The 57,501-nt window shown below is 61.1% G+C and carries 52 protein-coding genes and 1 pseudogene (1 of these 53 only partly in view); 18 read left to right on the plus strand and 35 right to left on the minus strand.

The genetic code is table 11. The features are described from left to right. Positions 1–510 precede the first annotated feature (510 nt). Entirely contained in the window at positions 511–774 is a 264-nt protein-coding gene (locus tag O8B93_RS20235; protein ID WP_080825472.1) for an SEL1-like repeat protein, read from the minus strand. 600 nt (positions 775–1,374) lie between these two features. On the opposite strand from O8B93_RS20235, the gene O8B93_RS20240 reads away from it, so the two are divergent. The 7 genes from O8B93_RS20240 to vapC all read left to right on the plus strand — a co-directional run bounded on the left by O8B93_RS20240 (position 1,375) and on the right by vapC (position 5,259). Continuing rightward, a complete protein-coding gene (locus O8B93_RS20240; RefSeq protein ID WP_006311505.1) occupies positions 1,375–1,713 on the plus strand; it encodes a DUF2147 domain-containing protein in 339 nt (112 codons plus the stop codon). Positions 1,714–1,844: 131 nt separating this feature from the next. Continuing rightward, the gene (locus tag O8B93_RS20245) at positions 1,845–2,441 is read left to right on the plus strand and encodes a hypothetical protein (RefSeq protein ID WP_269711690.1); all 597 of its coding nucleotides are present in this window, start codon (positions 1,845–1,847) and stop codon (positions 2,439–2,441) included. 159 nt (positions 2,442–2,600) lie between these two features. Next, complete coding sequence (locus O8B93_RS20250) at positions 2,601–2,783, plus strand: hypothetical protein (protein WP_006311503.1); 183 nt, start codon at positions 2,601–2,603, stop codon at positions 2,781–2,783. Positions 2,784–2,793: 10 nt separating this feature from the next. Continuing rightward, positions 2,794–2,967 (plus strand): hypothetical protein, encoded by a 174-nt coding sequence (locus O8B93_RS20255; protein WP_003509979.1) that lies wholly within the window; start codon positions 2,794–2,796, stop codon positions 2,965–2,967. A gap of 104 nt (positions 2,968–3,071) precedes the next feature. Further along, on the plus strand, positions 3,072–4,577 hold the full coding sequence (gene amn / locus O8B93_RS20260) for an AMP nucleosidase (protein WP_269711691.1): 1,506 nt from the start codon (positions 3,072–3,074) through the stop codon (positions 4,575–4,577). 65 nt (positions 4,578–4,642) lie between these two features. Beyond that, positions 4,643–4,873 (plus strand): type II toxin-antitoxin system VapB family antitoxin, encoded by a 231-nt coding sequence (locus O8B93_RS20265; RefSeq protein WP_035214819.1) that lies wholly within the window; start codon positions 4,643–4,645, stop codon positions 4,871–4,873. Then, positions 4,870–5,259 (plus strand): type II toxin-antitoxin system VapC family toxin, encoded by a 390-nt coding sequence (gene vapC, locus O8B93_RS20270; protein WP_269711805.1) that lies wholly within the window; start codon positions 4,870–4,872, stop codon positions 5,257–5,259. The genes O8B93_RS20265 and vapC overlap by 4 nt, the downstream gene beginning before the upstream one ends. Before the next feature lie 3 nt (positions 5,260–5,262). Here vapC and O8B93_RS20275 read toward each other — a convergent pair whose 3' ends face one another. The 3 genes from O8B93_RS20275 to O8B93_RS20285 all read right to left on the minus strand — a co-directional run bounded on the left by O8B93_RS20275 (position 5,263) and on the right by O8B93_RS20285 (position 8,374). Beyond that, a complete protein-coding gene (locus O8B93_RS20275; RefSeq protein WP_269711692.1) occupies positions 5,263–5,733 on the minus strand; it encodes an OsmC family protein in 471 nt (156 codons plus the stop codon). 65 nt (positions 5,734–5,798) lie between these two features. Further along, positions 5,799–7,172: an aspartate aminotransferase family protein gene (locus O8B93_RS20280; RefSeq protein ID WP_269711693.1), complete on the minus strand. Its 1,374-nt coding sequence runs from the start codon at positions 7,170–7,172 to the stop codon at positions 5,799–5,801. 293 nt (positions 7,173–7,465) lie between these two features. Next, a complete protein-coding gene (locus O8B93_RS20285; protein WP_269711694.1) occupies positions 7,466–8,374 on the minus strand; it encodes a diacylglycerol/lipid kinase family protein in 909 nt (302 codons plus the stop codon). 235 nt (positions 8,375–8,609) lie between these two features. Between O8B93_RS20285 and O8B93_RS20290 the strand changes: the two genes are divergently transcribed. Next, positions 8,610–9,854: an MFS transporter gene (locus O8B93_RS20290; protein WP_269711695.1), complete on the plus strand. Its 1,245-nt coding sequence runs from the start codon at positions 8,610–8,612 to the stop codon at positions 9,852–9,854. Positions 9,855–10,140: 286 nt separating this feature from the next. Next, complete coding sequence (mgtE, locus tag O8B93_RS20295) at positions 10,141–11,514, plus strand: magnesium transporter (RefSeq protein WP_269711696.1); 1,374 nt, start codon at positions 10,141–10,143, stop codon at positions 11,512–11,514. Positions 11,515–11,580: 66 nt separating this feature from the next. Here mgtE and O8B93_RS20300 read toward each other — a convergent pair whose 3' ends face one another. Together O8B93_RS20300 and O8B93_RS20305 are read right to left on the minus strand one after the other, a co-directional pair. Further along, a complete protein-coding gene (locus O8B93_RS20300) occupies positions 11,581–12,417 on the minus strand; it encodes an undecaprenyl-diphosphate phosphatase (RefSeq protein ID WP_269711697.1) in 837 nt (278 codons plus the stop codon). 123 nt (positions 12,418–12,540) lie between these two features. After that, on the minus strand, positions 12,541–12,930 hold the full coding sequence (locus tag O8B93_RS20305; RefSeq protein WP_080825483.1) for a winged helix-turn-helix transcriptional regulator: 390 nt from the start codon (positions 12,928–12,930) through the stop codon (positions 12,541–12,543). A gap of 103 nt (positions 12,931–13,033) precedes the next feature. Here O8B93_RS20305 and O8B93_RS20310 point away from each other — a divergent pair, with 103 nt between their 5' ends. Then, on the plus strand, positions 13,034–14,050 hold the full coding sequence (locus O8B93_RS20310) for a zinc-binding alcohol dehydrogenase family protein (protein WP_269711698.1): 1,017 nt from the start codon (positions 13,034–13,036) through the stop codon (positions 14,048–14,050). An 85-nt stretch (positions 14,051–14,135) separates the two neighbouring features. On the opposite strand, the gene O8B93_RS20315 is transcribed toward O8B93_RS20310, so the two are convergent. From O8B93_RS20315 to O8B93_RS20330, 4 genes and pseudogenes are all read right to left on the minus strand, one after another. Further along, positions 14,136–14,879 carry a pentapeptide repeat-containing protein gene (locus O8B93_RS20315; protein WP_269711699.1) on the minus strand — a complete coding sequence of 248 codons (744 nt, stop codon included), beginning with the start codon at positions 14,877–14,879 and terminating at the stop codon, positions 14,136–14,138. A gap of 448 nt (positions 14,880–15,327) precedes the next feature. Then, positions 15,328–16,992, minus strand: a complete 1,665-nt coding sequence (locus tag O8B93_RS20320; RefSeq protein ID WP_269711700.1) for an electron transfer flavoprotein-ubiquinone oxidoreductase — start codon at positions 16,990–16,992, stop codon at positions 15,328–15,330. 392 nt (positions 16,993–17,384) lie between these two features. After that, positions 17,385–18,104, minus strand: coding sequence for a hypothetical protein (locus O8B93_RS20325; RefSeq protein ID WP_269711701.1), 720 nt, complete (start codon positions 18,102–18,104; stop codon positions 17,385–17,387). A 114-nt stretch (positions 18,105–18,218) separates the two neighbouring features. After that, positions 18,219–19,139: pseudogene (locus O8B93_RS20330) on the minus strand (cation diffusion facilitator family transporter). Between the two features lie 180 nt (positions 19,140–19,319). On the opposite strand from O8B93_RS20330, the gene O8B93_RS20335 reads away from it, so the two are divergent. After that, positions 19,320–20,108, plus strand: coding sequence for an SDR family oxidoreductase (locus O8B93_RS20335; protein ID WP_269711702.1), 789 nt, complete (start codon positions 19,320–19,322; stop codon positions 20,106–20,108). 21 nt (positions 20,109–20,129) lie between these two features. Here O8B93_RS20335 and O8B93_RS20340 read toward each other — a convergent pair whose 3' ends face one another. Next, positions 20,130–21,107, minus strand: a complete 978-nt coding sequence (locus O8B93_RS20340; RefSeq protein WP_269711703.1) for a GGDEF domain-containing protein — start codon at positions 21,105–21,107, stop codon at positions 20,130–20,132. Between the two features lie 418 nt (positions 21,108–21,525). Between O8B93_RS20340 and O8B93_RS20345 the strand changes: the two genes are divergently transcribed. The 3 genes from O8B93_RS20345 to O8B93_RS20355 all read left to right on the plus strand — a co-directional run bounded on the left by O8B93_RS20345 (position 21,526) and on the right by O8B93_RS20355 (position 24,124). Continuing rightward, positions 21,526–22,824 (plus strand): Hsp70 family protein, encoded by a 1,299-nt coding sequence (locus tag O8B93_RS20345; protein ID WP_269711704.1) that lies wholly within the window; start codon positions 21,526–21,528, stop codon positions 22,822–22,824. 43 nt (positions 22,825–22,867) lie between these two features. Then, positions 22,868–23,779 (plus strand): uracil-DNA glycosylase, encoded by a 912-nt coding sequence (locus tag O8B93_RS20350; RefSeq protein ID WP_269711705.1) that lies wholly within the window; start codon positions 22,868–22,870, stop codon positions 23,777–23,779. A gap of 153 nt (positions 23,780–23,932) precedes the next feature. Further along, complete coding sequence (locus O8B93_RS20355; protein WP_063950983.1) at positions 23,933–24,124, plus strand: hypothetical protein; 192 nt, start codon at positions 23,933–23,935, stop codon at positions 24,122–24,124. A 313-nt stretch (positions 24,125–24,437) separates the two neighbouring features. Here the strand turns inward: O8B93_RS20355 and O8B93_RS20360 are convergent, their stop codons facing one another. Continuing rightward, a complete protein-coding gene (locus tag O8B93_RS20360; RefSeq protein ID WP_269711706.1) occupies positions 24,438–24,665 on the minus strand; it encodes a hypothetical protein in 228 nt (75 codons plus the stop codon). A 12-nt stretch (positions 24,666–24,677) separates the two neighbouring features. Then, positions 24,678–25,613 (minus strand): DMT family transporter, encoded by a 936-nt coding sequence (locus O8B93_RS20365; RefSeq protein WP_269711707.1) that lies wholly within the window; start codon positions 25,611–25,613, stop codon positions 24,678–24,680. Between the two features lie 546 nt (positions 25,614–26,159). On the opposite strand from O8B93_RS20365, the gene pepN reads away from it, so the two are divergent. The 3 genes from pepN to O8B93_RS20380 all read left to right on the plus strand — a co-directional run bounded on the left by pepN (position 26,160) and on the right by O8B93_RS20380 (position 31,823). After that, on the plus strand, positions 26,160–28,808 hold the full coding sequence (gene pepN, locus O8B93_RS20370) for an aminopeptidase N (protein WP_269711708.1): 2,649 nt from the start codon (positions 26,160–26,162) through the stop codon (positions 28,806–28,808). 134 nt (positions 28,809–28,942) lie between these two features. Then, positions 28,943–29,263 (plus strand): carboxymuconolactone decarboxylase family protein, encoded by a 321-nt coding sequence (locus O8B93_RS20375; RefSeq protein ID WP_269711709.1) that lies wholly within the window; start codon positions 28,943–28,945, stop codon positions 29,261–29,263. A gap of 223 nt (positions 29,264–29,486) precedes the next feature. Next, a complete protein-coding gene (locus tag O8B93_RS20380) occupies positions 29,487–31,823 on the plus strand; it encodes a PAS domain-containing sensor histidine kinase (RefSeq protein ID WP_269711710.1) in 2,337 nt (778 codons plus the stop codon). A 230-nt stretch (positions 31,824–32,053) separates the two neighbouring features. On the opposite strand, the gene O8B93_RS20385 is transcribed toward O8B93_RS20380, so the two are convergent. Beyond that, a complete protein-coding gene (locus tag O8B93_RS20385) occupies positions 32,054–35,020 on the minus strand; it encodes a bifunctional [glutamine synthetase] adenylyltransferase/[glutamine synthetase]-adenylyl-L-tyrosine phosphorylase (protein WP_269711711.1) in 2,967 nt (988 codons plus the stop codon). A gap of 214 nt (positions 35,021–35,234) precedes the next feature. On the opposite strand from O8B93_RS20385, the gene O8B93_RS20390 reads away from it, so the two are divergent. Further along, positions 35,235–36,098, plus strand: coding sequence for a MipA/OmpV family protein (locus O8B93_RS20390; protein WP_269711712.1), 864 nt, complete (start codon positions 35,235–35,237; stop codon positions 36,096–36,098). A 76-nt stretch (positions 36,099–36,174) separates the two neighbouring features. On the opposite strand, the gene O8B93_RS20395 is transcribed toward O8B93_RS20390, so the two are convergent. From O8B93_RS20395 to O8B93_RS20495, 21 genes are all read right to left on the minus strand, one after another. Next, positions 36,175–37,887 (minus strand): saccharopine dehydrogenase family protein, encoded by a 1,713-nt coding sequence (locus O8B93_RS20395; RefSeq protein WP_269711713.1) that lies wholly within the window; start codon positions 37,885–37,887, stop codon positions 36,175–36,177. A gap of 61 nt (positions 37,888–37,948) precedes the next feature. Continuing rightward, positions 37,949–38,374: a thiol-disulfide oxidoreductase DCC family protein gene (locus tag O8B93_RS20400; protein WP_269711714.1), complete on the minus strand. Its 426-nt coding sequence runs from the start codon at positions 38,372–38,374 to the stop codon at positions 37,949–37,951. A 168-nt stretch (positions 38,375–38,542) separates the two neighbouring features. After that, positions 38,543–39,952 (minus strand): sensor histidine kinase, encoded by a 1,410-nt coding sequence (locus O8B93_RS20405; protein ID WP_269711806.1) that lies wholly within the window; start codon positions 39,950–39,952, stop codon positions 38,543–38,545. A 9-nt stretch (positions 39,953–39,961) separates the two neighbouring features. Next, positions 39,962–40,720 carry a response regulator transcription factor gene (locus O8B93_RS20410; protein WP_269711715.1) on the minus strand — a complete coding sequence of 253 codons (759 nt, stop codon included), beginning with the start codon at positions 40,718–40,720 and terminating at the stop codon, positions 39,962–39,964. Between the two features lie 301 nt (positions 40,721–41,021). Further along, positions 41,022–42,593, minus strand: coding sequence for a Do family serine endopeptidase (locus O8B93_RS20415; protein ID WP_269711716.1), 1,572 nt, complete (start codon positions 42,591–42,593; stop codon positions 41,022–41,024). Positions 42,594–42,746: 153 nt separating this feature from the next. Next, positions 42,747–43,214 (minus strand): cytochrome c-type biogenesis protein, encoded by a 468-nt coding sequence (locus O8B93_RS20420; RefSeq protein WP_269711717.1) that lies wholly within the window; start codon positions 43,212–43,214, stop codon positions 42,747–42,749. Beyond that, complete coding sequence (locus tag O8B93_RS20425) at positions 43,211–45,202, minus strand: heme lyase CcmF/NrfE family subunit (protein WP_269711718.1); 1,992 nt, start codon at positions 45,200–45,202, stop codon at positions 43,211–43,213. Before O8B93_RS20425 ends, O8B93_RS20420 begins: the two co-directional genes overlap by 4 nt. Beyond that, complete coding sequence (gene ccmE, locus O8B93_RS20430) at positions 45,199–45,711, minus strand: cytochrome c maturation protein CcmE (protein WP_269711719.1); 513 nt, start codon at positions 45,709–45,711, stop codon at positions 45,199–45,201. Before ccmE ends, O8B93_RS20425 begins: the two co-directional genes overlap by 4 nt. Next, positions 45,708–46,871 carry a c-type cytochrome biogenesis protein CcmI gene (gene ccmI / locus O8B93_RS20435; RefSeq protein ID WP_269711720.1) on the minus strand — a complete coding sequence of 388 codons (1,164 nt, stop codon included), beginning with the start codon at positions 46,869–46,871 and terminating at the stop codon, positions 45,708–45,710. The genes ccmE and ccmI overlap by 4 nt, the downstream gene beginning before the upstream one ends. A 159-nt stretch (positions 46,872–47,030) precedes the next feature. Next, positions 47,031–47,459, minus strand: a complete 429-nt coding sequence (locus O8B93_RS20440) for a hypothetical protein (protein ID WP_269711807.1) — start codon at positions 47,457–47,459, stop codon at positions 47,031–47,033. A gap of 206 nt (positions 47,460–47,665) precedes the next feature. After that, on the minus strand, positions 47,666–49,066 hold the full coding sequence (locus tag O8B93_RS20445; protein ID WP_269711721.1) for a sensor histidine kinase: 1,401 nt from the start codon (positions 49,064–49,066) through the stop codon (positions 47,666–47,668). Further along, positions 49,056–49,727 carry a response regulator transcription factor gene (locus O8B93_RS20450; RefSeq protein WP_006311298.1) on the minus strand — a complete coding sequence of 224 codons (672 nt, stop codon included), beginning with the start codon at positions 49,725–49,727 and terminating at the stop codon, positions 49,056–49,058. The genes O8B93_RS20445 and O8B93_RS20450 overlap by 11 nt, the downstream gene beginning before the upstream one ends. 93 nt (positions 49,728–49,820) lie before the next feature. Next, positions 49,821–50,075, minus strand: a complete 255-nt coding sequence (locus tag O8B93_RS20455; RefSeq protein WP_003497070.1) for a hypothetical protein — start codon at positions 50,073–50,075, stop codon at positions 49,821–49,823. A 139-nt stretch (positions 50,076–50,214) separates the two neighbouring features. Beyond that, the gene (locus O8B93_RS20460; RefSeq protein WP_035214779.1) at positions 50,215–50,421 is read right to left on the minus strand and encodes a hypothetical protein; all 207 of its coding nucleotides are present in this window, start codon (positions 50,419–50,421) and stop codon (positions 50,215–50,217) included. Positions 50,422–50,455: 34 nt separating this feature from the next. Further along, complete coding sequence (locus O8B93_RS20465) at positions 50,456–54,256, minus strand: baseplate multidomain protein megatron (protein ID WP_269711722.1); 3,801 nt, start codon at positions 54,254–54,256, stop codon at positions 50,456–50,458. A gap of 17 nt (positions 54,257–54,273) precedes the next feature. Beyond that, positions 54,274–54,708: a C40 family peptidase gene (locus O8B93_RS20470; protein ID WP_269711723.1), complete on the minus strand. Its 435-nt coding sequence runs from the start codon at positions 54,706–54,708 to the stop codon at positions 54,274–54,276. Beyond that, positions 54,705–55,589, minus strand: a complete 885-nt coding sequence (locus tag O8B93_RS20475) for a DUF2163 domain-containing protein (protein ID WP_269711724.1) — start codon at positions 55,587–55,589, stop codon at positions 54,705–54,707. Before O8B93_RS20475 ends, O8B93_RS20470 begins: the two co-directional genes overlap by 4 nt. After that, entirely contained in the window at positions 55,586–56,224 is a 639-nt protein-coding gene (locus O8B93_RS20480) for a TIGR02217 family protein (RefSeq protein WP_269711725.1), read from the minus strand. Before O8B93_RS20480 ends, O8B93_RS20475 begins: the two co-directional genes overlap by 4 nt. Positions 56,225–56,285: 61 nt before the next feature. Beyond that, entirely contained in the window at positions 56,286–56,867 is a 582-nt protein-coding gene (locus O8B93_RS20485; RefSeq protein WP_269711726.1) for a phage tail tape measure protein, read from the minus strand. An 88-nt stretch (positions 56,868–56,955) separates the two neighbouring features. Continuing rightward, on the minus strand, positions 56,956–57,165 hold the full coding sequence (locus tag O8B93_RS20490) for a rcc01693 family protein (protein WP_269711727.1): 210 nt from the start codon (positions 57,163–57,165) through the stop codon (positions 56,956–56,958). Then, positions 57,162–57,501, minus strand: partial view of a gene transfer agent family protein gene (locus tag O8B93_RS20495; RefSeq protein ID WP_269711728.1) — the 3' portion only. 20 nt of this gene lie beyond the right edge of the window; 340 of the gene's 360 nt are visible here — the last part of the coding sequence; the start codon falls outside the window, past its right edge; its stop codon occupies positions 57,162–57,164. The genes O8B93_RS20490 and O8B93_RS20495 overlap by 4 nt, the downstream gene beginning before the upstream one ends.

The following is a 57,501-nucleotide window of genomic DNA, read 5'->3' on the forward strand; positions in this document are numbered from 1 at the left end:
ATACTGCCAACGCCACATCCAGACGGTCCTTGGAAACATCGATGCCAACAATATTATCCATCTTATCCCATCCTTGCCTAATCGGGCTTCGCACACGCAAGCGGCCCCGGCGACTGTTCGGGTTCGATGAAAAGGCGGATGGAGACCCTGGCTCATTCACGGGATCAATGTCCCCAGGGGGGATCGGTCTTCCATCCACAACCGCACGAGCGACAATATCACAGTGCGACGAAATCAAGTTACAAGGGTTGGAGAGTGCCGCACATCGCACACATCGATTCAACACCCTCCCGCAAGCTCCTGTCCGCGAATCATTTTCCGGCAACGGGACTTCCCACACATAAGAAAACCGCGCCGGCCTTGTTTCTGCCGGTCGCGGTTTGATGTGTCAGCGCAAAAGCTTGTTTTCAAAGCCCTCGCCGCGTTCCCCTTCGGGTTTACTTTCCTTTGCACCGGTCAGCGGGACTGGAGGGAACCGGACCGGAAATCTTAAATGATATCAAGGGTAAATCAGTGCATCGTCATCCAGTCGCGGGCGGCGCGCAGCGCTTCGGCCAGTTCCGCCTTCGTCATGTTGCGGGCGAGATCGGCGCGCAGTGAAGCGGCTCTTTCCGATCCGCGGATCGCGGCGATGTTGAGCCATTTATGGGCCGCGATCAGGTCCACCTTGCAGCCCCGGCCGGTCGCATAGACCAGGCCGAGATTGCAAAGAGTGTCGGCGCGGGTTTCGCCACCGGCAGCCATTTCGATATCGCGGATTTCAAAGCGTGCCATCGTTTTTATCCCTGTCTTTCTGCCTGTTTCATCATTGCCTTCTTGTCGAGGCTATCGTCCGGACCCGCCGTCTTTTGCGGCTTTTTTGTCCTTCCGTCCGGCAGGTTTTCCCTGCGCTTTTGATGACTTCACTATGCCACCGGGCTTTCAACGCTCGCTTAAAAGGCATGATTAATGCGGCGCAAACAAACTGCAAACGATTGGTAAAATTGGGTTTTTGTTAAATATCACGGGCCGCGGAAATTAAGGACTTTGCGGCGAATTTTACGAAAACTTTACAATTGGATTTAAACCCTTCCTTCACCACGATCAAAACAGCAATTTCCGAAATTGGCCTCCTTCTCTCTTCCCGACGATGCGAATGCCGTGCTGGAGCCGCAAATTTCTGTTTCCTTTTACGTGAACGTCAAATACTATCCGCCTGCCTGTCATGAGGATGAAACGGGCACGGGATAGCGCGGTGGGAGGAGCAATCGTTGCACCGCAGGGCGGCTTTGGGCCAGAGACGGCGCATCGCACGCTAGAGGGTTTGATCTGCGCAGCCGGATCTTTGGGCCAATCCGGTTCAGGAAAGCCTGCGCGAATTTCGGGAGGAATTTTATGAAGCGTATAATGACGATTGCCGCCGCCCTTATGATGAGCGGCAACCTTGCCTTTGCCGGCGAGGCAATCGAGGGCAACTGGAAGACGGCCAGCGGCGAAACCGCCGTGATCGGCCCCTGCGGCGGCGCCTTCTGCGTGACGCTGAAGACCGGCAAACATGCCGGAAAACAGATCGGCAAGCTTTCCGGCAAGGGAAACAGCTATTCGGGCGAAATCACCGACCCCGCCAACGACAAGACCTATAGCGGCTCCGGCACCGTTTCCGGCAATTCCTTGAGCATGAAAGGCTGCGTGCTGAAGATTCTGTGCAAATCGCAGACCTGGACACGGCTGTAATAAAAAGGCGGCGGGTGGACCTAGGGCCGCCCGCCAGCATGGCGCGACGTCATGCCATCTACACAGACATCGCGCGTGGAACACATATGTCCGTTGATGTATCGTTTGGCCGAACATCAATGAGAGCGACGATGCCCCCTAGCCTTTCGACGATCCTGGTTGCCGGCACCTCACATGTGGGCAAAAGCACCCTTGCCGGCCTGCTGAGCACCAGGCTCGGCTGGCAGGCGATATCCACCGACAGCCTCGCCCGCCATCCCGGCAGGCCCTGGCCGGGCATTCCGGCACCCGTGGAGGAATATTATACGGCGCTCTCGGCCGAAACGATCCACTGGTTTCTGAAGGTGCATCACCAGAACATCTGGCCGCTGATCCGCCCGATGATCGACAACAGTTCCCGTACCGGCAATCCCGCAATCTTCGAGGGTGCAGCCCTGCGGCCGGAATTCATATCGCCCCTGCTCAGCAGCACAGTTGCCGGCCTCCTGCTTCATGCCGGGAATGATTTCCTTCTCGAAAGAATGCGCTCCCACGCCAGATATGAGGATGCAACGGTCGGCCAGCGGCACATCATGGACGCCTTCATCGAGCGTTCGCTGCGGGAAAATACCGAAATGCTAGCATCGGCGCGGGAACACAACCTGCCGATTGTCGATGTGACCAGCCCCGAAACACTACAAACCCTTGCGGCCGATCTCGTGGCGCGGGCAACGGCTGCTCCTGCCTGAAGAAAAATCCCGGGATTTGTGATGCGCGCTGCGCCATTGCGGCATCAATCCGCCATATCACCACCTGTTAACATCCCTGAACACCATATGAACCGGGGCCTCAGGGTCCGTTCAGTCCGACTATGGCAAAACTCTGTCCATCAACTCCAATAAAGGGGAATGGACATGACAAAGCTGATCAGCCGACTGGCAATCTTTGCGTTTCTCATGGCGATCTTCGCCATGTCCTTCGCCTCGCTCGTCGTTAATCCCAACCGCAGTTTTCAGCGGGTGAATGCCGGTGCGGCAATTGCCTGCCAGCACAGCCCGGCGCCCGCCGCCAATTGCCCCGTTGTACTCTGAGGACAGACCAATGACGACAAGCTTTTCCAACGGCCTGTTCTCCGCCCTGCGGCTGGTGCTGATGGCCTCGATCTTTCTCGGCCCGGTGGCCGGACTGGCGGTTTACAAGGCCGATCCCCGCCCGGCATCCAAGGGCGCCGGTTTCGTGCTTCTGATGAGCCTGCAGCGCGGCGCGCTCGGCTGAGGTTTTCCCGTCCCGCTTACTGTTACAGCCGCATTTTCCGTTTCTTTTCAGTTTCTTCGTATTTCTGTCGCTTGCCTGTCGGAATTGCCCTCTTATAATGGGCCATGACAATAGCAAAACCAACGATTCCGCCCTTCACCTTTATCAGCCCCGAGCCTTTCGCGCCGCAGACATTCACGGACCCGAAAGAAGCTGTGGCGGCTTTGACCGCGCTTTATGAACGCAATACGGCGTTCCTGATCAATTCCTTCACCGACCTTGCCAAGGGCGCGCCGATTGCCGGCCGTTACCGAGCCTGCTATCCGCAGGTGAGCCTCGAGACCGCAACCTTCGGCCATGTCGATTCGCGCCTCTCCTATGGCCATGTCACCGCGCCCGGCGTCTATACGACGACGATCACCCGGCCGGAGCTGTTCCGTCACTACCTGAAAGAGCAGCTAGGGCTTCTGATGAAGAACCACGGCGTTCCGGTGACTGTGTCGGAATCGGCCACGCCCATTCCGCTGCATTTCGCTTTTGGCGAAGGCGCCTATGTCGAGGCGGCGGCCGCATCGTCGCTCTCCGACGTGCCGCTGCGCGATCTTTTCGATACGCCCGATCTCAACAATACCGATGACCTCATCGCCAATGGCGAATATGATCAGGTGCCGGGCGAACCTGCACCGCTTGCGCCCTTTACCGCGCAGCGCATCGATTATTCGCTTGCCCGCCTCAGCCACTATACGGCGACCAGCGCCAGCCATTTCCAGAATTTCGTGCTGTTCACCAACTACCAGTTCTACATCGACGAATTCGCCACCTGGGCGCGGCAGCTGATGAAGAATGGTGGTGAGGGCTATACGGCCTTCGTGGAGCCGGGCAACATCATCACCCCCGCCGGCTCCGACAAGCCGGAAACGGACGCCGTGCTCGCTCGCCTACCGCAGATGCCGGCCTATCACCTGAAGAAAAAGGGCCATGCCGGCATTACGCTCGTCAATATCGGCGTCGGCCCTTCCAATGCCAAGACGATCACCGACCACATCGCCGTGCTGCGCCCGCACGCCTGGCTGATGGTCGGCCACTGCGCCGGCCTGCGCAACAGCCAGCGGCTGGGCGACTATGTTCTCGCCCACGCCTATGTGCGCGAGGATCACGTTCTCGATGACGACCTGCCGGTCTGGGTGCCGATCCCGGCGCTTGCCGAAGTGCAGTTGGCGCTGGAAGGTGCTGTTGCCGAAGTCACGGGTTACGAGGGCTTCGAGCTGAAGCGCATCATGCGCACCGGCACGGTCGCCACCATCGACAACCGCAACTGGGAACTTCGTGATCAGGCCGGTCCGGTCAAGCGCCTGTCGCAATCGCGCGCCATCGCGCTCGACATGGAATCGGCCACCATCGCCGCCAACGGCTTCCGCTTCCGCGTGCCCTACGGCACCCTGCTCTGCGTCTCCGACAAGCCGCTGCATGGCGAATTGAAGCTGCCGGGCATGGCGACGGAATTCTACCGCACCCAGGTCGCCCAGCATCTGCAGATCGGCATCCGCGCCGTGCAGAAACTCGCCGCAATGCCGACGGAGACGCTGCATTCGCGCAAGCTCAGAAGCTTTTACGAGACGGCGTTCCAGTAAAATCTGTATCGTACGAAGCGCCCTTGGTGTATTGTTTCAAAAATCGATACACCAAGGGTTTCTACATGCGTACGAACATTGAACTTGATGACGCCTTGATCGCCGAGGCGATGGAAATCACTGGTCTCTCTACCAAGAAGGCGACCGTGGAAAAGGCGTTGCGCGATCTCGTGCGTATTCATCGCCAGATGCGCGCCCTCGATGCATTGGAAGGCATGGGCTGGGAAGGCAATCTGGATGAAATGCGGACGGATTGGGATGCCGATACGGATTGGGACGTGAAGAACGCCAAATGATCGTCGCAGATACTTCTGCCTGGATTTCGTTCATTCGAAAAGACACCCCTGCCCTTTCCGCCAAATTCCGCACCCTTATGGCACAGGGCGAAGTTCTGATCGGCGACATCATTCTCCTGGAGGTGCTGAGAGGTGCGCGCGATGGTCATCATGCGCGCCACCTTGAACGGATGCTGAGCGAATTTCCCTGCGTTGCGATGATGTCTCCCCAACTCGCGATCAAGGCTGCCGCAAATTACCGCTTTCTGCGCGGTCGCGGCTATACGATCCGGAAAAGCAACGACCTTATCATCGGCACCTACTGTATCGAGCACGGGCACAAGCTCCTGCAAAACGACCGGGACTTTCAGCCGATGGCCGATCATCTCGGTCTGCAATTTGTCTGAACCTCAAACCACCCTCACCGTCCCCTCCACGCGGATGGGGAAATTCACAGACCGTGCGATGAAGCATTTGTCGTGCGCGTCATGGTGCAGCTCATCCGCCCGGGTGGGATCACCCTTGGAAATGGTGATGACCGGTTTCAGCACCACTTCGCTGAACTGCCCGGCACCATCCTTTTCCATGACAAGCGTGCCTTCGGCATTGTCGACATAATCCTCAACGATGATGCCGTTGACCGAGCAGAAATGCAGATACCAGAGCTTGTGGCAAGCCGAGAGCGAGGCGACGAGCAGGTCTTCCGGGTTCCAGCGGGAGGGATCACCGCGGAAGGCCGGGTCGGAGGAGCCGGCAATATCCGCTTTGCCCGCCGTGGAAATCGTGTAGTCGCGCTCATAATCGCGGTAACCCGACGTGCCCTTGCCGCGATTGCCGGTCCACTTCACCTGCACGGCGTAATGATGTTCCTGTCCTGCCATGTGATTATTCCTCCCTCGGAATCTTTTTTCCGCATTTCCTGACGGAAAACCGGTGTCCACTTTTCCTAGAAATGCTCTCGCGTATCGCGCAGGTGGTCGAGCCCCTTGCGCAGCGTCTCCATGATCTGGTCGACTTCAGAACGGCTGATGGTCAGCGCCGGCGAGGCCAGCATGCGATCGCCGGTGGCGCGCATGACGAGGCCGTTTGCCAGGCAATGGTTGCGCACGGCGGTTCCAATGTCGTCGGGTTTGGCGAAACGCTTGCGCGTCGTCTTGTCGGCCGTCAATTGCAGGCCGCCCATCAGGCCGACATTCACGGCTTCGCCCACCAGTTCGTGGTCCTCGAGGCTTTTCCAGCCCTCCGTGAAATAAGGACCGATATCGTCCCGCACCCGCTCCACCAGCCCCTCATCCTCGATTATGCGGAGGTTTTCCAGTGCCGCGGCAGCGCAGACGGGATGGCCGGAATAGGTGAAGCCGTGGTTGAAATCACCGACCTCGGAAAGCATCACCTCCGCCACCCGGTCGGAGACGATGACAGCGCCGATCGGCAGATAACCCGATGATAGCCCCTTGGCGACGGGCGCGAGATCCGGCTCCACGCCAAAATGCTGGTAACCGAACCAGGAACCGAGACGGCCGAAACCGCAGATCACCTCATCGGACACCAGCAGAATGTTGCGCGCCTTGCAGATGCGGGCGATTTCCGGCCAGTAGGTCTCCGGCGGCACGATAACGCCACCTGCGCCCTGAATGGGTTCGGCCACGAAAGCGGCGACATTTTCCTCACCGAGTTCATCGATCTTCGCGTCCAGTTCACGCGCCACCTTCAGGCCGAATTCGGCCGGTGAGAGATCGCCACCCTCGGCATACCAATAGGGCTGACCGATATGGGCGATGCCTTCGATCGGCAGATTACCTTGCTCGTGCATCCATTTCATGCCGCCGAGCGACGCACCTGCCACGGTCGAGCCATGATAGCCGTTGCGCCTTGCGATCACCTTCGTCTTCGTGGAATGGCCAAGCGCTTTCCAGTAGACCCGCGCCATGCGGAACCAGGTGTCGGTGGCTTCCGAACCGGAATTGGTGAAGAACACATGGTTCATTTTCGGCCCGGCGCGAGAGGCGATCTTCTGCGCCAGAAGTGTCGCGGGCGGCGTGGTGGTGCCGAAAAACGCGTTGTAATAGGGCAGTTCATTCATCTGGCGCTGCACGACATCGGCGATTTCGCGGCGCCCGTAACCGATATTCACGCACCAGAGGCCGGCAAAGGCATCGAGGTATTTCTTGCCGGTACTGTCGTAGATGAAGACCCCTTCGGCCCGTTCGATGATGCGGGTGCCGGCGGCATTCAGCTTGCCCATGTCGGAAAAGGGGTGGAGGTGATGGGCGGCATCGATGGCCGCGAGATTGGACATCGGCTTGGAGACTTCATTCATGACAGATCGCACTCCCATAATGGCAACGGCGCTCACGCCACCGCGCCCGCCGAACATGGCCGGGCAGCTTCGATTTGGCAAGGCTGGTGGTTTTTAGGGGGACATTGGTCGAACGGGCGGCGCCTTTTTCTTCTCCCCGCCGAGGAGAAGGTGGCCCGAAGGGTCGGATGAGGGGGCAACGGCAGAGATATGCGGAGAGCTGGCCCCCTCATCCCGCTGCCGCGACCTTCTCCCCGGCGGGGAGAAGAAACAAGCGGTGGCCGCCCAGTCCATCAGCGCTTTTCAGCCGCGTGTCATGCGAAGAATGCCGGCCCCACCAGTACCTTCAACTCGCCCGCATGAACCTTGAGCGCCACGTCGCGCTCCATCGGCAGCAGTTCACCATCGATAACGCAGCGCAGGTCGTGGCGTTTCCTAGGGAAATGCAGCTCCACATCCGTCACGGTCATGGCCGTCACGGCGGCATTTTCCTTGAGCTTGCCGCGTAGAATGTCGAAGGCGAGTTTTGCAACGCCCGAGGGGCGCAGCGGATCGGTGAGGTAAAAACCGAGATGGCCGCCCGAGACATTGTCCGCCACCAGCAATGAACTCTGGCCGAACTCGTTGTTGGAGACGGAGATGGCCGAGACCTTGCGGTGCTGCGTCGTGCCATTGACGGTATATTGCACCTCGAAGACCGGCGGATTGAGAATGACACTGATGGCAGCGCGGATGCTTGCCTTGATCTTGCCCAGACGGGAAGCGAAGGCGAGATTGTTGCGATAGCGCACCATGCGCGAATGCAAGCCGGCGGAAAACTGGTGAACGAAAAGGCGGCCATTCACGCTGGCGATATCGACGCTGGCGATCTCGCCATTGGCCAGCGTCTCCAGCGCCTGGCGAATGTCGAGCGGCAGCTTCAGCGAGCGGGCGAAGAGGTTCATGGTACCGGCCGGAACGATGCCAAGCGCGATGCCGTGCTTCCAGGCGATGGCCGCCGCAGCGGAAATCGTGCCGTCACCGCCGCCGGCGATAATGCCTTCAATGCCCGGCTCCTCGGCGGCGCGTTCCATCTCCTTGACGATGTCCTTGCCGGAAACCAGACGGCAGTCGATTTCGTGGCCGGCACGGGAGAAGACCGTGCGGGCGTGGTCGCAATAGGCGTCCATGTCCGTGGTGCGAAATGTGCCGCCGTCGCGATTGAAAATTGCAATGAGCTTCATGTTTCCAACCCGATTCCGCAACGCAGCCGCGCGTAAATGCCTAGCTTCCAATAGAGTTCCGAACACCATCGCGTGAAGATGTTCTTTTGCCGAGAATCGCTCTACCGCAACGCGTCATTTCATGTTAGGGATCACTTAAGGTCATTTTCATGACCGCGCATCTCCAGTCAGGGCAGACCGCTCCCATACGGTCTTGCCCTTTTTTCTGTGGGCCCTCCCCGCTTTTCAGGTCACAATGAGCCAGTCGAATATTTCCGAAGCCCGCCCTGGCGCGGAGAGTGAAACCGTTTACGCGGCAGCACCAGCCGTCGCCCTTTCACCCCTTGCCATCGCGCTGATCGAACTGGCGCTGGCTGCCGGCGGTTTCGGCATCGGCACCGGCGAATTCGCCATCATGGGCCTGCTTCCTGATGTCGCCACCACCTATGGGGTCACCGTTCCGCAGGCGGGTTATGTCATCACGGCCTATGCGCTGGGCGTCGTCATCGGCGCGCCGATCATCGCGGTTCTTGCCGCGCGCATAACGCGCCGCACCCTGCTTCTTGGCCTGATGGGACTTTTTGCAGCCGGCAACATCCTGAGCGCCCTAGCCCCGGATTTTCTGAGCTTCACCGTGCTTCGATTCATCACCGGCCTGCCACATGGCGCCTATTTCGGCGTGGCGGCATTGGTGGCGGCCTCCATGGCGCCAATCCACAAGCGTGCCCGTGCCGTTGGCCGCGTCATGCTTGGTCTCACCATCGCTACGCTGCTCGGCACGCCGCTTGCCACCTTCTTCGGCCAGCTCATGTCCTGGCGCGCCGCCTTCATGCTGGTCGGCGGCATCGGGCTCCTGACAGTCGCCCTTCTGTGGCTGTTCCAGCCGCGTGACAAGGTGGAGGAAGGCGCAAGCGTCTGGCGTGAACTCGGCGCATTCAGGCGCGTGCAGGTTTGGCTGACGCTCGCCATCGCCGCCGTCGGTTTCGGCGGCATGTTCTCGGTCTTCAGCTATATCGCCAAGACCACCACTGACGTGGCGATGATGCCGGTTTCCACCGTTTCCATGGTGCTGGCGCTGTTCGGCATCGGCATGAATGTCGGCAATGTGGTCGGATCGCGGCTCGCCGATATCTCGCTCAATGGCACGATTGGCGGTATGCTGGCCTTCAACGTGCTGGTCATGGCGGTGTTCGGGATGACGGCGGACAACCCATTCATGCTGTGCCTCTGCGTGTTCCTGATCGGCTGCGGTTTCGCCGCCTGCCCGGCCGTGCAGACCCGGCTGATGGATGTGGCGCAGGATGCGCAGACGCTTGCCGCTGCCTCCAACCATTCCGCCTTCAACATTGCCAATGCACTCGGCGCCTGGCTTGGCGGCCTCGTCATCGCCATGGGTTTTGGTTACGCCTCAACGGGTTATGTCGGTGCCGTTCTGTCCCTTCTCGGGCTTGGCGTTTTCCTTGTTTCCGTCACCGTCGAACGGCGCGCAAAAGCCGGCTGAAAGCCGGTTCTTCAGCGGTCAAAACGCCTTTTCCAACGGCCGCCCGGAACCTTACGGAAATTTCACAATCGGCCCGCTTGACTCTTTTTCTTTTCAGGCGCAACACGGCGTTACGCACGGGCCGTGACCCGGAACCGTGCGGATTTCAACGGAGCATCATTAGATGTCTAGCGACAGTAGTAGTCGATTGCCTTTGCCGAAAGCGGCGAACGGGAACTGATCCGACACCTGTCGGCTCACCACCGCGTTCGCCGTAATCGGCGAATCGACGGAAAGGTGAGCAATCATGAACTTCCACACTCTCTCCCAGAGAGCCAGCAAGGCCGCACGTCTTCTCCGCAGCGGAAATGCCGGTTCCACCACCATTGCAGAACGTGTCGAGCACATCAACACGCTTGATACCGACGCAGCCGTCGCCGCCCTGCTTGCCATGCCGCAGGCAAAGGCCGTGGCCATTCTCGACCGGCCAGAGCTGCATGATGCAGCCGCCATCGTTGCCGGCATCCCGCTCGAACAGGCCGCCCGTTTCGTCAACCTGATGTCCGACGACCGCGTCGCCGACGTTATGGCCGACATGGAAGACGAGCCCCGCGCCAAGCTGTTTGCCCGGCTGGACCGCACGACCGCGCTCTCCATCCAGCACCTGATGGGCTACCCGCCACGCACGGCCGGCTCCATCATGACCACGGAATTCGTCAGCGTGCCCGACAGCTGGACGGTGGAACAGACCCTTTCGCACATCCGCGTTGTCGAGCGGTCGCGTGAAACGGTCTATGCCATCTATGTGCTGGCTGAGGACGGAACGCTTTCCACCGTCGTGACATTGCGTCGCCTGCTGACCGGGGAGCCTAGCGCTTCCATCCTTTCCGTCGCATCGAAGGAAGGCATTGCCTATGCAAGCCCGCTGATGTCGCAGGAGGATGTGGCCCGGCTGATCCGCAAGCACGATCTTCTGGCGCTGCCCGTCGTCGATGACCACTCGCATATTCTCGGCATCGTCACCGTTGACGACGTGATCGACACCATGATCGCTGACACCACGGAAGACGCCCACAAGTTCGGTGGTATGGAAGCGCTCGGCAAGCCCTATATGACGATCGGCTTCCCGGACATGATCCGCAAGCGCGCCGGCTGGCTCGCAGCCCTGTTCCTCGGTGAAATGCTGACGGCGAGCGCCATGCAGCATTTCGAGGGCGAGCTGGAAAAGGCCGTCGTGCTGACGCTGTTCATTCCGCTCATCATGTCTTCGGGCGGTAACTCCGGTTCGCAGGCCACCTCGCTCATCATCCGGGCGCTGGCGCTTGGTGAGCTGAAGCTTTCCGACTGGTGGCGGGTGCTGCTGCGTGAAATCCCGACGGGCCTGACGCTCGGCTGCATCCTCGGCGCCATCGGTTTCCTGCGTCTGACGATCTGGCAGCAGGCAGGTTTCTACGATTACGGCGAACACTGGCTGCTGGTCGGTACCACCGTTTTTGCGGCACTGGTCGGCATCGTGACCTTCGGTTCGCTCGCCGGTTCCATGCTGCCCTTCATCCTGCAGCGCCTGCGGCTCGACCCCGCCAGCGCCTCTGCCCCCTTCGTGGCCACGCTGGTGGATGTCAGTGGCCTCGTCATCTACTTCTCGGTGGCGCTGGTGATCCTCAGCGGCACATTGCTCTAAAGACAAAAGGCCCGCTCGAAAGAGCGGGCCTTTTCATTTGCGGCCGAAAAAGCACGAGGCCTTCCCTCAGCCGCCGGCGCTGATGACGCCCGTTCCGAGAAGGGCAAGCAGGATGAAGCCGATGACCACGCGGTACCAGACGAAGGGCATGTAGCTCTTGGTCGAGACCAGCTTCAGGAACACGACGATCACGGCATAACCGACGATAAAGGCGATCAGAGTGGCAAGCCCGGTCTGGCCCCAGCCGACCGGATTGTCCTCGCCGATGCTCTTGAACAGCTGGTAGAAGCCGGAGCCAAAGACGGCGGGAACGGCGAGCAGGAAGGAATAACGGGCCGCCGCCTCGCGGGTATAACCCAGAAGCAGGCCGGCGCTGATGGTGCCGCCCGAACGCGAGACGCCCGGGATGAGCGCCATCGCCTGAGCGAAACCGAAGAGGATGCCATCGCGCCAGATCAGCTGGTTCAGCTTGTAACGCTTTTCACCGATCCTGTCGGCAAGGCCAAGAACGATGCCGAAGACGATCAGCATCACGGCGGTGATATAGAGGTTGCGCAACGAATGTTCGATCGCATCCTTGAAGAACAGTCCCAGAAACACGATCGGCACCGAACCGACGATGATCAGCCAGCCTAGCCGTGCATCGGCCTTGTCATAGGGGCCAAGGCGCAGGTTCTGCCGCAGCCAAGCGGCCGCAATCCGCATGATATCGGACCAGAAATAGACCAGCACCGCCATTTCCGTGCCGATCTGGGTAATGGCGGTGAAGGCGGCCCCGGGATCTGCGCCTGACGGCAGGAACTCCCCGGCAATCCTGAGATGTGCGCTTGAAGAAACCGGAAGAAATTCCGTAAGTCCTTGCAATAGACCGAGAAATCCGGCCTCCATCCAACCCATGCTCATGTGCTTTGATGTCCCTGCTGCGAATCGAGTTTCGAAGCATTATGCATCAATCGGGGCAAATCCGTGTTGCATTGCACCATGAAAATGGCCGGCACGGGACCCTGCTTTTACCCGTGATTTCTCTCAGGCCGCCTTTTCCGGAGCTGCCGGAAGCTGGGTATATTTCGCGCCGTTCTTGCACACGACATGGGCGTCGCCCCAGCTTTTCAGCGCCGAAATCACCGGCCGCATCGTCTCGCCAAGCGGCGTCAGCGCGTAATCCACCCGCGGCGGCACCACCGGGAAGACGGTGCGGGAAATCAGGCCGGCCTCTTCCAGTTCCCGCAGCTGCTTGGTCAACATGCGCTGGGTGACGCTTGGAATATGGCGGCGCAGTTCGTTAAAGCGCAGCGTGCCCTCATTGATGAGGTGATAAAGGATCACGCCCTTCCATTTGCCATCGAGAAAACTCAAGGCCGATTCCACCGGACAGCCGGGGAAGTTGCCGGTGAGCTTGGCGCGCGGTCGCGACATCTACAGTATCCTTTTTGTATGTATCGTCAAAAAATGTGCATTCTTGCGATCGATGTTCATATGTATCAAGTAAGAGGCACGCAAACAACAAAGGAGACTGTTCATGCGCGCCATCGGTTACAAAGTGAGCCAGCCCATCACCGCGGCGGATGCCCTCATCGATATCGACCTGCCCCAGCCGGAGGCGAAGGGACACGATATTCTGGTGGAGGTGAAGGCGGTTTCGGTGAACCCTGTGGATACCAAGGTGCGTCGCAACCAGTCGCCGGAAAATGGCGCCACCCGCGTGCTGGGCTTCGACGCTTCAGGTGTGGTGAAGGCCGTCGGCGAAAAAGTCTCGCTGTTCAAGCCGGGAGACGAGGTATTTTACGCCGGTGTCATCAACCGTCCGGGCTCCAACAGCGAATTCCATCTGGTCGATGAGCGCATCGTCGGCGCAAAGCCGAAATCACTGAATTTCGAAGAAGCCGCCGCCCTGCCGCTGACAGCGATCACCGCTTACGAGACGCTGTTCGACCGGCTGCGGGTGAAGGAGCCGGTTCCGGGCGCTGCCAATGCTGTTCTTGTCATCGGCGGTGCCGGTGGCGTCGGTTCGATTGCCATCCAGCTTCTGCGTGCCCTGACGGATCTCACCGTCATCGCCACGGCATCGCGGCCGGAAACCATGGAGTGGGTGAAGGAACTCGGCGCGCATCATGTCGTGGATCACGGCAAGCCGATCGCACCGCAGGTGGAAGCGCTTGGTCTCGGCGCGCCGGGCTTCGTATTCTCGACCACCCATAGCGATATCCACGCTGCCGACAGCGTGGCGACCATTGCGCCGCAGGGCCGTTTTGCGCTGATCGACGATCCGGCCGGCGGCTTCGATGTCATGGCCTTCAAGCGCAAATGCGTGTCGATCCATTGGGAAATGATGTTCGCCCGCGCCGTTTTCGAGACACCTGACATAATCGAGCAGCACAGGCTGCTGAACCATGTCGCGCAACTGGTGGATACCGGCAAGATCAGGACGACGCTGAGCGAGGTTTTCGGCACCATCAATGCCGCAAATCTCATCAAGGCGCATGCGCTGATCGAGAGCAACACGGCCAAGGGCAAGATCGTGCTTTCGGGCTTCTGATCAACGGCGAGGCGCCCGCATCGCGGACGCCTCTGCCCCTGATGGGAATATCCGTGCCGCGCGCGAAAACCGCGCGGCCATTCCATCAATCGTCATCAGGATCTTCCGCGCACGGCCAGGAAGCCGGCGCGGTGAGGCCATTCGGCAATTTGGTCTTGGCGTCACCGCAGGCAATGTCGATCTGTTTCTGGTCCAGGCCGGTGGCCGTCGAGAGATCGACACCTTCAATACGGGTCAGCAGCAGGAAGGCGCTGGTGAAATCCACCGGACCGCCAAGCGTTGCACCGCCGAAGCGGGCGCGTGACAGGTTGGTCAGCGAAAATTTCGAGCCGTTCAGCGACGCGCCCTCGAAATCCGCACGCCCGAGTTCGGCCTTGGTGAAATCCGTACCGTCCAGCTTGGTCTTCTCGAATTTGGTTCGCTGCATTTCGGCATTGATGAATTTGGCATTGGTGGCATCGGCAGCGGAAAAATCGCTGCGATAGGCTTCCACCTTGGTCAGATTGGCGCCCTGCAGGTTCGCCTCGCCCAGCGCCGTGCGGATGAGCTTGGCCTTTTCGAGATTGGCGCCCTTCAGCGAAGAGCCACGCAGGTCGGTATAGGTGAAATCCGTGCCGTAAAGCATCGCCGAATCGAGATTGCTGCTGCCCAGCATCAGCAAGCGCTTGTTGCATTCGCGCCAGTCGATGCCGGCCATGGCATCGGTACGGCAACTGGCAGCGCCGAGAGGCCCGCCGCTCAGCGAAACGACCGCAACCACCACCCCTGCCGCCACAGCAGCGCCAAACCGCGTTTTTCCTACGATATTCAGCCTTTGAAAGCCGGACATTCTTTCACTCCCTGTCGCCGGGCGACGGCGCAAACGCAACAGCTCTTGGGCCGAACCGGGACCATATGCACATTCAAGGCGTTACCGCATTATCGCCCCGCGATCCACGGGCCGGATGACGCTACAACACCCCAACATCCTATATGTAAGAAATCGAAGAGCAATCCACAAATACTGAGGGAAAAGAGGCGGTGGACGCTGCTCTTGCCTCAGGGCGGACGCGATGCGGCGGCCGGGGATTGGTGTGCCTGTGTTGAAGGAATGAGTTTTCGCAGGCGGAAACGGCGCGCTCCGCAGAGGCCGTCATTTTCGGTCACGCGCGCGGTCCGAACAAACTCGACGTCATCCTCGGGCCTGTCCCGAGGATCCATCCACGTCTCGTAAAATCATCCGTTGCAGATGCTCGGGACAAGCCCGAGCATGACGAAGAGGGTTACCCTGCACCCCATCACATATTGGCGTAGACCGGCCCCTCGCCGCCCTGCGGCGGCACCCAGTTGATGTTCTGGTTGGGGTCTTTGATGTCGCAGGTCTTGCAATGCACGCAGTTCTGCGCGTTGATGACGTAGACTTGCCTGCCATCCTTCTCCACCCACTCATAGACGCCGGCCGGACAATACCGCGTCGAGGGACCGGCATAGATGTCGTGTTCGGAGCGCTTCTGCAGTTCCATGTCCTTCACCTGAAGATGGACCGGCTGGTCCTCTTCATGGTTGGTGGAAGACAGGAACACCGAGGACAGGCGGTCGAAGGTGAGCACGCCATCCGGTTTCGGATAGGCGATCGGCTTGTGTTTCGGGGCCGGCTCGAGGCTCTGCGCATCCGTCTTGCCATGCTTCAGCGTGCCGAAGAAGGAGAAACCGAACAGCTGGTTGGTCCACATGTCCAAACCGCCGAGGCCAACGCCGACCAGCGTGCCGAATTTCGACCAGAGCGGCTTGACGTTCCTGACCCGCTTCAGGTCCTTGCCGATATCGCCGTCACGCCATTCGGCTTCGATCTCGACCACCTCGTCATGGGCGCGGCCGGCTGAGAGGGCCGCGGCGATCTTTTCCGCCGCCAGCATGCCCGAAAGCACCGCATTATGGCTGCCCTTGATGCGCGGCACGTTGACGAAACCGGCGGAACAGCCGATCAGCGCGCCGCCGGGGAAGGTGAGCTTCGGCACCGACTGGTAACCGCCTTCGGTAATCGCGCGCGCGCCATAGGAGATGCGCTTGCCGCCCTCGAAGGTGTCGCGGATCGCGGGATGCGTCTTGAAGCGCTGGAATTCCTCGAAGGGATAAAGATAAGGGTTCTTGTAGTTGAGGTGCACCACGAAGCCGACGGCGACGAGGTTATCCTCCAGATGATAGAGGAACGAGCCGCCGCCGGTCTTGAAGCCGAGCGGCCAGCCGAAAGAGTGCTGCACGAGGCCCTGTCTGTGGTGTTCCGGCTTGACCTGCCAGAGTTCCTTGATGCCGATGCCGAATTTCTGCGGTTCGCGATCCCTGGACAGATCGAATTTGGAAATCAGCTGCTTGGCAAGCGAACCGCGCACGCCTTCGCCAACAAGCACATATTTGCCGTGCAGCTCCATGCCGCGGGTGAAGTTCGGACCCGGCTCGCCATTCTTCTCGATGCCCATATCGCCGGTGGCGACGCCGATGACGGCGCCTTCGTCGTTATAAAGCACTTCGGTTGCGGCAAAGCCCGGATAGATCTCGACGCCGAGTGCTTCCGCCTTTTCCGCCAGCCAGCGACAGACGAGGCCAAGCGAGACGATGTAATTGCCGTGATTGTTCATCAAAGGCGGCATCATGAAATTCGGCAGGCGAATGGAGCCGGCGGGTCCCAAGAACATGAACTGGTCGTCCTTGACTTCGGTCTTGAAGGGATGCCCCTCCTCTTCCCGCCAGCCGGGCAGCAACCGGTCGATGCCGATGGGATCGACTACGGCGCCCGAGAGGATATGCGCGCCGACTTCCGCGCCCTTTTCCAGAACGACGACCGAAAGATCAGGCTCCACCTGCTTCAGCCGGATGGCCGCGCTGAGACCCGCAGGACCCGCGCCGACGATAACAACGTCGAATTCCATCGCTTCGCGTTCGGGCAGTTCCATCGCTTCCGTCATCTCATCCTCTCAGATCGCCGGTCCCATCCGGCTGTTGTTATATATCCGCTTCCGGGCATTCCCGGCGCATCGCCTGCGCCGGACAAAAAGCCATCCGCGACACCACATTCACCATCGCCTGTCTTCGCAAAGCAGGACGCCTTTGTCGAGCTTCTATAGCGGCAAAACATGTCGCACGCCAGTCGATTGTCAGACAACCTGATGATTGCGTTATTACTTTTACTTTTACGTTCACGTAAGATAAAGAATAAGAGCTGGGAGTACAGTCGTCAAGAGTAGCCGGCATTTGGCGCCGCGCTTGCGCTTACCGCCACAACTGAAACGCCCATTCGGCTAGCTTCATCAATGGCGACGCTTCCGTTTTTCGCCAATTGCGATCGCTACGTTTACAGTTACCGGAGCATTTGCTCGAACCCTGCAGGGGACATGCGCCCCGGAGCCCCTAAGCCGTTGGTGGCGGCTGCACGTGACGTTTGAGACAGTACGGCCCAGTCTTCACCATATCGAAGAAGAGTGAAGCCAATCGCATACTGGTTTTCCTCGAACGAAAGCAAGGCAACGCGTTCAGTCATTTCATCGGCACCATTGTTACCGGCAATCAAAGCCATATTGGCCTGATGTATTTTGTTGTTCATCATTTCAGGGTTCGGAATGCCGACTTTCACAAGCGAAAGACCTTTCAGCCGATCAGCACGAACCATGCTGGCGAAATCACCCGCCCCGGCTGCATCAATTCGCATGGTGTTGTTATTGACGAAATCATCTTTCGTCATCAGTCCGTAGATCAGCAGCTGAACCTGTTGAGAAATCTGACTGGTAAATTTGGCTCTGTTGATTTCAATGAAAAGAGGATCGGTGGGAGGCATGGCAGACGAAGCGCTAAGCATCTGAAGTCGGCTCGCAAAAGCAACGAAATCGAATTGCGCACTCATCTTGTCCGTAGCGGTGGCAGCGATGATGGCTTTGAAATCTTGATGGGCAACGGCATCGATGTAGGCAGAAATCGCCTTTTCCGGTGTCGTTAGATCGGCAGCTTTGCCGGAAGATGACCAAAACCCAGCAACGGTGACACCTGCTAGAAAGATTATCGAAAATAACACTGATCGCCGCATATTACCCCCTCAAAGATAAACCGCTTTAACTCGGTCTGTTCTTGGCGTCCAGTGGACGCGCATGGTACGGCACTCCGGTATCCGCCTCGGGCCACAAACCGACTTAGCCAAGACTCAAACCGCCCATTCCTCATCCGTCGTGAACACGATCGTCAGCCAGCGATCACTCCCCTCGCCGCCGAGAGCATTGCCGATCTCGTCACGGATCGCGTCCCATTCCTCCAGACGCCGGGGCGGCCAGTTTTTTGGGACGATGAAGAAGAGTTCGATCTGCCGGCCGCGGCCGACACGGGCGACGTAGGAATAATGTGAGGAAAAGCCGAATTTCGTCACGATCCCGCCTGCCACCCCGTCCACATGCTGCTTGAACTCCAGCGGCGTCACCAAAAGAATGTCGGCAAGCGCCTGCTTCACATTGCCGAGCGGCATGGGGATGATGACGAGGCAGACCAGTGCCAGCACGGCCGGGTCGATATAGGGCGCGAGCCAGGCCTGCGCCGTGCCCGTCAGGCCTTAACCGATGGCGAAGGCAACGAACAGCGCCATGCTCAGAAGCGCGCTCATCAGCCAGCTCTTGGCGTCCAGCGCCACGAAGGCGGATTTCAGCCTGCGGTTCTGCCCTCTGACGAACCATGCCATGGCGAGCGAGAGGGCGAAGCTGACGAAAGTGACGATGATGGCGTAATCGAACTCGATCGAGCGGCCGCCATCCATGAGGCTGTCGATGGCATTGATGAGCGCATAGATCGCCGCCCCCATCAACAGCGTGCCGTTAAGGCCAAGCACCATCGGCTCCAGATGCCAGAAGCCCATCGTGAAGCGTTCCACCAGGCGGCCGCCGGGTCTGGGTGCTGCGGAAGCCGCGATCAGCCGCGCGACAAGCAGTGCCAGCACGGTCATGAAAGCATCGGTGAGCGCATAAACGCCGTCGAAAACTACCGCGAAGGAGCCGGAAAACAGACCCGCGCCAATGCCGAACAGTGCCAGCAGAACCGTGACGGCAATGGAGAATTTCAGCAGGGATTGTTCTGTCATGACGTGTATTTTACCTTCAAAAGCGGACGCCGCCTTATAGAGGTTTTTCGCTTTTCTGCGAATTGCGAAAAATCTCTAACTCTTTGTTTTGTCGCATTTCCGGGCGGAAAACCGGGTCCACTTTTCCTGGAAATGCTCTATAAACACCAGATACGGCACTCACAAGACAGGACAAAACCCATGGATCTCGGCATTTCCGGCAAACGCGCCCTCGTTCTCGCCTCCTCTCGCGGCCTTGGGCTGGGCATTGCCACCGCTCTGGCGAAAGAGGGCGCAAACGTCCTTCTGGTTGGCCGGAGCGGTGAAAAGCTGGCCGAAAATTGCAAGACGATCAATGCGCTCGGCAAGGGCAAGGCCGACTGGGTGTGGGGCGATCTTGCCGACGACAATTTCGTCGAAGCCCTGGTTCAGGCCGTCAAGGACAAGCTCGGCGGCATCGATATTCTCGTCAACAATACCGGCGGCCCGACGCCCGGCCTTGCGCAGGACATGACGGTCGACAAGCTCGACACCTTCTTCCAGTCCATGGTGCTGCGGGTCATCACGCTGACCAACGCGCTACTGCCGCAGATGAAGGAACAGGGTTTCGGCCGCATCCTCACCGTTGCCTCGTCAGGCGTGTTCGAACCCATCCCCAATCTCGCCCTTTCCAACACGTTGCGCGGCGCGCTTGTCGGCTGGAGCAAGACGCTGTCCTCCGAAGTGGCCCCCTTCGGCATCACCTCCAACCTGCTGCTGCCTGGTCGCATCCACACCGACCGCATCGACGAGCTGGATGGCGCCAATGCCAAGCGTCTCGGCAAGAGCATCGAGGAAATCCGCGAGACCTCCGTCAAGGGCATTCCGGCTGGCCGTCTCGGTAGGGTGGAGGAATTCGCCGCCGCCGGCGCTTTCCTCTGCTCGGTACCGGCGAGCTATATTACCGGCACGATGCTGCGGGTGGATGGCGGCGCGGCGAAGTCGAACTGACGCCGGACAGAGACAGGCTCTTCAGGAGGCCGCTTCGTAGATCACGAAGCGGTTTCTCCCGGTGTTCTTGGCTTCATAAAGCGCCGTATCGGCACGGCGCAGAACGTCGCTGGCGCTCTCCCCGGGATTTGCAAAGGCAATGCCAGCCGAACAGCTGTAGCGGAAATCCGGCATATCCCCGAGCGGTGACGCCCATGTCAGCGACGACAGCAATCCCTGCATGACGGCCTCGACGCCCAGCATTCGCGAGCCGCCGAGCACCAGCAGAAATTCTTCTCCACCGATCCGGCCCACAAGGTCGTCCCGAGATGCCGTGGCGGAAAGCCGGGCGGCAAAATCCTTGAGGACCATATCGCCGCAGGCGTGCCCGAAACGGTCATTCACCGCCTTGAAGTGGTCTATGTCGATGATGGTGATGGCCAGCGCCTGGGCCTTGTTGGGGCCGAGCATCTGGTTGAGACTGTCCATCACGTAGCGGCGGTTGCCGAGACCGGTCAGCTCGTCACTCAGGGCCGATTTCAGCGCCCTGTCCCGCTCCTGCCGGAGATCGCGCAATTCGACGCCGAGCTCGGACACGTCGGTAACGACGCACAACATCCAGCCGCCCGGCAATGTCGTTTCGGTCGTCAATATCCAGCGCCCGTCATTCAAGCTGGTCTCGATGGTGCGGAAGGGCAGCTTGCCGCGCCTGGTTTTAGCGGAGCGCAGCCACAATTCGAAATCGGTGGTTTCAATGGCAGTGCCGGTGGAGGCGCGATAGCCGTTGCGCATCAGCTCCAGCCAGCTCGGAAACCCGTCATCAGGCACATCCAGCGCCGTGCGGAAAGCGGCATTCGCAAAGCGCAGTCTATCTTCGCCATCAAACAGGGCATAACCCTGCTGCGAGGCCTCCAGGAGGTGCATGAGCTGGCGGTTGAACAAGCCCACATCGCCCCGAACGAGGCCGGAATGGTCCAGCGGCACTTCTTCAAGGGTGGGACGGGCCGGCTTGCGGGGCATCGAATTTTCCAGGCTACAAAAACGACAGGCAAACAATATAGTTCGCCTAGAAATACACTCTATGATTACAAAAATATTTAAAGCGATCGATCTCGGCAATGATTTCGATCGTCACTACTTCATATGCCTATCACCATCGCAGCAAACCCCTAAGAATATTACGGAAAACGGCCGCGCTCTTTCGTGGCCGCATCGTCGGGCCGTTTGCCATGACCAACCCTGCGGCGATTACTCTGAACCCCGCCAAGACAAACGGGCGCGGCATGCGGCTTAAAAACAATGGGCAGCGCTTGCCATTCCGTCTGCCTTATGCAATCAACCGCCCTCCTCTGACATCGGGGTGCCAAGGGCATCCCTTATCTTCACGCCGGGCCGCCCAAGGGCCGGGCGGGTCTTCTATCGGCACAAGGATATGGCGATGACGCAAAAGCGGGCTCTCGGCCTCGATTTCGGCACGACCAATACGGTCATGGCTCTTTCCGACACGGGCGGCGCAAGCCATTCCATGCGCTTTACCAGCAGCGCGGGCACGGATGACAGCATGCGCACGGCGCTTTCCTTCATGAAGGATGCCGGCCTTGGTGCCGCCGCCCTGCATGTGGAAGCGGGCCATGCCGCAATCCGGCAATTCATCGACAATGCCGGCGACTGTCGCTTTCTGCAATCGATCAAGACATTTGCGGCCTCGCCGCTGTTTCAGGGCACACTGATCTTCGCCAAACGCCAGAGCTTCGAGGACCTGATGGAGGTATTCCTGCGCAAGCTAAAGACCTATGCGGGGGCCGAGTGGCCGGAAAATGTCTCGACCGTCATCGCCGGCCGGCCGGTGCGCTTCGCCGGCAGCAATCCGAACGAAACGCTCGCGCTTGCCCGCTACAACGACGCGCTGAGCCGGGCCGGCTTCCCGGAAATCCACTATGTCTACGAGCCTGTGGCGGCCGCCTATTATTTCGCCCAGAGCCTGAAGAAGGACGCCAATGTACTGGTGGCGGATTTCGGCGGCGGCACGACGGACTATTCGCTGATCCGTTTCGAAACTCATGCCGGCAAGCTTTCCGCCACCCCCATCGGCCATTCCGGCGTCGGCGTGGCGGGCGACCATTTCGACTTCCGCATGATCGACAATCTGGTCTCGCCGGAAATCGGCAAGGGCAGCAAATTCAAGAGCTTCGACAAGGTGCTGGACGTGCCTTCGGGTTATTACGTGAATTTCGGCCGCTGGAACCAGCTGTCGATCTTCAAGACCACGAAGGAATTCACCGACCTCAAATCGCTGGTGCGCTCGGCGCTGGAACCGGAAAAGCTGGAACTCTTCATCGATCTGGTGGAGCATGACGAGGGTTATCCGCTCTATCAGTCGATCTCCGCCACCAAGATGGCGCTGTCTTCGGCCGCGGAGGCGGAATTCAACTTCGCGCCGCTCGGCAAGGCCGGGCGCAAGATGGTGAAGCGAAGCGATTTCAACGCGTGGATCGCCGAAGATCTGGCCAAGATCGAGGGTGCGCTGGACGAGGTTCTGGAGAAGACGAAAGTTGCACCAGAAGCGATCGACAAGGTGTTTCTTACCGGCGGCACTTCCTTCGTGCCGGCCGTGCGGGAGCTTTTCACCCGCCGTTTCGACGCGGACAAGATCGAAAGCGGCGGCGAGCTGCTCTCGATCGCCCATGGTCTCGCCATGATCGGCGAAAGCGGCGATATTCAGCGCTGGACAGCATGATTTACGGGTTTCCCGGGCGGGGAACATGAGGTAATTTCCATCCATGATCGCCGCCCACGACCTTTCCCCGGCCGAACTCGCCGCCCTCTTGCATTTCCATGCGGATGCGGGCGTGGACTGGATGCTGGAAGAGAACCCGATCGACCGTTTCGCCGAATTTGCCGCCGCCCGCCCTTCCCGCCCGATGCCGGGACGGGAGCCGGGCCAGGACGCAGCCGCACCGGCTAGGCAGGCGGAGAGCCCGGCCGATCGCCGTACTGATGCGCCGCAACGGCAGGCGCCGGGCCGGAGCGCGCCTGCGCGCGGTGCAGCGGTAGCCCCCGCCATCCAGCAGAATGTCGCCATGCCGGACGAGCAGGCCGTGGCGGCCGCGCGTTTTGCGGCGGAAAGCGCGCGCTCGCTTGCCGAGCTGAAAACCGCGCTTGAGAGTTTCAGCGGCTGCAACCTCAAGAACAGCGCGCGCAATACGATTTTCAGCGAGGGCGACCCCGCCTCCGCCATCATGGTGGTCGGCCCCATGCCTGACGCTGATGATGACCGCGAGGGCCTGCCTTTTGCCGGCAAGACCGGCCTGCTGCTCGAACGCATGCTGGCAGCCATCGGCCTTCAGCGCAGCGCCATCATGCTCGGCAATGTCGTGCCGTGGCGGCCGCCGGGCAACCGCCCGCCGACTCAGGCTGAAATGGATATCTGCCGGCCGTTCATCGAACGCCAGATTGCGCTGGCGGAGCCGAAACACCTGTTGCTTCTCGGCAACTTCACCGCACGTTTCTTCTTTGGCGGCAGCGGCACCATCCATACGCTGCGCGGACAGTGGCGTGATGTCGCAGCCGGACACCTGATTCTGCCGGCGCTCGCAAGCCTGCATCCGCAGGAACTGTTGAACGCGCCAGCCAGCAAGTCCTTGGCATGGCAGGACTTATTGGCTTTTCAGGCAAAGATCACACAAGGCTGATTGCCTCATTCCTGACCAATGTAAATGAATTATGAAAAAAGCCATGCGCATTACGCATAACAGCGGCGCATTTGGCCGGCTTGCCGAATCCATGCTGCGCTGCGATATAGCGATCATGTCTTGGGAGGAATTTCGGTTTAAGGAACCAAGGCAATGACCACTCGCTTCCGTCCGGTCCATTCCGGCTTTGAAACGCTCCGCCTGGCAGGCCTCGGTGCCCGCTCCAGTCAGGGTTACCATCGTTTCGGCGCTGCCGCAAACGAACAGATGACCGCACGCGCTGCCATGCAGCAGGTCCGCGTGACGCGTCCTTCGGCAGTTTTCGCGGATTTCCGCGAGCGCTGAGAAGCACTCAGGCCAGTGTAACGCTGGTCCATAGATATGATTGCGCGCTGGCGTCTTTCTTCGGGAAGGCGCCTTTTGCCTTTTGTGGGTTTTGCTCTCGTTTGCTTTCGTCATGCCGGACCCGACCCACTACTGTCCGGTTTAAATTTTCATACCGACGGCAATGCCCCTGAAGCCGGTTGCGAAGGATGCGCATCCCCTCGACGTCATCCTCGGCCCTGTGCCGAGGATCTAATCACGCTGAATAAAATCAATTGGTTGCAGATCCTCGGGACAAGCCCGAGGATGACGTCAGAGTGTTTGGCGTCCCTCGCTATTCACCTGACGACGCCATTCCCAATTCATGTCCAAATCGCGGAAAAACAGCTAAAAACAAAACCTTGTCCAGAAAGTTAAACCGGACAGCAGTGGACCCGGCATCCAGCCAGCCCAAGTCCTTGGGCTGAAAAGACTCTTCTCGCCGCGCAGACGCGCGTCGGCTGGATTCCGGCTCAAGGCCGGAATGACGGAAAGACAATTCGGCCAGTGCTGGTATATCCAAGGGAAATGTCCATCACCCCTGCGGCGTCGAAGCCTTGCGCGCCGCGCGTCTCGCCAGCCCCAGCTGATGCTCGCGAAAGATGATGAAGATGCCGGCGAGGATGACGATCGCCGTGCCGATCAGCATCGTCACCGTGGGAATATCGCCGAACAGAATGTAGGAAACCGCGATTCCGAAGATGATGGAACTGTATTCGAAGGGCGCGATGACGGAGACTTCGGCGTGGCGATAGCTCTCCGTCAGGAAAATCTGTGCGACGCCGCCGCAGATGCCACTGGTGATCAAAAGCATGGCCTGCGTCAGCGTCAGCGCGCTCCAGCCGAAAGGCACGCTGATGAGCGATAACAAAGTGGCGGTCAGCGAAAAATAAAGCACGATGGTCGGCGTCTTTTCCGTTTCCACCAGTTGCCGCACCTGGATCATCGCCAAGCCGCCCAGCGCCGCGCCGCACAAAACGGCAATGGCGCCCAGCCCCTCGCCTGCGGCAAAGCCGCCTTCCCTCAGAAGCGTCATTTTTGGCCACAGAATGACCAGCACGCCCATCATGCCGACGAAGACCGCGCTCCAGCGATAGATGCGCACTTTTTCATGCAGGATGAAGGCGGCAAAAACGACGGCGAGCAGCGGCGAGGCATAACCGATGGCGATGAATTCCGGCAGCGGCAGCATGGTCAGCCCGTAAAAACCGCAGGCCATGGAGAGAATGCCGAGAAAACCGCGCTTGAAATGGCCAAGGAGATTGTTTGTGTGCAGCGCGCTTGCCAGCGCATGCAGCCAGGCGAGATAGACGACGATCGGGATAATGGCGAAGGCGGAGCGGAAGAAGGTGATCTGGCCGGCCGGCACGTCGCCGGCGGTCTTGATACAGGTCTGCATGACCAGAAAAAAGCCGACCGAAACCAGCTTCATGCTGATCCCGCGAAAGGGATTGGTCGGTTCGGCGTTCATCGGCAGTTACTCATATCGGCTGCGCAAACACGCCATCAGGGGATTTTTCATGCGGGGAGGACGACGCAGGGGAATTGGATTTACGCAAGGCTAGAGCATTCCCCGGCGGCTTTACAACAAAAAATATTATTTACCCATGAATTCGGTTGATCTGGTGAGAGATTGTTCAAGGCCGTCGCCTTCCCTTCCGTCATTCCGGCCTCGGGCCAGCCCGGGTCCCCGGCTGAAGACACTCACGCCGCCGCGCAAAGGCGCATCGGCCGGATGCCGGATCCAGCCCGGCGCGGCGAAAGAACCAGACCAAAAGCGACGCGCGCTAAAATTTGAAGAAAATAAAATATAATTTCAGCAATCGTTCAACATTTGCTGCGATGGTCCGTGGGTCCGGCGGCGGGAGGATCGTCTGCACGGCCGGCAAGCCTTCCATGGCGGGACAGAACGTCCTCCGACGCACACATGAACGTGACGAATATTCTACCCATTTTACATCCGGGCCTTATGACGACATGATGCCGGGAGACCACGCCAAGTTATTCAGGGATAGTCATGCGAACAGACACGGGCCAGATCGTTCACCTGGCAGATTACCGCCCCACCGATTTCGTTCTGGAGCGGGTGGATCTCACCTTCGAACTCGACCCCAAGAACACAAAGGTCGAAGCCCGTCTGATTTTCCACCGTCGTGAAGGCGCCGACAGTCAGGCCCCGCTGGTTCTCGATGGCGACGAGCTGACGCTTTCCAGCCTGCTGCTCGACCAGATGGAGCTTCCCGCCGACCAATATGAGGCAACACCTGATAGCCTGACCATCCGCGACCTGCCGGCCGAATCTCCCTTCGAGATCTGTGTTACCAATTACATCAATCCGCAGGTCAATACGCAGCTGATGGGGCTTTACCGCACCAATGGCGTTTATTGCACGCAATGCGAGGCGGAAGGTTTCCGCCGCATCACCTATTTCCCCGACCGCCCGGATGTTCTGGCGCCCTATACGGTGACGATCATCGCGGCGAAGGAAGGCAATCCGCTGCTGCTCTCAAACGGCAACTTCCTCGGCGGCGGCAATTACGACGAGGGCCGCCATTTCGCGGCCTGGTTCGATCCGCACCCAAAACCGAGCTATCTCTTCGCGCTTGTCGCCGGCGATCTCGGCGTGGTGGAAGACACGTTCACCACCATGTCCGGTCGCGAAGTGGCCCTGAAGATTTACGTCGAGCACGGCAAGGAGCCGCGCGCGGCCTATGCCATGGATGCGCTGAAACGTTCGATGAAGTGGGACGAAGAACGCTTCGGCCGCGAATACGACCTCGATATCTTCATGATCGTCGCCGTGTCCGATTTCAACATGGGCGCGATGGAGAACAAGGGTCTCAACGTCTTCAACGACAAATTCGTGCTGGCCGACCCGGAAACCGCATCTGACGCTGACTACGCCAATATCGAGCGCATCATCGCGCATGAATATTTCCACAACTGGACGGGCAACCGCATCACCTGCCGCGACTGGTTCCAGCTCTGCCTGAAGGAAGGCCTGACGGTCTATCGCGATCAGGAATTTTCTTCGGACATGCGCTCGCGCCCGGTCAAGCGTATTGCCGATGTGCGGCATCTGAAGTCGGAGCAGTTTCCGGAGGATTCCGGCCCGCTGGCGCATCCGCCACGCCCGGATAGCTACCGCGAAATCAACAATTTCTACACAACGACCGTTTATGAAAAGGGCGCCGAAGTCACCCGCATGATCGCCACGATCCTCGGCGCTGAAGACTTCAAGAAGGGCATGGACCTCTATTTCGAGCGCCATGACGGCGACGCGGCAACCGTCGAGGATTTCGTCAAGAGCTTTGCCGATGCCAGCGGCCGCGATCTGTCGCAGTTTTCGCTGTGGTACACGGAAGCCGGCACGCCGCTCGTCTCCGTCTCCTGCGCTTATGATGCCGGCAATGCCGCCTTCAAGCTGACGCTGGAACAGACCGTGGCGCCAACGCCCGGCCAGCCGGTGAAGCAGCCGCGCCACATTCCGCTATCGCTGGCGTTGATCCTCGATAACGGCCAGATCGCCGAGCCGCAGGCCGTCGAAGGCGGCGAGTATCGCGATGGCGTGCTGCATCTGACCGAACGCAACCAGACCTTCTCCTTCTCCGGCATTTCCTCGCGGCCGGTGCTGTCGATCAATCGCAGCTTCTCGGCACCGATCAATCTGGATTTCGAACAGAATGCTGCCGATCTGGTACAGATCGCCCGGCATGAAACCGACATGTTCGCCCGTTTCCAGGCGCTGACCGATCTTGCCCTGCCGGCGCTGATTGCCGCCACCAGGGCGGTGCAGAATGGCGAAGAAATCCGCACGGATGCGGCCCTCTCCGCCACGCTCATCGAGATCATCGGTAACGACGCGCTGGAACCGGCATTCCGGGCGCAGGCGCTGGCCCTGCCGAGCGAGACGGATATCGCCCGCGAACTCGGCGGCAACACCGATCCCGACGCCATCCACAAGGCGCGCAACGCCACCATCACGGCGATTGCCACGGCCGGCCTCGAAACGCTGCGGCGCCTTGCCGACAGCGCTGCCAATGGCGAGGCCTACAGTCCAGACGCCGACAGCGCCGGACGCCGTTCGCTGCGAAACGGCGCTCTGAGCTTCCTCGCTTTTGCCGAGGGAACACCGGAGCGGGCGGCGAAGGCCTATGCCGACGCCACCAACATGACCGATCTCGCGCATGCGCTGAGTGTCCTGACGCAGCGTTTCCCTGACAGCGCCGAGACGAAGGAAGCACTTGCCGCCTTCGAAACGCGCTTTGCCGACAATGCGCTCGTCCTCGACAAGTGGTTCTCGCTGCAGGCCGCCATTCCCGGCGACGGTGCGCTTGACCGCATCAAGACGCTGATGAAATCGAAACATTTCATCGCCACCAATCCGAACCGGGTGCGTTCGCTGGTCGGCACGCTCGCCTTTTCCAACCCCACCGGTTTCCACCGTGCGGATGGCGCGGCCTATCTTTTCCTGGCGGAGCAGATCGTCGCCATCGACAAGCGCAATCCGCAACTTGCCGCCCGCATTCTCACCTCAATGCGCTCCTGGCGTTCGCTGGAGGCAAGCCGGGCGGAACACGCGAAAGCCGCGCTTTCGACCATTGCCGAGGCGAAGGGCCTGTCGACGGATGTGAGCGATATTGTCGGGCGCATCCTGAAGAGCTAAACATCCGCCGAGGCTGCACCGCCATTCTGATATAGCGCATGACGCCGTCTTGATTTCCATCAAGGCGGCGTTCTGCATTGGGCCGCATCATGCTCTCAAGGGCCGATAGCGGCCTCAATCAGAAAGGAATGCAGATGACGGACATGTCGAGGACCAGCGCTTCGTTTCAGCGCTTCATGAGCGATGCCCCGGCCCACAAGGCGGCATGGTTTCAGGCCATTCAGGGTCTTGGTATGGCCTCCACACTGGATGTGAAGACGCAGAGCCTGATCTATATCGGCATTCTGGCCGCACTGCGCCTGGAAAGCGGCATCGGCTTTCATGTGATGGAAGCCAAGGCGCGCGGTGCAAGCCGTGACGATATCATCAGCGCGGTGCTGACCGGCCTTCCCGCCGCAGGCAATGGCGTGATCGGCGCGCTTGGGCCTGCACTGGATGCTTTCGACGGCGTCTGAGCGTATCTCGCCGCAGGAGTTGAGAGTCCGGCTCACTGATTTTGCACAGGAAACCCGCTTTTCCCGGAGCAGCATCAAACCGTCCCGAAAAAATACGGAGTCGGTTCAAGGGGTTAAAATTCTTTTAACTTTTGCCTCTGGACACGGCGAATCGCATTTGATTCATTAGACATATTCGAGCGGCGGCGCTTCGAATCAGTGGGGACTTCTACAAGGCGGGACAATGACGAACGTGCGGCGGGCGACTGCGGGCGATGAGCGGCCGTATGCCAAATTTTCTGATCTTGCGGCCTGGGGCGAAAGGCTTTCCAGCGACCTGATGGGTTTGATGAATGGCGCCGACCGCCCGATGCCGCAGGTCGAGACCCTGCTGAAACGCCTGATCCCCATTCTCATCCTCGCCTTCCTCGTTGTCGTCGCGGCCTCGCGCATACTGGGTATCACCGCAGAATATGGCCGCATGGAAGAGGCCGCCCGCCACTCCACGGCGCTGACGGCGCTCACCGCCAAAGCGGCGCTTCTCAACAATGATACGATCTTCACCGCGCAGGATCGCACCCGCGCCGAGGCGAGCCTTGTCGCCGCTTTGCCGTCGGGCAGTCTTGCCGATGGCACCATGGTGCTGCTCTCCGGCAGCAATGGCCGCATCTTCGCGGGCGCCGGCAAGGAAGCCTCGCTTTATGTCGGCACGTCGCTGCCGGCCCTGCTTCCCGAAATCGCCATCGTGCAGCGTTTCCCCGGTGCGCCCGGCACCATCGAGACCAATATAGACGGCCAGCAGCATTATGCGACGATGATCCCCTTCGGCGATGACGGCGCGATGGTGATCGCGGCGCGTTCGCTGCAGCCGATCCGCTCCTTCTGGCGCAGCGAAATCGCCATGAACGTCACGCTGTTTGCCGGCATCTCCTCCATCCTGCTCGTCGTGCTCTATGCCTATTACATGCAGGTGAAGCGCGCCCGCGACGCCGACGACATTTTCGCCGAATCCAATCTGCGGGTGGAAACGGCGCTGTCGCGCGGCCGCTGCGGCCTGTGGGATTTCGATCTTTCCAGCCGGCGCATGTTCTGGTCCGGTTCGCTTTACGAAATCCTGGGCTTGCCGCCGAAGGCCGCGCCGCTTTCCTTTTCCGATGCAGCCCGCATGATGCATTCCGAAGACGGCAATCTCTATGAGCTTGCCCGCGCCGTCGGTTGCGGCACCCTGCGCCAGATCGACCAGATTTTTCGCATGCGTCATTCCAAAGGTCATTATGTCTGGCTTCGCGCCCGCGCCCAGGTCATCCGCACCAATAACGGTCCGCGTGTCATCGGTATCGCCATGGATGTCACCGAACAGCACCGCCTTGCCCAGCGTTATGCAGAGGCCGACCAGCGCCTTGCCGATGCCATCGAATCCACCTCGGAAGCCTTTGTTCTCTGGGACAAGAACGATCGCCTCGTGATGTGCAATATCCATTACCAGAAGGCTTATGGCCTTCCCGACAGCGTGCTGGTGGCCGGCACGGAAAAAAGCACGGTTTATGCAGCCGCCGCCCGCCCGGTCGTGGAACGGCGCGTTGCCGATCCGGACCAGTCCGGCCTGTCGCGCACGACGGAAGTGCAGCTGGCCGATGACCGCTGGCTGCAGATCAACGAACGCCGCACCCGCGATGGCGGCCTCGTCTCGGTCGGCACCGACATCACGCTTCTGAAGCGGCATCAGGAACGGCTGCGCGATTCCGAGCGCCGGCTGATGGCGACCATCGGCGATCTTTCCGCCTCGCAGCACAAGCTGGAGCGGCAGAAGACCGAACTTTCCGACGCCAACGCCAATTACCTTGCCGAAAAAGAGCGCGCCCAGGCCGCCAACCGGGCGAAATCGGAATTCCTCGCCAATATGAGCCATGAGCTGCGCACGCCGCTCAACGCCATTCTCGGCTTTTCCGATATCCTGCAAAACGAGATGTTCGGGCCGGTTGGTTCGCCGAAATATTCCGAATATGCCCGCGATATCCATGACAGTGGCAAACACCTCTTGAACGTCATCAACGATATTCTCGACATGTCGAAGATTGAAGCGGGCCATATGCGCATCAACCGCGAGACCATCGATCTCGCGCCGCTGATCGAGGAAACGCTGCGTTTGACCGCCATTCAGGCGGAGCAGAAGAACATCACCGTGCAGCAGAAGGTCTGCGCCGGGTTGACCATGCAGGGTGACCGCCGGGCCATGAAGCAGATCATGCTCAATCTTCTGTCAAACGCCGTGAAATTCACGGGCGACGGCGGCCGCATCGCGCTGCGCACCCATGTGCATGAGGCGGCGATGATCCTCACCATCGCCGATACCGGCATCGGCATTCCGGCGCAGGCCTTGCAAAAGATCGGTCAGCCCTTTGAACAGGTGCAGAGCCAATATGCCAAGAGCCAGGGCGGCTCCGGCCTCGGACTTGCGATTTCCCGCTCGCTGGTGAAGCTGCATGGCGGCACGATGAAAATCCGCTCGTGTGAGGGGCGTGGCACGGTGGTGACGATTATCATTCCGCATGCGGCGGGGCGGTGTGGGATGGTGCATTGAGGGGATGTTGGGCGGAGTTTACTGCCTTGCAATAAGTTGCGGTTGTGCTGGCGATACCCCCCTCTGCCCTGCCGGGCATCTCCCCCTCAAGGGGGGAGATCAGCTAGAAGCATGCTCCCCACCAAATCCGCGACGTTTGAGATGATCGAGCGATTGCCACTTGCCGATCTCCCCCCTTGAGGGGGAGATGTCCGGCAGGACAGAGGGGGGTGAAGCCGCACCCACCCACATCACCCATTCTTCACCACCGCCACAAACCCCTTCCGCACCGCCTTCGACAACCGCTTCACCTCCCCCTCAAGCGTCGGAATATCAGGGCAATCCCCCGCCCGGCACACAAGATCGATCAATCCGGCCGGCGCTTCCTTCGGATTAAACGCGCCATCGATGCACAGCCGCACGATCTGCGAGATTTCCGTGTAAAGCCCCATCGCCGCCATGCAGTCATCGAAAGCCTGCGGCTCCATCACAGGCGCGGCCAGCACCTGCAGGGCCTCGGCCGTATTGCGACCGGGTTCGTGCGCCGCAAGGCCCTTCACCGGCGCGACCAGCGCCAGATATTGCGCGATGAATTCCAGATCGATCAGCCCGCCATTGATGAGCTTGAAGTCCCAAATGTTCTCCGGCGGCTTCTCCTGCTCGATCAGGTTTCGCATCTCCAGCACATCAGCGGAAACCTTCGTCACATCGCGTTTCTTCGACAGCACAGAAGCAATGATACCGCGTGCGTCTTCCGCCAACGAGGCGTCCCCGCAGATGAGCCGCGCACGGGAAAGCGCCATGTGCTCCCAGGTCCAGGCCTCCTCGCGCTGGTATTTCTCGAAGGCGGAAATGCGCGTCGCCACCGGCCCCTTGTTGCCGGACGGCCGCAGCCGCATGTCCACCTCGTAGAGCACGCCCTCGGCCGTCGGGGCGGAGAGCGCGGCAATCAATCTCTGGGTGACACGGGTGAAATAACGCACGACATCAAGCGGTTTGGCGCCGGTGGATTCCTGGGCGGTGTCGTCATAATCGTAAAGCAGAATGAGATCGACATCCGACCCTGCTGTTAGCTCGAAAGAGCCGAGCTTGCCCATGCCCATGACGGCCACGCGACCGCCGGGATAAGGCCCATGCGCCGCCTCCATTTCAGAAAAGACGGCATTCAGCGCCGCCTCGATCACAAGGTCTGCGAGGTGGGTGAAGGCGCGGGCGGCGACCTCGCCGCGGATCGCGCCGGTCAGCAACCGAACGCCGATGAGGAAACGCTGTTCGGCGGCGAAGATGCGCAGCCGGTCGAGAATATCCTCGTAATGGCGGGCGTTGGAGAGGAAATTGCCCATGCGGTGGGCAAGATATTCGCGCGTTGGCACATCGCTCATCAGCGCCGGGTCCAGCATGCCATCAAAGACATGCGGGCGGGCGGCGATGATTTCCGCAAGACGCGGGGCGGAGGACATGATCGTCACCAGAAGGTCAAGCAGCGCCGGATTGTTGCCGAGCAGCGAGAAGAGCTGGATGCCAGCCGGCAGGCCGGAGAGGAAATTATCAAAGCGCAGCAACGCCTCGTCCGCCCGCTTGCTTTCGCCGAAAGCCCGCAGCAGGTCCGGCGTCAGCTCCGTCAGCCGCTCGCGCGCCTCCACCGATTGTGTCGCCCGGTAACGGCCATTGTGCCAGGTGCGGATGACGCGGGAAATATCCTCCGGCCGCTGAAAACCGAGCGTGGAGAGCGTCTTCAGCGTATCGGGATCGTCCTTCTGGCCGGTGAAGACCAGATTGCCGGCCTCCCCCGAAAGCTTCGTTTCCTGCTCGAACAGCGCCGAATAGCGCCGCTCCACCAGCCGCAGCACCTCTTCCAGCTTTTCCGAGAAAGCCTTGGTGTCCTCGAAACCGAGCATGAAGGCGATGCGCTTCAATTCGGCTTCGGTATCGGGCAGCACATGGGTCTGCTCGTCGCGCACCATCTGGATGCGATGTTCCACCTCGCGCAGGAACCAATAGGCTTCCGTCAGGCTGTCGCGGGTTTCGGCGTCGATCCATTTCGCCTCGGTCAGCGCCGCCAGCGCCTCTTCCGTCGCGCGCACGCGCAGCGGCGGCATGCGACCGCCGGCGATCAGCTGCTGCGTCTGGGCGAAGAACTCAATCTCGCGGATGCCACCGCGCCCGAGCTTGACATTGTGGCCCTTCACCGCAATGGCGCCATGGCCCTTATGGGCATGGATCTGCCGCTTGATGGAATGGATATCGGCAATCGCCGCATAATCGAGATATTTGCGGAAGATGAAGGGCGTCAACTCGCGCAGGAAGTTTTCGCCCGCCTTGATATCACCGGCGACCGGCCGCGCCTTGATATAAGCAGCACGCTCCCAGTTCTGTCCCCTGCCCTCGTAATAAAGCAGCGCCGCTTCCACGGGAATGGCGAGCGGTGTCGAGCCGGGATCGGGCCGCAGCCTGAGATCGGTGCGGAAGACATAACCATCGGCCGTGCGCTCCTGCATGATGCGCACGAGGCGGCGCATCATGCGGCCGAAATTCTCCGTGGCATCATAGGGATCGTCCATGATGCCGGCCGAAGGCTCGAAGAACACGACGGCGTCGATATCGGAGGAATAGTTGAGCTCGCGCGCACCGAGCTTGCCCATGCCGAGCACGATCAGGCCGGAACCTTCACTCGGCGCGGCCACGTTCTTCAGTTTCAGCTTGCCGCTTTCATGGGCGGAAAGCAGCAGGTGATCGATGGCGGCGGAGAGCGATGCATCCGCCATGTCGCTCAGCCAGCGTGTCGTATCGCGGGCGGTGAAGATGCGGGCGAGATCGGCAAGCGCCGCGACGAAGGAAAGCCGCCGCTTGGCGATCCTCAGCCGTGACATCACCTCGTTTTCGACGGGTACTCCGCCTTCTTCCCCGGGTTTCCAGCTATCGCGCGCGTCACGGACAAGATCAGTCAGCAACGGCGTCAGCGGTTTGGAAATCGCCAGTGTCAGCAGCCCCTCATCCGCCGCCGCCATGTCGCGCAGATAGGGCGACAGGGTGAAAGCCGCGGCGATGAAATCCTTCAGCGGGCTTTCGCCGGCCAGCAGCGCGGCCACCGCCGGTTCGGCCTTGCCGATATCCTTCAGCGTCGAAAGAACGGATTTCAGTTCCGTCTGCGTATAGGGGCGGATCACGCCCGGCGGAACCTCGCTCAGCCGCCTCTCGACGGTTTCCCGTTTCGTCACTGTCTCTCTCCCTCTTCAGCCCGACCCGCCAAAGCCTCCAGCGCGCCTCTCTGGCGTTGTAACAAATGCGGGGCGCTTTGCGATCAGAAAACCGCTTGCGGCGATGTTTTACCAGAACCGGCACCGCGTAATGTCTCCGCAATTATGCCCGCGTAGCGTCATCCTCAACGAAACCCGACTCCCCCGGTTTCGAAGGATTGGCGCTGCAACGGATATGATCATGAAAAAGATTCTTAACGTGAAATTTCAGAAAAACCTGCGCGCTGCGGCGCTCTGCCTTGCCGCGCTGCCTATGGTCGGGGCGCTCCATACGCCGGCCCTCGCCGCTGATATCGGCAAATCGGACCGCATGGCGGATCCAGGTGCGGGTTTCGACAATGCCCGCTACAGCAATTCCAGCGAGTGGAAAATCACGCTCGGCGTCGGCGCGGCCTATGCCCCGAAATATGAAGGTTCGGACAAGCTGGAAGTCGGCGCCGTGCCACTGGTTTCCGTGGCCTATGGGGATTTCCTCAACGTCGATTTCAGCGGCGCCACCGTCAATCTCCTGAACCAGAACGGTTTCAGGCTTGGCATCAAGGGTGGCTGGGAAGGTGGCCGCAAGGAAAAGGATGACCGGAAGAACCTGCGCGGTATGGGCGACATCAAGGCCGGCGGCGTGGTCGGCGGCGTCATGGCCTATAGTGTCGACCCCTTCGAAATCTACGCCAAGGTGGACAAGACCATCGGTGGCAGCGAAGGCCTGACAGCAACCATTGGCGCAAGCGTTTCGCACAAGGTCGACCAGTTCATCCTCGGTGCCGACCTCTCCGCCACCTGGGCCGACGACAACCACATGAAATCCTATTTTGGCGTCACCTCGGCACAATCCGCCCGCTCCGGCCTGCGCCGCTATGACGTCAAGGCCGGTTTCAAGCGCATCGATGCCACCGCTTCGATCTCCTACATGATGACCGAAAACTGGTCGGTGACGGGGATGGGTGGTGCCGGCTTCCTGATTGGTGATGCCAAGGACAGCCCCCTGTCGAAGAAGGATATCCAGCCATTTGCCATGATCGGCATGTCCTACACATTCTGAGCGGCGAAATCGGGCCATCCGCGCCAGTCGTGTCGCTTGATGCCTTGAGGAAGCGTCCCTGTCCCTTACGCATCCCTCAACCCAGTGAAGCGCTGCAAGGCGCTTCACTGGGACCGCTATGCCCGATGGAGCCGGCAGCCGGTTCAAGATTGCCCTTGTAAGCAACGACGAGACCCGCGAAGGGCAAGGAAATTTCGACGTCGAAGCAGAAACGACCGTCCGTTTCGGCCTCGAAGCTCACGCCCCTCGGCAGAAGAAAGCCGGGCAGCGGCACACCAAGAAGGTGCCATCGCCGTGGAACGAGAGCCAGCCGACCACCATCGACCACCAGCGCCAGGGCGACGGTGATCAAACCGAAGCGCTCCGCCAGCAGATAATGATCCTTGCCCGTTCCTGCCGAAAGCATGGACGAAAAACGTCTGCCGCCGAAATTCCGTATCCAGCGTTCCGCCCCCTTTTCCGGTGTCAGCGTGACACTCACCGGCACCCGTTTTCCCGCCGGCGGAAAGCGAAGAACTGCGGAAATCATGCGCGCCAGCACGCTTTTCCCGCGTCGTATGTCTGCAACGCCGCGCCACTCTCGCGCTTCATGGCTGTCGTGCAGCTCCCGCACACACGACGGCAAATCATCGAAGGCCGGGCCGAGAAGCCTGCGGAACAATGGCGCACCGGGTTCTTCTCTGCGAAACCCCGTGAAGATGGTTCTGCTTTGAAAGAGCCGGTCATAATCCGTCAGTTCCAGTGCGCCAGTGCCGGCGCGTGCACCGGGCAGCGGGCGCTCACCACGCAGCATCTTGCGGATAAGCGCCTCTATCGCCATGGAGGGAATGTAGGGGCCGTCATCGCCTTCGGCCAGCAGATGCCAGCTCATCTCCGCCGGCCTGCCCGACGCCCTGCCCTTTGCGCGAACGAACATGCCGCCGCGATGTTCGCCAAAGCGCATGCGGTTCAGCACGGCATGAAAGAGCGGTGACAGCGGCGCGAATGAAGGAAGGCCGAACCGCGCCCTCACCTTCGCGAGAAGATTCAACATGCGGTGCAGAAATTCCGGAACCGGGCCGGCACCCATCCACAGATCCGTCATCGACGGATGTTCGGGCGGGATCACCTGCAGATCCGGCACGTCGACCAGCGAAAAATGAATATTGCGCAGCGGCAGCCTGCCGGGCACGGCCACGGTGAACCGCATGCTTTCCGCCAGACCGATGCCGTGCGCCAACCTGCCATGCCGCCAAAGCTTGATCGGCGCACCGGCATAACCCACGACCGCACGCATGACGTTGAGACCGATCCCGGCATAGGGCGATGGCGCTATGCCGCCCTCGACGATGGCGATCTCCATGGTCTTTGCCATCTCGCGCAGGACTGCCGCGGTCAGGACGGGGAAACTGCTAACGCCGGACAGGACAAAAATACCCGCGGCTTTGGCCCGCGCGTCGAACCGGCTTACCCCGAAAACGAAATCGGCGGCATCGGCAAAATCGAGATAATCGGTGCCAGCGTCGATGCAGGCCTCTATCACGGCGTAACAGGCGTCGCCGTAATTCTGGAACGGCCCGGAGGCATCGACCACGAGATCGGGCTTATGGATGCGCAAAGCCTCGGCGATATCGCGGCGATCGAGCTTCAGAGGACGCAGTTGCGCCTCTCCGTGCCATCCAGCGCAAAAGGCCTGTGCCCGTGCAAGACTGCGACCGCAGACTAGAATTTCAATGCTGGAGATATCGGCGAGCAATTCCGCCAACCGGCCGCCGAACACGCCATAACCACCGAGGATCAATATTTTCATCGCGTTGCCATCGCATTTTTGCCGATGCCGGGATCGCCTGAAGGGGTGGTCCTCACTTTGTTCAAAGGATACGGTCCCGGTATTCCGGCGGCGCCACCCAGCATTGTTCGCGCTTTCCGAACCAGCGGTAGCGGTTGCGGGCAAAGCAGCGATAGACGGGATCGCGCAAAAATGCGGGAATGATCCGCAAAACGGACACCAGCCGCCAGGGCATGCCAAGCGCCTCGTAGATGCTCAGGACGGCATCGCTGTCCTGCCGCATCCTGTCGCCATCGACAACCAGCATGCTGGCGGGGTTTTTCGGGTCCATGCCGTAACGCCGGTAGATTTCCGTGCCGACAGCCCCCTGCATGGAGGCCAGCCGGAAATGGCCGGCCCGGTCATGCCGCAGCACGAATTGCGCATTGGCGGAACACAGTACACATTCGGCGTCGAACAGGATGATCGGTTGATGCCGGCCGTTTGCCGAAGGAATTATACCTGCCATCCGTCACACGCCCTTTGTCGATTACGATGCAACCGACCAATAAAGTTCAGCAATAATACTTACAATATTCTTCCGTTCGCCTTTCAATTCAATCTCAAAAGACCGTTATTTCCCGAAGGCAGAAGAATTTCTGCGGGAACATCGGCGAATTATCGCAGATCGCTCGACTTAGGGCTTTGAAATGGGGAAAACCATCGAAATGGTTAGTCCCGGGCAGGCCGTATTGTTGGCATCCGTGTCCGAGAGCACCAGCGATCCGCCGTGCAACTCCATCACGGCTTCCACCAGCGAGAGGCCAAGCCCGGTGCCCGGCTTGGAACGGCTCTCATCCAGCCGCACGAAGCGTTTCAGCACCTCGCCGCGCTTGTCGGCGGGAATGCCGGGACCATTATCGGCAACGGAGAGCACGATTGCTTCGGGTTCTTTCACCAGACGGACGGCGAGTTTTTTGTCGCCCTCGCCTTCGCAGGCATATTTCATGGCATTGTCGATGAGGTTGGAAAGCGCCTGACCGATCAGTTCGCGGTTGCCCTGCACCGAAAGGCCCGGCTCTATCTGCGATTCCAGCGCGAGACCTGCATCCTCTGCCACCGGCTCATAAAGTTCGGCGCTGTCGGCGGCAATCGCCGACATGTCCACATCGGTCATTTCAGCGGCGATCGAGCCTGCCTCAACGCGGGAAATCATCAGCAGCGCATTGAAGGTGCGGATGAGCTGATCGGATTCGGCAATGATGCCTTCAAGGGCGGCGCGCCGTTTCGTCTCGTCATTGTCATCGAGGGCGGCGGCCGCCTTGTTGCGCAGCCGTGTCAGCGGCGTCTTCAGGTCATGGGCGATGTTGTCGGAGACCTGGCGCAGGCCCTCGTTCAGTTTTTCGATGCGGCCGAGCATGGCGTTGAGCGAGCCGGACAGCCGGTCGAATTCGTCACCGGAGCGGCCCTGCGGCAGGCGCTGGGAAAGGTCGCCGGCCATGATCTTCTTGGTTGCCGCCGACATGCGGTCGATGCGTTTCAAAGCATTGCGGCCAATGCCGAACCAGATGAGCAAGGCACCGCCGCTCATGATCGCAAGCGCCACCATCAACGCATTGCGCACCAGCGCCCGGAACTTGGTGGGTTCGCCGAGATCGCGGCCGATCAGGATGCGCAGGCCGTTATCCAGCATGAAAACATTGGCGGTGGCGAGATGCTGCACGCTGTCGCCGCTTTCGGAATAACGCTCGTAACGAAAGGGGAAACCCGTCCAGCCTTCCTTGTCGAAGACGCCGGGCTGCACGGAGGCGACGTTACCCGCGAGAATTTCGCCATTCGGGCCGGCGATGATGTAAAGGCTCGCGCCCGGCTGGCGGGCGCGGCGCTCCATCATCCTGAGCAGCGGATTGATGCCGCCGCGATTATAGATGCGCTGCACATCAGAGACTTCCTGCAACACGGCATCGCGCGTCTGCTGGTTCAGCAGCCGTTCGGAGAGGGCGGTGACGTAAAAAACGAGGAAGGCGGCGCAGAGTGCGAAGAGCAGGATATAGAGCGCCGAAAGGCGCACCGCCGTCGATCTGAACAATATTCTGAGGCGGGCCATTTTCGGCAATCAGCCCTCGTCCTTCATCATGTAACCGGCGCCGCGAATGGTCTTCAAGAGCGGCTTCTCGAAGTCCTTCTCGATCTTCGAGCGCAGGCGGGAAACATGGACGTCGATGACATTGGTCTGCGGGTCGAAATGATAATCCCAGACGTTTTCCAGAAGCATGGTGCGGGTCACCACCTGGCCGGCATTCTTCATCAGATATTCCAGCAGCCGGAATTCGCGCGGCTGGAGGAGGATTTCCTTGCCGTTGCGGCGGACATCATGCGACAGGCGGTCGAGCTCGAGATCGCCGACGCGGTAGATCATGTCCTGCTCGGGCTTGCCCTTGCGGCGGCCAAGCACCTCGATGCGGGCGAGCAGTTCGGAAAAGGCATAGGGTTTCGGCAGGTAATCATCGCCCCCGGCGCGCAGACCGGTCACGCGGTCATCCACCTGGCCCAGCGCGGAAAGGATCAGCACCGGCGTCTCGATACCGCGGCGGCGCAGTTCGCTGATGACGGAAAGCCCGTCGCGGCGCGGCAGCATGCGGTCGATCACCAGCACGTCGTAGGCATTCTCACAGCCCATGAACAAACCGCTCTCGCCATCGCTGGCGTGATCGGCGACAATCCCGGCTTCGCGGAACGCCTTGGTCATATAGGCCGCAGCCTCGAGGTCGTCTTCAATGACAAGAATCTTCATGTGCGGGACAATAGCGCTCTCGCCCTTTTCCGCACAACCGGAAAGAGATGCGACAGACATTTCCTGAACCTTGTTTTCCATGAGGTTTCCTCCGAAGACTTAGGCCTATGGCGTTATCTCGCTTCAAGATTGGCAATAACCTATGGAGCGAGTGGTCGCCGCTTGTTTCTTCTCCCCGCCGGGGAGAAGTCCGCGGCAGCGGGATGAGGGGGTGAGGGTCAAGATAAAAAGACGGCTAGCCCCCTCATCCGACCCTTCGGGCCACCTTCTCCCCGGCGGGGAGAAGAAACGGGCCGCAACGCCGTGCCATACTCAACCGCCCCGTCTCAAGAGCGAGATGTGATGCCGGATCCCAAAGGAACCGGCATCGCCTTTCAAATTATCAGCCCTGATCGATGTCCAGCGCGATGAAGCGGCTGCCGTCATCCGTCTGGATCTGGAACAGCGCCTTGGAGCGTCCGTCCTTCTTGGCCTGCTCGAGGATCTTCTCGATATCGGCTGCGGAGGCCACCTGCTGGTTGTTGACAGAGGTGATCTTCTCGCCCGTCTTCAGGCCCCGGGCAGCGGCGTCGCTATCAGGGTCGACATCGGTAATAGCAAGGCCGTTGCCGTCATCGGAAGGCGAAACCGTCAGGCCGAGGCTGGACAGCACCTTCTCGCTGGAGGACTGGCTGCCGCCCTTGTCGTCGTTCTGGCCTGGCGTCGCCTTGGAGGCTTCATCGCTGGTGAGATCACCGAGCGTCACCGTTACCGACTGAGACTTGCCGCCGCGCCACAGCGAGATTTCGACCTTGGCATTGGGAGCCATGCCACCGATGCGGCGCGACAGATCGCGGGCATCCTTGACGGGATCGCCGTTGACGGCGGTGATGATATCACCCTGCTTGATGCCGGCCTTGTCACCCGGGGAACCGGACTGCGGCGAAACGACGAGAGCGCCCTTGGCTTCGGAGAGGCCGAGCGATTCGGCGATATCCTTGCTGACCGGCTGGATCTGCACACCGAGCCAACCGCGCTCGACCTTGCCGTCCTTCTGCAGGTCGGCGATCACATCCTTGGCGACCGAGGACGGGATGGCGAAGGCGATGCCGACATTGCCGCCGGAGGGCGAGAAGATGGCGGTGTTGATGCCGACCACTTCGCCATTCAGGTTAAAGGCGGGGCCACCGGAGTTGCCACGGTTCACGGCAGCGTCGATCTGCAGATAGTCGTCATAGGGGCCAGAGCCGATATCACGGCCGCGAGCCGAAATGATGCCTGACGTCACCGTACCGCCAAGGCCGAAGGGGTTACCAACGGCGACGACCCAGTCACCGACGCGAATCTTGGTGTCATCGGCGAATTTCACATAGGTGAACTTGCGGTTCACATCGACCTTCAGCAGCGCCAGATCGGTGCGCGGGTCGCGGCCGACGAGCTTGGCTTCGAGTTCGGTGCCGTCATTCATCACGACAGTATAGGCGGAACCGTCATCGACGACGTGGTTGTTGGTGACGACATAACCGTCTTCGGAGATGAAGAAGCCGGAGCCTTGAGCGACCGGGCGCAGCGGACCCTTGCCGTCACGGTGACGGTTCGGACCACGGTCGGGGCGATCCTGGTTGGGGCCACCGAATTCCTTGAAGAAGCGCTTCAGCGGATGGTCATCCGGCAGCTGGTCGAGGCCGCGGCCGCCGAAATTGAAGGAGAAGTTGCTGGAATCGTCGGAAGCCGGCTGCACGTTCGACTGTACGCGAACGGAAACGACGGCGGGCGAGACGGCATCAACCACATTGGCGAAGCTCGGAACCTGCGGTGCGGTCACTTCGACGGGGGCAGCAAAGGAGTGGAGGATCGGTGCGGCGATACCCGTCGACAGCATCAGCGCGGCGAGGCCGCCAACAGTCGTGGCCTTCAGGGCCGTCTTCAGCGAGGCCGTCTTCAGCGAGGAATGGCCGTTTTGCGAATGAGACATGATGTACCTTCTTTCTTCATTCAGACTGAAACCCGTGTGACCGGGGAAGCGGTGGATGATGAAGATATAGGAGGCAACACCTTACGGCGAAGTGTCTGAGGAATGAAAAATCCGTAATGTTGAAAAAGAACCGAAGGCGAAAATGAAATCAGGTTATTTTTCAATGAGATTGCGAATGCGCTCTTCTTCATCCGCACTCAGTTTTTGTGGGCGTTCCTGGGTGGCGCGGCGGCGCGAAAACACGAAGACGGCGAAAATCCCGGCAAGGGTGAGGCCGATGGGCGCGCCCCACAAAAGCACGGTGCGCAGGCTGAGACGCGGCTTCAGGAGCACGAACTCGCCGTAACGCGACACGACATAATCGATGACGGCCTTGTCGCTGTCGCCCTGAACCAGCCTTTCGCGCACGAGGACACGCAGGTCACGCGCCAGCTCGGCATTGCTGTCATCGATCGACTGGTTCTGGCAAACCATGCAGCGGAGCTGCGACGTCAGGTTCCGGGCGCGCTGTTCCAGCACGGGGTCCTTGAGGACTTCGTCAGGATTGAAGGCGAGAGCGGGAGAAGCTGCAGCGAAGATGAGGGTGAGAAGAAGAGCGAGCCTTGCCACGACCTCCCTCATTCCGCCGCCTCCGGCATTACAGCCCGCACCGGCTTCGCCTTGCGGGTCGGCGCACCCACCCGCAAACGTCTGTCGGAGAGCGAGATGAAACCGCCCGCCATCATGAATAGCGTGCCGCCCCAGATGCAGAGGATGAAGGGTTTCCACCAGATGCGCACCACCATGCCGCCATCGGCCATGGGGTCGCCCAGCGAAACATAAAGCTGGCTGAGGCCGAAGGTCAGGATGCCGGCTTCCGTCGTCGGCATGCGCCGCGCGGTATAGAGCCGCTTGGACGACCAGACGTCAGCCACCTCCACACCCGCCTTGCGCACGGTGAAATGGCCGCGATCCTCGGTGAAATTAGGACCGACGGCGTGGCGGATGCCGTCGAAGGTCAGGCTGTAACCGCCCGCTTCCGCCACCATGCCCTGTTTCATTTCCAGAACCGTTTCGGTCTCATAGGTGGTGACGATGACGATGCCGAGCACGGTGATGCCGAGGCCCATATGCGCCAGCGCCGTGCCGAAGGCCGAACGCGGCAGGCCTTTCAAGCGGCGGAACGCGATGCCGAAGGCCAGTTTGCCGAAATTGGCGCGATACCACAGATCGGTGAGCGCCCCGAAGATCAGCCAGAAACCGGCGGCAATGCCGAGTGCAGCCAGCACCGGGCCGCCATTTTCGATATACCAGAGCGCCAGCCCGGCCAGAGCCGCGACAGCCGCGGCCACATACAGCCGCTGGAAGGCGCCGAGAAGATCGCCACGCTTCCAGGCGAGCATCGGCCCAAACGGTGTGACGATCAGGATCGGGATCATCAGAAGGCCGAAGGTGAGGTTGAAGAACGGCGCACCGACCGAGATTTTTTCGCCCGTCAGGGTTTCGAGAATGAGCGGGTAAAGCGTGCCGATCAGCACGGTTGCGGTCGAGACCGTCAGGATGAGGTTGTTGAGAACGAGCGATCCCTCACGCGAGATCGGCGCAAAGAGGCCGCCTGCCTTCAGCGACGGTGCACGCCAGGCAAACAGCGCGAAGGCGCCGCCGATGAAGACGGTGAGGATGCCGAGAATGAAGATACCGCGGCTCGGATCGGTAGCAAAGGCATGCACGGAGGTCAGCACGCCGGAGCGCACGAGGAAGGTGCCGAGCAGCGACAGCGAAAAGGTCATGATCGCCAGAAGCACCGTCCAGATTTTCAGCGCTTCGCGTTTTTCCATGACGAGCGCCGAATGCAGCAATGCGGTGCCGGCAAGCCAGGGCATGAAGGAGGCGTTTTCCACCGGATCCCAGAACCACCAGCCGCCCCAGCCGAGTTCATAATAGGCCCAATAGGAGCCCATGGAGATGCCGGCGGTCAGGAAGGTCCAGGCGGCGAGCGTCCACGGCCTGACCCAGCGCGCCCAGGCGGCATCGATGCGACCTTCAAGAAGTGCCGCGACGGCAAAGGAGAAGCAGACGGAAAAGCCGACGTAACCAAGATAGAGCAGCGGCGGATGGATGGCGAGGCCGAAATCCTGAAGGATCGGATTGAGGTCTTGGCCCTCGGCCGGCACCCGCTCCAGCCGCAGGAACGGATTTGAGGTGAGCAGGATGAACAGCAGGAAGGCGACGGAAATCCATGCCTGCACGGCCAGAACATTGGCCTTGAGCGTTTCCGGCAGGTTGCGGCCGAAGGCGGCGACGAGCGCGCTGAAAAACACCAGAATGAGCAGCCACAGCAGCATCGAGCCTTCGTGATTGCCCCACACGCCGGTCAGCTTGTAGAGCATCGGCATCAGCGAATGGGAGTTTTCCCAGACATTGCGCACGGAAAAATCCGAGACGGCATAAGCCCGCGTCAGCGCTGCGAAGGAAAAGCCCACCAGCAGGAACATCAAGACCGAGCCGAGCGAGGCGACATCCATCAGCGCCCGGTCGTTGCGGCGCGCACCGATGACCGGCAGCGTCGAGACGATCAGCCCCACACCGAGCGCCAGAACCAGAACATAATGGCCAATCTCGTTGATCATTTCGTCGCTCCGGTCTTGTCGGCCGAAGCCGCGCTGGTCGACGGCGTCGCAGTGGAAGGGGCTTCGCCCTCACCGCCGTGCTGCCACAGGCCCTTGTCCTTCAGCCGGTCGGCCACTTCCTTTGGCATGTAGTTCTCGTCGTGCTTGGCGAGCACGCTGTCGGCCACGAAACCGTGGGTGGCGGCGTCGAACATGCCTTCGGTCACCACGCCCTGCCCTTCGCGGAAGAGATCAGGCAGGATGCCGGTATAGCTGACCGGCACGGTCGCTTCGCCATCCGTCACCGTAAAGCTCACCGTGCGGCCTTCGCCGCGCTTGATCGAACCTTCCGCCACCAGCCCGCCAAGGCGGATGCGGGTACCGGGATTGACCGGCGTCTTTTCCAGATCGGCGGGCATGTAGAAATAGGCGATTGACTGGCCGAAGGCGAACATGACCAGCAGCACCGCCGCGACAATGAAACTCATGCCGCCGCCGATGATCGCGAGGCGTTTCTGTTTGCGGGTCATTGCGTCACTCCCTGCGGCGCGGCATCCTTCTGCCCATCCACGCGGATCGGTCCGGCGGAAACACCCAATTCCTTCGCCAGCGCCAGAAGCTGCCTGCCCTGTTCACCCTGTGGCGGGAAAGCCTGCAAACCTGCCCTCAACGCTTCACCGGCCTTGGCTTCGTTCTTCAGCACGGAATAGGCGCGCATGAGGCGCATCCACCCTTCGAAATCATCAGGGTTATCCCTCAGCTTGGCATCGAGGCTCGCCACCATGCCCTCGATCATCGCCTGCCGGTCGGTGGCCGTCATGTCATTGGCCGCTGCCATATCCTCGGCGCTCGGGCCGGGTGCGGCAGGCGTCGCTTCGCCGCCGGTCCGGGCAATATGTTCACGCACCAGCGGCAGCCAGGGTGCGCCGGCCGGCGCATCGGCCTCCAGCGCCGCAAAGGCCGCGCGTGCTTCCTGCGCCTTGCCTGCCTGTTCCAGCGACAGCGCCAGATAAAAGCGCGCGCGCGGATTGCCGGGCTTCAGCTTTTCGGCCTGAGCAAACGCATCCCGCGCCGCTTCGATGACGACGCCGTCATTGCCGGCCACGAGCGTTTCGCCAAGGCCCGTCAGCCGTTCGGCGCTTGGTCCGAGAATACGAAGCGCGTTGCGATAGGCAAGCTCGGCATCGCCAAGCCGCAGCGTCTTGAAATAGATCGGCGCCAGAACATCCCAGCCGCCGCCATCCTCCGGGTTTTGCGCCAGATGCCTCTCGGCCCGCGCGACCAGCAGGTTCATGTCGTTGCCGGGGTTTTCAAGACGTGCCTCGAGCGGCATGTCCGGCGTGTCCGGACTGCCGTTCCAGATGTAAAGACAGAGGCCAAGTGCAGGCAGCAGGATGGTTATGAGGCTGGCGGCAAGATTGTGCCGGCGCGGCCGGGCCTCTTTCGCCGTCACCTCTTCCGCCTCGGCGGCGGCCAGCAGGCGGCGGCCGATTTCGGCGCGGGCATAATCCGCTTCGGTCTCGCCGATCAGGCCGGCGGCGCGTTCGCGGTCCAGTTCGGCCAGTTGGTCGCGATAAACGGCAACCTCACCGTCACGGCGCGTTTCAGGCGCCTCGGTCTTCCGCATCAGCGGGTACATCAGGACGATGGCGACAGCCGCCGTCAATATCGCAACGACAATCCAGAACATAAGGCTCAATTACTCGAATGCGCGGCACATGGAAACACGAAGCGCGGGGATGACGTGAATTTGAGACATCACGCCGCACCGCAGATCCCGTTTCGCTGTTCCGCCGTGCCTCTTCTTGTCACCGCGGAAGGCCCGTGACCTTGATTTACGTCAAACTGATCAGATCAGCGGAGACCAGCTTCCGTCGTCATTACGGCAGGCCGCGCCGCGCACCCTGGTGTCGCGCCCGTCGACAGTGAGGGTATGGGAATATTGCCGGCAGTTCTGGTTGCCGACCTGATAGGGCGCATTGGCGACCACCTGACCCTTGACGTCATCACCGGTCCAGGTGACGGGCGTGCCGACCGGGGCCGTTTCCAGCGCCTTGTATTCCGCCTCCAGCGCTTTGGTCTGGTCGCCCCTGTCGAGCTCCACGCCGCTTTTCCCGACGATGCCGCCTTGCAGATTGGCAAGGAAAGGCGTGGAAGGCTGGGCCGAACGGCCGAACAGGCCGCCGCCCGCCGGGCGCGTGCCCGTGGTGGTGCAGGCGCTCAGCATCGACACACACAGGATCGAGAGAAGTGCCGGGCGTGACACCAGCGAACGCATCGTCACGGAGCGACAGCCATCATACACGTCAACCAAACCCTGTCCTCTTTCCTACCGCATTGCACCTAGAGCATTTTCGCTGTTCTTCGAACCGTGAAAACACCCTAGCTTTTGTTCTTCCGCATTTCCTGACGGGAAACCGGGGTCCACTTTCCCTGGAAATGCTCTCATGTACCGGTATTGAATTTCTTGCCTTTTTTCTTGCCTCACGCAAGCTCTTTCGAAAGACCCGGCAAAATCAGATCGGCTTTCAGGCCACCGATGGCGCTGCGCGATAGCGAAAAGCGGCCATGGTATTCAGACACCACCTCGGAAACGATCGACAGGCCGAGGCCCGTGCCCGGCCGGCTCTCGTCCAGCCGGCGGCCGCGTTTCATCGCTTCGCTGATCTGTCCCGGCTCCAGCCCCGGGCCATCGTCTTCCACCGTCAGTTCCACCCAGGAGCGACGGGCGATTTCAGCGTCGGAAGACGGGTGCGTGCCGGCCGCAAGCGTGATGACCACGCGTGTCTGCGCAAAGCGCGCGGCATTTTCCAGGAGATTGCCGACGACCTCTTCGAGATCCTGCTGTTCCATGCCGAGCACCGCGCCCGGCTGTTCGAAATTCAGCACGAACTGCTTGTCGGGGTTCAGGCGGCGCATCACCCGCACCAGCCTTTCCAGCGCCGGTTCCGCTTCCACGCGGGCAAGGATCGAGCCGCGCTGGGCGGCGATGCGGGCGCGGGAGAGATAGGATTGCACCTGCGCCTGCATGGCATCGGCCTGCGCGCGCACCAGATCACCATGCTGCGGCTCCAGCGTGCGGGCCTCGTTCAGAAGAACGGCGATCGGCGTCTTCAGCGAATGCGCGAGATTGCCGACCTGCATGCGGGCGCGCTCCACAAGGCGGCGGTTGCTGTCGATCAGCGCATTGACCTCATTGGCCAGCGGCTGGATTTCACGCGGGAATTCACCTTCGAGGCTTTCCGCCTCCCCGCCCCTTATCTTGCCGAGCGCGACACGGGCCTGATCAAGCGGCCGCAGACTGTAGAGAATGGCAAGGCCGTTGACGACCAGACTGCCCAAACCAAAGACGGCCAGCGCCAGATAGAGGCTGTTGGAAAAATCACGGACATCGTCTTCGACGACATTCAGATTGCCGGAAACACGGAAACGCGCCGCCCGGCCCTCACCGTCCAGCACGACTTCCGTTTCCGCCACACGCACCTTGTTGCCGGCCTCGTCGGTAACGGCATAAAATCGCTCGTATCTGTTGTCGAAGGGGGCGTCGAGAATGCTGGGCACCGGCAGCGTCGACACGCCGAGCGAGGAAGACACCAGCGGCGCAGTCTGGAAATTGCCGAGCGGCTCCACCACCCAGTACCAGCCGGTATCGGGCTGCGAAAACCGGAGATCGCCGAGCTGCGGGCTGCCGGCCAGCGTGTTCTCGTTGGAAATCGTCACCGAGTTGATGACGTTGTAAAGCTGCGCCCGCAAAAGATCGGTGAAGCTGCGCTCCACGCCCTGCCGGTAAAGCGTCGAAATGACGACGGCGATCACCACCAGCGCCAGCGCCGACCAGGCGGAGGCGAGCAGCAGAACGCGGGCGGTGAGAGAATTACTTCGCATCTGCCGGCGCTTGCATCCGGTAACCGAGACCACGGATCGTCTCGATCAGATCAACCCCGATTTTCTTGCGCAAACGTCCGACAAACACCTCGATCGTGTTGGAATCGCGGTCGAAATCTTGATCGTACATATGTTCGACCAGCTCTGTGCGCGAGACGACCTCACCCATGTGATGCATGAGATAGGACAATAGGCGGAACTCGTGCGAGGTGAGCTTCAGCGTCGTGCCGTTGACGGTCGCCTTGGAGGATTTGGTGTCGAGCCGGACCGGGCCGCAGACCAGTTCGGAGGAAGCGTGGCCGGCGGCGCGGCGGATGAGCGCGCGCACGCGGGCAAGCACTTCTTCCACATGGAAGGGCTTGGTCACGTAATCATCGGCGCCGGCATCGATGCCCGCCACCTTGTCGCTCCAGCGGTCGCGGGCAGTGAGGATGAGGACCGGCATAGCCTTGCCGGCCGCGCGCCATTTTTCAACGACGGTGATGCCATCCAGCTGCGGCAGGCCGATATCGAGGACGATGGCGTCATAGGGTTCGGTATCGCCGAGATAATGCCCTTCCTCGCCGTCAAATGCCTGATCGACAACATAACCGGCCTCTTTCAGCGCGTCGGTCAGCTGACGATTGAGATTGGCATCATCCTCAACAACGAGAATACGCATTGTCCGCCCTTTCCTTCCGTCCCGGCCCACGCGGTTGGCCGGTCATGCTACATGAGTCGGATTGTTTTCCGCTATTTCGGCGATGCGGGCAAGCTACATCGGCACGCGCATCGTTACCTTGCGCGGGCGCTCGCCATTGCCCTGGACGAGAACGGTGACGACACAGGACTGACCGTCGCCGGAAGGATAGACCGAAAGCAGCTGACCACCGGTTTCGCGCACGACGCGGGCGACGGCTGCGCCACAATCGCTGGCAGCCAAAATGTAGTGGCCCTGCAGATCAGCCTCGGGCGCCGTGAAACCGGAGAGCCCGGCTGCAAGCGTCGCGATGATGAGAGGTGATGCCATTCTACAAACTTCCGCAAAAAACCGGGTGCGTCTCGAACCCTAGTGTGACCGAATATGTAGCGCAAAGCGTCTGAATGGCAAATGAATGCCGGCCCCGCCGCCGCGGTGCGTGGCGGGAACGGCGTTTTCGTGAGCCCCGTCAGCGGATGGAGCGGGTCGCCGAAAGGCGGCCGTAAAGTGCGATCAGACCGCCGATTCCGCCCGCAACGGTCACCAGCCCTTCGGCCAGCTCCCCGTGCAGGCCGGCGGGCAGATCGAAGCCGGCAATGCTGAAAAGCGGTGCGAAAACCGCTATCAGCGCGCCCCAGATCGTGCGGGATTGATACCATGCCTTGGTACTGTCCATAATCTCGTCCTTTGCGTTGTTTTTCAGGCACATGTCAGAGCGGGAGAAGGGCCTGGGCCACCACTCCCGAGGGCACCGCGCGGCCCAGCTGGCGGACACGCACGGAAATGTGATCCCGTAGCTGCGGGAAATCTGTGAGTTCGTCCCCTGCGGGGTAGAGCCAGAAGGGTTCCGGCACCTCTACCGCACGGCGCACGGTCCCGCCGTCCATCACCTCGACGCGATAAAGCTCGAAAGGCTCGTCGAGCGGAATGTCGCTCGCATCCCAGCCATCGGCCTCCACGCGACCTCGACGCTTCCATTTGACGAGAATGCCGTCCCGCTGACGCTCACCGGAAAGATGCACCGGCGCAAGCGGGGTCTGCGCCCGCACGCCGCCCTCAAAGGCAAAAGGCCCGGCTGGTGCGCCCGCCATGCCCGCCGCCTCCGCAATCCAGTTCAGGCGTCGCCCGCGCTCGCTTGCGGCAAGGCCGAGCGGCTGCACCGCCGCATCGAGAACCACCACCGGAGCCCCCTTCGGCGCACCTGCGGCAAGCGCATCCTCCGTGCCGGCGAGCCCCCGAAGGAGCGCGGAGAGCCGCCAGCGCGAAGGTGCGATTTCCTCGGCCTTTGCGAAGGCGACGATCTCCCACACGCCATTTGCGGCCTTGATGGCGAGACGGTTCTCGCCATCAAGCACCGAAAGCTCTGGGACCGAAGAGACTTCACCGGCGGGCAGATCGATCAGGATGGTGTCCTTGCGGTCAAAACGGCCGGGGGGGCCTGATACCAGCGGCTGTGCCAACGTGCCGATCATCGCCGGTCGGTCCAGCAGCACACGCTGGCTATACCCTTCCGTGCCTGATGATGAAGACACGACGATCGGCCGCCAGGGTTTTGCGAAGGCGGCAATCCGCGCCGACTGTTCCGGCGCGGTGCCATCATGGAATGGCAGATCGAGAAACAGCACCTCCGGGGCGAAACCTTCGGCGCCGCTTGCGCCGGCGCTGCGCCGCTCCTCCGCACCGCCGGCGGCGGCTGAAAAGGCAGGGGAAAAAGCCCGTGCCTCCACCTGCCGCACCGCGCCGTCCTCGATGCGACTGACCAGAAACCGCCCGGCAGGCGTCTGCGGAAAGACGCCCTCCGAGAGGCGGATGCAATCGCCGGGTTCAAGCGTGATATCGGATGGCGGCAGGGCGAAACGCAGGCTGCGCCGCGCCTGGCGGTTGTCACGCAGCAGCGCCTCCACGGCCGCTTCCGCCGTTTCCGACTGCAAGGCGGCGTTGAGATCGAGCCGCATCACCCGGCTGCCGGCATTATCGATGCGGCGGGAACGCGCGCTCGCCTGCTCATAATCGAGCACCGGATTAAACGAGGTCAGCACGGCTTCCGTCGCGAAATCGCTGTCATGGCCGCGATTTTCAGACCAAAGCGGCTCGTCCTCGATATCCGCCAGCACGGCGATATCGCGGACGGGCATGACTGCCTTATTGCGGGAGCGGAAGCGGAGGGTTCCGCCGTCCTCCGCCACATCCACCTGAAACGCCGCCATCAGCGGCTCCAGCAGATTGCGGGCCGAGGTTATGTCGCCCTGCACGTACCCCGTCAGATCGCCGCTGACGGCCGAGACGTCGAAGGCGGAAAAGCCATGATCGATCAGGATGGCGGCAATGGTGTCGGCCAGTGTGGCCGTTCCCAGCCGACCATTCAGCCAGTGGCCGGTGCGCCAGTTTGCACCATCACTCCAGACTGCGCCATTCTGCGGAAAGGCGGGGAAAGGCCGCGCATCCCAGGTCCAGAGATAGACACGGTTCTTCTCCACCATCGCTGCCTCGCCTTCACCCCAATGGTCGAGATGCGCCTCCAGAAACCGCCGCTGCTGGCTGTCTGCCCGGTTGCGACGGGAAAAATGGGGAAAGGCGTTTTCCGCCGATTTCGGATCGGGAAAGACATTGGGGCGCGTGGCGCTCTTATCCACCGCCGGGCAGCCGAGTTCGGTGAACCAGATCGGCTTTGCGCCCGGCACCCAGTCAGTGGGTGTGGATTTCTCCACACCACGCACCCGGTCATAGTGCAGGTTGCCCCACCAGTTGCGAAGGTCCTTGTAGCGGAACACCCACGGCTTGCCCTTCAGCCCATCCGTTATGGGTGTGCGCCGCCGCGCCGCGCGGTCGGCATCGCTCACATAATACCAGTCGAAACCCTCGCCTGCCGTCATAGTACGGTGAAACGCGCTCGCATCATCGGGGCCGGCCATCCCATCGGGATTGCCATTGGCGGCATCCTCGTCACGCCAGTCGGAAAGCGGCATGTAATTATCGATGCCGATGGCGTCGATATCAGGGCTCGCCCAGAGCGGATCGAGGTGGAAAAACACGTCGCCCGAACCGTCTGCCGGCTGGTGGCCGAAATATTCGCTCCAGTCCGCGGCATAGGTGAGCTTCGTCGCCGATCCGACAATGCTGCGCACATCGCGTGCCAGCCGCAGCAGTTCCTCAACGAAGGGAAAGGCATCGTTCTGGTCCCGGAGGGCGGTGAGGCCGCGCAGTTCCGAGCCGATCAGGAAGGCATCCACGCCGCCCGCCTGCGCCGCAAGCGCTGCATAATGCAACACCATGCGGCGGTAGCCTTCCTCACGGTTGCAGAAGGCGGAAACCTGCGCCCGCGCAGCCGCACTACGGTTCGGGGAGCCGGCTTTGCCGGGTGCGGGAAAGCCGGTGATGCGGCCACGCCAGCCATAAGCGGCCTGCTCGCGATCGCCATAGGGGTCAGGCAGGCCGTTGCCGGCGGGCACATCCATCATCACGAAAGGATAAAGGCAGACCCACAGGCCCCGAGCCTTGAGATCGGCGATGGCCTGCAACACGCTCTCATCATCAGGCGTGCCGCCATAGGCCGGGCCGCCGCCATGATGGCTGACCAGATGCGCATCAACGCGCGAAAGACCGGCAACGGACCATGGCGTGGTTTCCCCGTCGCGGGCCGCCACTTCCACGCCTGGCAGAATGCGGCATTCACCCGCCCGCATATCCGTGCCGAACCAGCTCACGACAAGCGCCACGCTTTGGAGATTGGGGCAAAGCGCCTGCAATTCGTCGATCGCCGCCTGCCAGTCGGTCGCGGCGGTGAGATTGTTGCGGTTCAAGATGCGGCTTTGGCCGATCCCCGTGCGCTCGCTGACCTGTGTGGTGGCATAACCGTGTTCGGTCGCACCGGGAATGACGGTGATGGCGCTGATCTGGCGTTCAAGCTTTCCGACCGGCCGCACGACTTCGAACTGCATCAGTGGAATGCGATTGCCATAGGCCTCAAGCGGCAGGCGTTCGAAGACGACATAGGCCAGTCCACGAAAGGCGGGTGCGTTGCCAGTCCCCTGTTTCGCTTCGATCAGCGGATCGGGCAATTGCGTCTCGCTGCCGGGATAAAAGCGCATCTCGACGCCGGTGAGATCAACTTCACGCCCATCGGCCCAGACGCGCCGCACCAGGGCCGCCTCGCCTTCGCAGAGGCCGATGGCGAGATTGGCGAAATAACGGAAGCTCTCCACCTTGGGGCCGCGATTGCCCTTGCCGCCACGCCGCTGCACCTCGACACTTTCCTCGAAACGTGTCGCCCAAATGAGCGTGCCGCCGATCCTCGCTGTGCCATAGAGCCGGTTAATAGCAGCGCCCTCATCCGCACCGGGAATCCGCGCCGTCGCAAGCCGCGCACCTGCTACCGTGCGGCCGTTCGAAAGCAGCGCGCGGTCGACGGCATTGCCGGTCAGTGCGCCGGCCGCCCGGCCGATGATGGCGCCAACGGGGCCAAAAATGCCGCCGAGTGCCGCGCCCGCCGCCTGAAAAACGATTGTCGCCATGTTCGCCTCGAAAAATGTCAGGGATCGGGAAAACGAAACGCCCCGGCAATACGCCGCTTCCAGCCCGGCACCAGCGCCGACCGCACCACCGCCGCCTGTTCATAGGCGTGGATGAAATGCTCTGACCCGGCGAGGATGCCGAGATGTTTCGCTGCCGCATCGGCGCGCCAGCGAAACAGCAGCAGGTCTCCGGGCTGCGCCTCTCCCATGCCCGGCACCGTCAGAAAATGGCGCTTCGCCGCCACCATCAGCCGGTCCTCGCCGCCGCGTTCGGCCCAATCAGGCGCATAGGGCGGCGGCAATTCCGGTTCGTGCCCGTAGAGCCCGCGCCAGACGCCGCGGATCAGGCCGAGGCAATCGCAGCCGACACCCTGCAAAGAGGCCTGATGCCTGTAGGGCGTGCCGATCCAGCTTTCGGCCAGAGCGAGCACCTTTTTCGCCGTATCATTCATGGAAACAGCACTCCGCCGTCGTGGCTCTGGCCGCCGCTTGCGTAGGAATAGGCAAAATCCGCACCCGGCAGATGCGGAAAGCCCCGGAAATTCAGGTGATTGCCGAACTTCGCCTTGCAGGTGGCGAAACTCTTGTCGCAGCCGGCAGTCACGGAAAAGCGATCTCCCGGCGACGGCATCCGGTCCGGCGTCAGCCAAAAAGAGAGAAGTACACCGCCGTCACGCCGCTCGTGGCCGTCAAGGTCGAAAGCCTTGCCAGCGAGACTGCCGGTCAAAAATCTGAGCTTGCCGCGGCTGAAGAAACCCTCGGTAAAAGCATCGAGTCCGGAGACCAGCAGTTTGCCCGAAACATCCACCGCCGCCACGTTACCATGGCCGGTGAACGGTGCGAGATCGACACCACAACGCCCGTCGCCCAAGGCTGCATCGCAGCGCCGCCCATAGCTCCTGCCCTGCGGTTGGCCAAGTCGATGGGCGATGCTGCGCAATTCCGCGCGGAAGGCCCCGCCGGCCCGCGTCACCTCGCCGATCTCGCGCAGGCTGAGCAGCACATGCTCATCCGGCGCCTGCCAGTTGACGAGGAAAAGCTCCACTTTGGCTCCATCGAAACGACCTGCGGCAAGATCGTCTTCGGCAATCGCCTCGGTGGAAAAACCGCCTGCCACCTCGCCGGCACCCGCACCCAGCCCGGTTTCGCTCTCACTGTCGCTGGCAGAAAAACCGCTTGCGGCAAGGTAGTAGGTGCCGGCGAAAGACAACGTCTCGTCATGATCGGTAAAGCCCATCACGACGCCATCCTTCAGCGTCACCCGCCAGCAATGGCAGGTGGTGGTGGCGTCGCCTTTCAGATGATCTGCAAGGGCTGCGGGCATGGTCTTCATGGCAGGATTTCCATCAGCGGAATGGAGGGAATGCGGCCGGCTTCAAAAGCGGTCAGATTGATGTCGATACGGTCGATGGCGAAGCGCACCGGCACGTCGAATTCAAAACCGGCGCGGATCACGGCACCGGCAGGCGGCGCACGCCCCGCCCGGAATGTCACCATGCCGGTCGCGTGATCGACGGACACCTCGGTCGGCGCGGCCTTCACCCCCTCGACCGAAACGATGAGCGACCCGTCGACCGGCTTGTCGATCCGTCTGGAAAAAGATCCTCCGGCATCGGCATAGGTCTTCACGAGCTGGAAAACAGTTGTCACCCCGTCACCCGTGCCGATCCTCTGGTCGGTCGTAGCGGGCGTCTCTCCCGGCGGGCAGGATTTGAAATCCACCGGATCGCGAAAACGAAAACCGTAGAGCTCTCCGCGCCGCGCCTCGAAAAAGGCCAGCACCTCGTAGAGATCAGCGACGGAGCGGATGCCGGAGCCGGCATCATAGGCGCGCCGGGCATTCCGCCAGCGCTGGTTGCGGTTTTCCCGGCCATTGGAAAGGTTGACGATATCGGTCCGGCGCACGGGCCCGCCGCTGACGCCGAGCGCCAGCCGCAACGGAAACCGCACTTCATGAAATGCCGCCATGTGGTTGTTCCTGGATTCATTTTTATGGTTCGGGAGGTGGGAGACGAGGCACCCGCCTGCGTCACAATCCCCGCTGGCCACGCCCGACGCTGCGCGCCAGCATGGCGGCAATTTGCCCTTCGCTTTTGCGGAAACTCGCCGCATCGGTGGCCGTCACGTTAAAAACGATCTGCGCCCCGCCGCCGCCCGAGGGCGCGGCGACACCCAGCGCGCCATCAGATCCACGCTTCAGCGGCAGGATCGCCTCCGCGCCGGCTTCCCCCATCAGTCCAAGCCCGCCGCCCATTGGGAAAAAGGCCGGGCTTGAGACGACCCCGCCTTCCGCAAAAGGCGTGATGGCCCGCCCCGGCACGCCGCCATCGGCAAAGGCAAAAAGTGAACCGCCGCCGTTCAACAGCCCGCCGACGGCGTTGCCGATCATGTTCTCCAGCGGTTTCAGCCCGGCCGAAAGCGCAATGCCCGACAGCCTCTGCCCGAGCCCGCGCAACACATCGTCCAGCCCCTTGCCACCCGTCGTCGCCGCCTGCAAGGCGGAGGTCAGCGCCGCCCCGAACCGCTCCGAGCGCCGTTCGAGATCACCCATCACCTCGGAAAGCACTTCAGCCTCCTCCCGGTTCTCCGCAATCGATCCTTCGCCCGCCATCGCGCTTGCCTTTCTGATTCACATTCGAGCCGTAGACTTTTGAAATGCATGATCTTCTTGATGAAAAAACGCACCCGGAGTCCGGTCATCACCCATCCGGAAACCGCCGCATCATCGCCTCCATTGCCTGACGATCAGGGCCGCGGGGAACGGCGTTGCCGCCCGTCATCGCGAAGAACTCCTTCGGCGTCAGCCGCCAGAAAGTTTCGGAAGAAAGCCGCAGCAGGCAAAGGCCGGCATGGATGACCGCCGGCCAGGGAAAGGGGCGGGTTGCCGCCTCGCCTGCTGCGGCATTCAAGGGTCCGGGGTTGCCTCACCTTTGAAGCCGCCAAAGGTGGCGGTCAGGAGATCGGCGACGATCGCGGCGTGGCCGGCGATGCCGCCCTCCACCGTCGCCGCGGCCACATCCTCGTCGGAAAACACGTTACCCGCGCCGCGCAGGCCCGCGCCGATGACCCGGATCATGTCGGCCGCCTTCATGCGGCCGCTGGCGAAACGCTCGGCGAGTGCCGTGAGGTCGTCGGCTGCAAAGGCGGTTTCGAGTTCGGCGAGCGCGCCGAGCGTCAGGCACAGGATGCGCCTTTCGCCGTCGATCAGCGCCTCTATCTCGCCGCGATGACGGTTCGCCCGTCCA

It is taken from the genome of Martinezella rhizogenes, from assembly GCF_027460065.1.
Taxonomy (GTDB): domain Bacteria; phylum Pseudomonadota; class Alphaproteobacteria; order Rhizobiales; family Rhizobiaceae; genus Agrobacterium; species Agrobacterium rhizogenes_C.

Coding starts and splice junctions, on each gene's coding strand:
- O8B93_RS20395 (WP_269711713.1), bottom strand. CDS start 37,887: ATGAAAATATTGATCCTCGGTGGTTATGGCGTGTTCGGCGGCCGGTTG.
- O8B93_RS20440 (WP_269711807.1), bottom strand. CDS start 47,459: ATGCGTTCGCTGGTGTCACGCCCGGCACTTCTCTCGATCCTGTGTGTG.
- O8B93_RS20255 (WP_003509979.1), top strand. CDS start 2,794: ATGACGACAAGCTTTTCCAACGGCCTGTTCTCCGCCCTGCGGCTGGTG.
- O8B93_RS20455 (WP_003497070.1), bottom strand. CDS start 50,075: ATGGCATCACCTCTCATCATCGCGACGCTTGCAGCCGGGCTCTCCGGT.
- O8B93_RS20265 (WP_035214819.1), top strand. CDS start 4,643: ATGCGTACGAACATTGAACTTGATGACGCCTTGATCGCCGAGGCGATG.
- O8B93_RS20375 (WP_269711709.1), top strand. CDS start 28,943: ATGACGGACATGTCGAGGACCAGCGCTTCGTTTCAGCGCTTCATGAGC.
- O8B93_RS20320 (WP_269711700.1), bottom strand. CDS start 16,992: ATGACGGAAGCGATGGAACTGCCCGAACGCGAAGCGATGGAATTCGAC.
- O8B93_RS20355 (WP_063950983.1), top strand. CDS start 23,933: ATGACCACTCGCTTCCGTCCGGTCCATTCCGGCTTTGAAACGCTCCGC.
- O8B93_RS20245 (WP_269711690.1), top strand. CDS start 1,845: ATGCCCCCTAGCCTTTCGACGATCCTGGTTGCCGGCACCTCACATGTG.
- O8B93_RS20275 (WP_269711692.1), bottom strand. CDS start 5,733: ATGGCAGGACAGGAACATCATTACGCCGTGCAGGTGAAGTGGACCGGC.
- O8B93_RS20485 (WP_269711726.1), bottom strand. CDS start 56,867: ATGGCGGGCGAAGGATCGATTGCGGAGAACCGGGAGGAGGCTGAAGTG.
- O8B93_RS20290 (WP_269711695.1), top strand. CDS start 8,610: ATGAGCCAGTCGAATATTTCCGAAGCCCGCCCTGGCGCGGAGAGTGAA.
- O8B93_RS20235 (WP_080825472.1), bottom strand. CDS start 774: ATGGCACGCTTTGAAATCCGCGATATCGAAATGGCTGCCGGTGGCGAA.
- O8B93_RS20325 (WP_269711701.1), bottom strand. CDS start 18,104: ATGCGGCGATCAGTGTTATTTTCGATAATCTTTCTAGCAGGTGTCACC.
- O8B93_RS20410 (WP_269711715.1), bottom strand. CDS start 40,720: ATGGAAAACAAGGTTCAGGAAATGTCTGTCGCATCTCTTTCCGGTTGT.
- O8B93_RS20300 (WP_269711697.1), bottom strand. CDS start 12,417: ATGAGCATGGGTTGGATGGAGGCCGGATTTCTCGGTCTATTGCAAGGA.
- O8B93_RS20335 (WP_269711702.1), top strand. CDS start 19,320: ATGGATCTCGGCATTTCCGGCAAACGCGCCCTCGTTCTCGCCTCCTCT.
- O8B93_RS20450 (WP_006311298.1), bottom strand. CDS start 49,727: ATGCGTATTCTCGTTGTTGAGGATGATGCCAATCTCAATCGTCAGCTG.
- O8B93_RS20465 (WP_269711722.1), bottom strand. CDS start 54,256: ATGGCGACAATCGTTTTTCAGGCGGCGGGCGCGGCACTCGGCGGCATT.
- O8B93_RS20365 (WP_269711707.1), bottom strand. CDS start 25,613: ATGAACGCCGAACCGACCAATCCCTTTCGCGGGATCAGCATGAAGCTG.
- O8B93_RS20425 (WP_269711718.1), bottom strand. CDS start 45,202: ATGATCAACGAGATTGGCCATTATGTTCTGGTTCTGGCGCTCGGTGTG.
- O8B93_RS20250 (WP_006311503.1), top strand. CDS start 2,601: ATGGACATGACAAAGCTGATCAGCCGACTGGCAATCTTTGCGTTTCTC.
- ccmI (WP_269711720.1), bottom strand. CDS start 46,871: ATGTTCTGGATTGTCGTTGCGATATTGACGGCGGCTGTCGCCATCGTC.
- O8B93_RS20460 (WP_035214779.1), bottom strand. CDS start 50,421: ATGGACAGTACCAAGGCATGGTATCAATCCCGCACGATCTGGGGCGCG.
- O8B93_RS20390 (WP_269711712.1), top strand. CDS start 35,235: ATGATCATGAAAAAGATTCTTAACGTGAAATTTCAGAAAAACCTGCGC.
- O8B93_RS20380 (WP_269711710.1), top strand. CDS start 29,487: ATGACGAACGTGCGGCGGGCGACTGCGGGCGATGAGCGGCCGTATGCC.
- O8B93_RS20470 (WP_269711723.1), bottom strand. CDS start 54,708: ATGAATGATACGGCGAAAAAGGTGCTCGCTCTGGCCGAAAGCTGGATC.
- O8B93_RS20445 (WP_269711721.1), bottom strand. CDS start 49,066: ATGCGAAGTAATTCTCTCACCGCCCGCGTTCTGCTGCTCGCCTCCGCC.
- O8B93_RS20420 (WP_269711717.1), bottom strand. CDS start 43,214: ATGAGGGAGGTCGTGGCAAGGCTCGCTCTTCTTCTCACCCTCATCTTC.
- O8B93_RS20405 (WP_269711806.1), bottom strand. CDS start 39,952: ATGGCCCGCCTCAGAATATTGTTCAGATCGACGGCGGTGCGCCTTTCG.
- O8B93_RS20415 (WP_269711716.1), bottom strand. CDS start 42,593: ATGTCTCATTCGCAAAACGGCCATTCCTCGCTGAAGACGGCCTCGCTG.
- pepN (WP_269711708.1), top strand. CDS start 26,160: ATGCGAACAGACACGGGCCAGATCGTTCACCTGGCAGATTACCGCCCC.
- O8B93_RS20315 (WP_269711699.1), bottom strand. CDS start 14,879: ATGTCCGGCTTTCAAAGGCTGAATATCGTAGGAAAAACGCGGTTTGGC.
- ccmE (WP_269711719.1), bottom strand. CDS start 45,711: ATGACCCGCAAACAGAAACGCCTCGCGATCATCGGCGGCGGCATGAGT.
- O8B93_RS20475 (WP_269711724.1), bottom strand. CDS start 55,589: ATGAAGACCATGCCCGCAGCCCTTGCAGATCATCTGAAAGGCGACGCC.
- amn (WP_269711691.1), top strand. CDS start 3,072: ATGACAATAGCAAAACCAACGATTCCGCCCTTCACCTTTATCAGCCCC.
- O8B93_RS20350 (WP_269711705.1), top strand. CDS start 22,868: ATGATCGCCGCCCACGACCTTTCCCCGGCCGAACTCGCCGCCCTCTTG.
- O8B93_RS20310 (WP_269711698.1), top strand. CDS start 13,034: ATGCGCGCCATCGGTTACAAAGTGAGCCAGCCCATCACCGCGGCGGAT.
- O8B93_RS20285 (WP_269711694.1), bottom strand. CDS start 8,374: ATGAAGCTCATTGCAATTTTCAATCGCGACGGCGGCACATTTCGCACC.
- O8B93_RS20305 (WP_080825483.1), bottom strand. CDS start 12,930: ATGTCGCGACCGCGCGCCAAGCTCACCGGCAACTTCCCCGGCTGTCCG.
- O8B93_RS20400 (WP_269711714.1), bottom strand. CDS start 38,374: ATGGCAGGTATAATTCCTTCGGCAAACGGCCGGCATCAACCGATCATC.
- O8B93_RS20345 (WP_269711704.1), top strand. CDS start 21,526: ATGACGCAAAAGCGGGCTCTCGGCCTCGATTTCGGCACGACCAATACG.
- O8B93_RS20280 (WP_269711693.1), bottom strand. CDS start 7,172: ATGAATGAAGTCTCCAAGCCGATGTCCAATCTCGCGGCCATCGATGCC.
- O8B93_RS20480 (WP_269711725.1), bottom strand. CDS start 56,224: ATGGCGGCATTTCATGAAGTGCGGTTTCCGTTGCGGCTGGCGCTCGGC.
- O8B93_RS20340 (WP_269711703.1), bottom strand. CDS start 21,107: ATGCCCCGCAAGCCGGCCCGTCCCACCCTTGAAGAAGTGCCGCTGGAC.
- mgtE (WP_269711696.1), top strand. CDS start 10,141: ATGAACTTCCACACTCTCTCCCAGAGAGCCAGCAAGGCCGCACGTCTT.
- vapC (WP_269711805.1), top strand. CDS start 4,870: ATGATCGTCGCAGATACTTCTGCCTGGATTTCGTTCATTCGAAAAGAC.
- O8B93_RS20240 (WP_006311505.1), top strand. CDS start 1,375: ATGAAGCGTATAATGACGATTGCCGCCGCCCTTATGATGAGCGGCAAC.